Below are 52,441 nucleotides of genomic sequence, written 5' to 3'. Positions count from 1 at the left end.
AGAGAAATGAGAGAATCTCTGCTGGCTCTCTTTCTCTTGCTGTCTCCGGGAGAGAGTTCAGCCAGTCTCTGAGTTTTTCCTTAGATGCCACACCTACCAGATAGGGTTTTCTTTCAACCCCAAGCATGGTTAAAACAGGAAGAAAAAAGCTTATATCTGTAGAGAGCGGACTGAAAGTTATGGTTAGGTGTAAAACCGGAGATAAGAGCGCCGCCGGCAGGATTCGAACCTGCGACCACCGGATTAACAGTCCGGCGCTCTACCAGCTAAGCTACGGCGGCTCTACCAGTGAGAGCATGGCATGGAATTTAAATTTTATCCTCGCAACATTTTTAACGGCAATCAGGTTTGAAGGGTATGATGAAGGGTTTGCTGAAAGGAGAGAGTATCGTTGTCGAAAAAGCCCAGAAATTGATTTCAAGAAATTTTGGAACCGCTAAGGGTAATTCAGCAATCCTCACTCCCGAGGAAGCAGCTTATCTCGTGTATAAGGGAACACTTGAGGTATTCTCAGATGACGAGCATATTGTGGATTTTGATCGGCTTTTCAAAATGTGTGACCCGGTAAAATACTTCGTATTCCAGGATTTGAGAGATAGAGGTGTCAGAGCCCGTTTTCTTGATTTTGGAGACTACATTCCGGTAAGCGAAAAAGATTGCTTTCCAGTTGAGGATCTCAAAGAAATGAGTGGGAAAAAACTTGCAGTTGTCGATGAGGAGGCAGATGTTACCTACTTCAAAGTTGAAGCTTTTGACGAGCATGGAAACCACCGCGAAGAGCTGAAAAAATTCAGTTCAAGGTTTTCCGGGAGTTACTTCGTTACAGAAAACACAGAGCTGTACAGAAAATACTTTTACGGAGTGCTGAAGGGGAACAGAGTGATAATGTCAATATACGAGGGGCTCTATTTAATGGACGAGGGCATAATGGAGGCTGACGTTGAGAGAGAAGAAGTGCTGGAATTCGCCAGAAAAACCATACCGGATTTCGAGAAAATATTCACAGTGTACAGAGATCTGAGAGAAAGGAGATTCATGGTAAAGACCGGCTTCAAGTTTGGCAGTGAATTCAGAGTGTATGAGCAGGTTAAAAACATCTCCGAGCTTAAACATTCGAAATACCTCGTAAAGCTGAGGAGCAATCTCAACCTCAGGGAGCTGGCAGGAGATGTCAGACTTTCAGGAGCGGTTAACAAAACACTCATATACCCGATACTCTGCAGGAACCCAGAATACATCGCAGTAAGAAGAGTCAGAATCTGAGGCGTGAAGTTGAAAAACGTTTTTATAATCCTTGAAGTGTAAATCAGGCCATGAAAAGATTCAAGGTCAGCGTTGGTGGAAATGTCTATTACGCTGAAGTTGAAAAGATATCTCCTGCACTTTTCAAGGTAAAGGTGGATGACAACATTATCGAAGTGGAGGTCGAGGAGGAAAAAATCAAGTCCGCCAAGCTGTCTCACTCGCCACAGATGAGGACGGGAGCCGTGGAAGGGGGCAACAGGGTCGTGAAGGCCATGCTCCCTGGAAATGTTACGAAGATCCTCGTTTCCGAAGGTGAAAGCGTAAACACAGGAGACGTTCTTCTAATACTGGAAGCCATGAAAATGGAAAACGAGATAACTGCTCCAGCAAACGGAAAAGTCAAGGAGATAAAGGTTTCAGAAGGACAGAGGGTCGAAACGGGACAGGTTCTGGTAGTACTGGAATGAGGGTGGCGATAACCGGCAAACCAGGCTCTGGGAAGACCACTGCATGCCTGAAGATTTACGAATCACTGAAGGACAGAATGCAAATTTCGGGTTTCATAACAAAGGAGATTCGAGAGCGTGGATTGAGAATCGGTTTTTCCATCATTGATCTTTCCACGGGAGAGGAGACGCTGCTGGCCAGAAAAGGAGAGGGGTTTCCGAGGGTGGGCAAGTACAGGGTTTTTGTCGAGAACATGGATGCGGTGGCTGAAAGGATTCAGAAGAGCTGGTCCACCTCGGATATTGTCATCATAGATGAGGTAGGACCTATGGAACTCAAGAGCAGAGAATTTGTCAGCGCAATGGAGAGGCTGCTCGAAAGCAAAACAGATCTGATTGTAACCGTCCACTACAGGTCAAATCACCCTCTGGTCATGAAAATAAAGAAAGAATTTGAAGTGGTGATATTAACCCCTGAAAACAGAAATCAGGTCGTGGAGGAGGTGCTGAAAAGAATTGATAGTTGAGGGCAGGGCAAAAATCATAGCCGAAGGGGTTTTTTACAATCCGAGAATGAAGTTCTGCAGAGATGCAGACATGGAAATTTTCAGACACCTCGACAGTAAAAGCTACCTTGATGCTCTTTCTGCCAGCGGTATCAGGGGAATCAGAGCCCATCTTGAGGCAGGGTTTGACCGGGTGGAGTTCAACGACATAAGCAGCAGTGCCGTTAAGGTTATCGAGAGAAATCTCAGCCTGAATGGCATAGAAGCTGTCGTCCACAACAGAGATGCGGCATCACTTATGCGTGAGAGGAGCTACGAGCATGTTGATCTGGATCCGTTCGGTTCTCCGTCCGAATTCATTGACTCCGCATGCAGGTCTGCTAAAAGGTACCTCAGCATTACTGCAACAGACACCTCTGCCCTCTGTGGCAGTGCATCCATTTCTGGATTGAGGAAATATTCGGCCTTCGCAGAAAAAACAGAATACTACCACGAGGTGGGTCTGAGAATGCTCATAGGAAAGGCCGTTAGAGAGATCACAAAGTACGACAGGTATGCTGAGGTTCTGATTTCCTGGGCAAGGGAACACTATTATCGAGTCCACCTGAAGACAGGTAAGTCAAGCAGAAAAGCCGGGAAAATGTATGAGAAAATCGGCTACATTCTCCACTGCAGAAAATGCAGGAACAGAATGACAATCAGCGTTTTCGACACACCTGAAAGGGCGTGTGTATGTGGAAATGAGTTCAGAATGTACGGCCCACTGTGGCTGGGAGAACTGCACAGAAGGGACTTTGTTGAAAGACTGAACAAGGAGGGGGACACAGGCAAACTTTTCTCCGCAATAGAGAACGAGATCGAGACCATTACTCACTACGACATTCACGAAATAACGAAGATACTCCAGATTTCTCCTCCGGGACTCGATGCAGTGATAGAACGGCTCAGAGATGAGGGCTACCGGGCCTCAAGAACAAGGTTCGGTGGCACAAGTTTCAAAAGCGATGCAGATATTCAAACTGTGAAGGAAATCATCTCCCGAATTCCTCGATAGCCCTGAAAATTTCCTCTCTCCGGAATCTCCTCACGACATATCTCTTCAAACCTTTTTCGTATTTCGCGGCAGTATCAATGAGCCTCAGATTCTCCAGCTTCCTGAGAATCTCATAAAACTTTGTGTACCCCATCCTCCCCTTTAGAGCCTCATAGATTTCGCTTGTAAACTTAATGTCCGAACCATAAATGAACTTCAGCACGTCCAAGTCCTCTCTGTCGAGAGCCGATATCAGCTTCCTGAAAAAGACAGTTCTGCCATCTTCAAAAACGCTTTCGGCATCTTCAAGGGAGACCGAATCCCGGGATTTTCTGTCCGCACTGATCACAGCCATTTTCAGGAGATGGATTCCAAAACGAATGTCGAGATACTCAAACGCCTTTCCTGCAATGAACTCAAGCGCCTCCTGAGAGACCCTGCCTCCAATAATCCCTGCCTCGGCTCTCTTTTTCAGAATTTCCAGCATCTCATCGAAGTCATATACCGGAAAGAGTATTTCGTCTGGGTGAAAAACAGACATTACCTTCGCATCAAACGCTGCCGAAATTTTCGCATCCGTGGATATTCCGGCTACAGCGGCTTTAAAACCCTCGTGATCCTCATGTCCTTTGAGGATCAGATAAATTATGTCGTTCATCAGTTTAGGGCTGAGAAAATTAACATCATCGAGAACGACAAAAATAACCCGGTCCTCCTCAACACCTTTTTTCAGAATGGCTGAATAAAGTTTCTGGAACGATGTGCCGGATGGTGGGAAATATCCGTAAAGAGAATCGAATATCTTGGAAAAAATCTGCTGCTTTGTCTGGTGAATCTGGCAGTTGACATACACACCTATTAGGCTGGGCGGGGCTTCCTTCAGAATATACTTCATCACCGTGGTCTTGCCGGTGGCAGGCGGCCCCAGACAGAGCATGTTGAAGGGACGGCTTTTCTGCTCGGCCGGCTTCAGATTGAAAGCTATCCTTTCGATCTGACCATCCCTGAAGAGAATTTCTTCCGGAACGTAATCCTCGTCAAAAACCTCGTATCTTATAATCATCTAATTCCCCTTGCATGTGAAATTACGTGCTTGGCTATGGAAACCACAATCTCCATCCCGAGCCTCACAGCGTTTTTTGAGCCAGGCAGGCAGAATACTGCTTTTCCCCCGATAATTCCGGCAGTTGTCCTGCTCAGAATTGCACTATATCCGATTTCCTTGTAGCTCTCGATTCTGAATATCTCGCCAAAACCATCAAGCCTCTTATCAAAGAGGGGTTCGATCGCCTCCACAGTAACGTCTCTGGGGTTCAGACCGGTGCCACCCGTAATTATGACCAGATCCTCCTCGCTTTCAACAACAGCCTTCCTTATCTCCGCAGCGTCATCCGGAACAAGAACATAGCTCCTTGCCCTGTCTCCGAGGACTTCGGCAATCAACCTTCCCGACCCATCATCCTCGGGGATGTTCTCAATGCCCTCAATCCTGCCGTATTTCTCAAACCTCGAAGTTGAGACGGTTATGATTCTGGCAGTGTAACTCTCAACTGCCTCGTGCCTGTGCATCAGAACCACCTGTCCAGGGTTGATTGAGTTGCGGATAGATTCTCCTGGATCTTCTCAACAGCCTTCTCAACCCTGTCTCTGCTGAAATCGTGCTCCTCACACAGAAATTCAATCACTCCGTCAACGTCGGGCTGTCCAAATGAGATGTCGTAGCTGTCCGTCACGGGCGGGTTCAGGAAAAAGTCCCGAATCTCCTCAAGATTGTCAATACTCGCCTTCAGCATTTTCAGCGTTCTGAAAATGTCGCCATACATCTTGATATACTTGAGGGCCTTCTTGGCTCCAACACCCTTAACCCCATCATTGTAATCTGTACCCACCAGCAGCGCAATATCCACAAGCTGTTCTCTGCTTATACCGAGTTCTCCGAGGTTCTTTTCAAGATAGATTACCTCAGGTCTAACATCCACATAAACGCTCCTTCCGGGCAGTTTCCTCCTGCCCGTTATTGTGAGATTCCTCGCCAAAGCCGGAGATCCGAAGAGGAGCGAGTCATAATCCTGACTGCCGGTAAAGTCCACATCGCCTTTTGCAGTCATGTAAGCGGCCTGAGCCTCCCCTTCACTCGGAGCATCAACGCAGGGGATTCCCAGCAATTCGAGCAACCTTTTCGAAGATGTGATTATGTACTCATCAACCCTCGCAGCCATCATTGCGTATTTCTTTGCCTCCTCTCCCCTCTCAAGAGCAGTAGCCCACTTTTCTTCAGCCTCAATTTTTCTTTCAATCCTTTCCTTGATCTCTTTCTCTTTGAATTCTGGTGGTTTGCCGTCAAATACATAAACGGGCCTTATACCGTTCTCTATCAAACTGGCGTTTCTGTAGAGAAGCCCTGAAAAGTGGGATGTTATTCTCCCCTGCGAATCCTTAAGCGGGGTACCGTCCGGTTGACGAATGGTCGTTATGAACTGATAGATTGTGTTGAAGGCATCTATGGCGATTTTTCTTCCTGAAAAGGATTCAAGTTCAACCACATCTCTTTTAAGGATGTCGCCAATATCCGCACCCATACACTCAGACCTGTACTCGAAAATAAATAACCTTACCTGTAAAGCCTTCTCTCAATCTTGTCAAGCCTGTCATCAATTGAATCCAAATAGGCCCTCATTTTACCCTCTATTTTCTCTTCTAGATCTGCAGAGTTTATGGCCACCGTCCTCTTTACGCTCTCGAACTCTTCCTTCATTTTTTCCATCCTGTATTCCATGCTAATCAGAAGCAGGCCAAGAGAGAGTGTTAGGAGAAACGCTGAGAAAATCACGATAGCATCCACGTTATCATAGAGAGACAGCCATTTCCATGTCAATATCACTGCAGAGATTATCATTACAGCGGCAAAAGCAACGTCCCTTTCCATTTCCATCCCCCAGAAAGTATAATGGATTCTCATATTTATATTTTTACGGTAAAGTCCCGCAAGCTTTCGCTGCCTCGACTCATTTCGGTGAAGACAATGGAAACAGTTAATTAGTTTAAAAAAGTAGATTCTGCAGGATTGTGTCCGGTGGCAGAGTGGGATCAACCCCGAAATTGCAAAGCGTCCACCGCAGGAGGTAGATCGAAATGACACACTCAATCATGATATCATCTCTGGAAGAGCATTCTGGAAAGAGCGCCCTGATAATAGCCTTTGGGAAGATTCTGCAGGAGGAAGGTTACGAAATAGGATACTTCAAGCCATTTGCCGTAAACCCCGTAAAAAAAGAAGGAGAGATTGTTGATGAAGACGCTACCGTAACCGCCCAGCAGCTCGGAATGGACGAGGACGTTGTCGGGCTGATGCTGGACAGGCCCTACGTGGAATACATACTTAGCGCAGAACCTTCAGAAATAAGGGGGAAAATTTCCGAGAAGTATGCAGAAATCTCGAGAGGAAAGGACGTTGTATTTGTGGAGGGCTCGGCAGACTACAAGACGGGTAGAGCAATTGGGCTTGGAGATTTTACCGTAGCCAGACTTATTGCCCCAAAGGTCCTGATGGTCGCAAGATATCGAGACGATTTCATTATCGATAAACTGCTTAACTCAAAGGACGTTTTCGGAGCGATGCTGGAAAAGGTTATAATCAACAGACTCACCGGCTACAAGCTCTCCTACGCTCAGGCCGTGGCATCCAGGGTTATAGAGTCTGCAGGAATGGATGTTCTGGGAGTCATTCCGCATGATCCTCTGCTCGCAGGGGTGTTCGTCAGCGATTTAAGGGAAAAGCTTGGCGGAGAGTTCATCGTGAAGCCCGAGAAGGACACAATAATCGAACATCTGGTTATCGGAGCAATGTCTCCCTCATCAGCTCTCAGATACTTCAGAGATGTTAAAAACGCCGTTCTGATCACAGGTGGAGATAGGAACGACCTTCTTGAGGTTGCCCTCAGCGTACCGAGTATAAAATGCATAGTACTGACTGGCAATCTTGAACCAAACAGAGCAATAATCAGGCGTGCGGAGGAAAAAGAAGTTCCTGTAATACTGGTGAGCGAAGATACCCTGACAGCCACAATCAGGATCGAGGAAATTTTCAGGAAAGCGAGGGTTACTGGCGAGATCAAGGCGCAGAGGATCAAAACGCTTGTGAAGAACCACATTAAAATAGAAGAACTGAAAAAATACTTAGGACTGCAAGATGCTTAAAATTATAGCCTCGACCTCTCCAAGCCTATCCTTTATCGACAGGATATCGTGATGGTCAAGTTCTCCTTTCCTGTCAAGTGCCGCATCGACAAACATGCCCTCGCTCACGACGTTTCCAAACTGTCTTGGAGGGAGGTGGCTCACAACCGCATACCTTCCGCTCCTGAATACCTCGGAATTCGTTACAATGTCCATTTTAAATCCGCAGTCAACATTGCACAGCCACAGATTTTCCGAAAGCTGAGTTACTGAAATAATCTCTCCCGAAAAATACCTGATCGCCTCATAAGCCTTCTGGATTTCCCCCCTCTTAAGAAGGGACGGGAGAAAAACCAGGTATTCGAGCCAGTATCTGGATGTAAAGTAGTGAAAGTCCCTTTCAGCCGAGGTGATGGCCTCCAGAATCTCACCCGCAGACCGGGAAATTTTAACAGTTGTTTCATACTCTGCCAGTTCCTCAAAGGGCATGTAAGAATATTTTATTATCTGAACATCACTTTTCAGTTCCTGAATTTTCTTAACGAGCTCTTTCCTCCTCTGAACCCTGACATTATTCAGGGATTTTTCAAGCTCTGAAAAAGCCTTTTCAGCGAGCCTAATTCTGATGTCGTTCGCCGTGTCCATATAACCACCTCAGGGCTTCCTGCCCGAAATTATCACAACAAGTTTATCCCAGAAAAAGTAAGGGCCCATTTCAACGAACCTTATATCCTCAAGTCCAGCTTTCTGCATCCACAGTATCATCTGCTGCGTAGAGGGAAAAAGCATGATCCCTTCAGCAAATCTCCTCACAAGAGGGTTTTCAGGCTTTCTTGGAGCCAGTATTACCACCCTGCCACCTTTTTTTGTTACCCTCGCCATTTCTTTAATTCCCTCAGCAGGATGCGGCCAGTACTCTATGCTCCCGGCCGAAATAGATGCGTCGAAAACACCATCCTCAAAAGGCAGATTCTCAGCATCCCCTCTTATGAAGCTTGATCCGGGATACCTTGCTATCGCCTTTGCCATCTGTTCAGGGGTCAGGTCGACCGCAACAACGTTGCTCTCCCCAACCCTCCTCACAATCTCCTGTGTCGTAAAGCCCGTTCCGCAACCAACCTCAAGGACAAGATCGCCCTTCGCAACCCTAGCCATGTCAACAACGGTTTTTCTCATCTCGTCCGAGTAAAAAAACGGATTTACGAAATCATATATTTTTGAAAAATATTTGTAAAAGGTTCTTGCCCTTTTCTTATCCTCAAGAATCCCCATAATTTACTCCTGCTGGCTCTTGAAATATTCCTCCAGAGGAACCTTTCCGTGCTTGACAACCTTCATGTTTATCTGGACGATGTCCCTCGTTATCACTCTGCCCCTGACCATCTTTTTCTTTCTGATACCTCTTTCCCTCGGCCTGTATCCCACGCCTCCTGAAAGCAGGATTCTTTTTCTGACAGGGCCTGGGATGTCAGGTCTTATCGGGAATCCGTCCTTATCGCTCCCTCCTGTAATAACAAGTTCATAATCGGGAGGAAGCTCAACAAGGGTTCCGTTTATTGAATCGCCAACTTCCTTACCGATCAGCTTGTTTGCATTTGCACCGCTAATTACCTTCTGATACGCTCTTCCGGTTGAAGGATCTGAAATCACGACTTTAAACTCCATCTTTCATCACCCCATCTGACTTTTACCTTTTTGAGAGGTTATTGCAAGAGATTGAAGCTTCTGAAATGAAGATGTTAATATACATTACGTCTCACCGCCCGAACTCACTTCCCCCAGAATCGGTTTTCTTTCCTCTTTATCTCAAGGAACTCATTCAGGGCCATCTTTGTCCCCTCACTCAGCGTGTCCACAAGCTCCCTCTCAATGATCCTCGCATGCCTTTCAGGTACATCAACATAGAGGACCTCATCACCCTCTATCTGTCTGCCAACAGTGACTCCATCTATCGCAACCGCCACTTCATCCCCTTCCTTCGCTACACTGATGTATTCGCCCATTTTCTGCATGCTCCGCACAAAACCCACGGGAGAACCATCTGGCTTTATCAGCTTCACATCCTTTCTGAGTTCCCCTCCAAGGACCTTCACACCAATTACTGCGGGTTTGCTCCTCCTGAATATGTAGTTCTTGAGCAACTGAATCTTGCCTGGCATGATGAGGGACTCAATCTTCTGCTTCTCTCTCTTTCGTTTCTCCTCCTCCCTCCACTGGGTGAAATTATCAATCAGGCTATAGATGATCTGGTCCGTGAAAATCCTGACATCGTATTTCTGAGCTTCTTCCTCTATTCCAGGAAGAAGTTTCACGTTGAAGCCAATTATGACTCTGTTCAGCTCATCCCTGTTGGCTGATGCTTCAATCACGTCCTTCTTAGTTACATCGCCCACCTGAGCTTTTTTTATCGGAATTCCAAGCTCCCTGAACTCGTTGATCAGCGCCTCAAGCGAACCCAGAGTGTCAGTCCTTATTATTATTCCCTCATCGTCAGTCTCAATCGTTATCTCCTGATACTCCTTCTGTATCCTTTCTTCAAATGTCCTTATGTCCTCATCGCCCTCAACAGTCTCGAATTCACTACCTGCAAGGACGTTCTCAATGTCTGGAGCCACAACCTTGATTCCTGCCGCCGCAGTAACGCTCTCAACGCTTTTGAACCTGCTCTCAAGTCTCATTTCCTTTGCAGGCCTGGGCCGGAAAATACCCCTCACGTGCGTGACAATGACTCCTTCAATTCCACCGATCACAATCCTGTCGCCTACATGCAGGGTTCCATCGTAGAGGATGGCATCGAAGGTCAATCCAAGACCCTTTTCCTCCTTCACTTCCAGAACCGTGCCCCTTGCCTTCCCCCCCACATGAAGCCTGAGATTGCTTTCGAGGTACCTCTGAGCCAAGCCGGTGAGGAGCAGAAGAAGCTCGGGAATGCCTTCACCGGTCATTGCAGATATTGGCACTATTGCAACATTCTTCGTGAAATCCCTTATTCTGTCAAACCTGTCTGCCGAGAAACCACGCTGATACAGCTCACCGATAAGCTCGTAAATTTTGTTATCCAGCCTCTGCTTCACAACATCGTCCTGCATGGAGTAACTCTTCATGAACGGAGATCCATCCTGGCTCTTCCATCCCGGAACCTTGTCAATCTTGTTCGCCGCAACAATGAACGGAGTTTTGAATGTCTTGAGGATCATCAGAGCCTCTTCTGTCTGCGGTTTAAAGCCTTCGTTTATATCAATTATCAAAATCGCAAGATCAGCTAACGCCCCCCCTCTCTTCCTCAGATTTGTGAATGCCTTGTGGCCGGGAGTGTCAATAAACAACAGTCCAGGAATGACCACATTGGCATTCCAGACCTCCCTGCAGATGTCCTTGATGACCGTAAGGGGGACCTCTGTGGCCCCTATGTGCTGGGTTATTCCTCCCGCTTCTTTTGCAGTAACGTTGCTCCTTCTGATTCTGTCAAGTAGGGTTGTTTTACCGTGATCCACGTGTCCGAGGACTGCAACAATCGGCGTTCTCAGCTGCTTCATTTTTCGTAAACCCAGTCTTCATCGACTTTTGCGTAATCGAAAATCTCATCCGGTTTAAAGAAGAGGCTGATTTCCCTCTCCGCAGACTGCAATGAGTCCGAGGCATGAACAACGTTTCTTCCAGTATCCATTGCAAGATCTCCCCTCACAGTACCGGGAGCAGCCTCAGCAGGATTGGTCTTGCCAATCATCGTCCTCACAACGCTCACAGCACTCCTTCCCTCAACTACCATTGCAACTACAGGTCCGGAGGTGATATAATCAATAAGAGCATTGAAAAATGGTTTTTCCTTATGCTCTGCATAGTGCTGTTCTGCAAGCTCCCTGCCGATCCAGAGCATTTTCATTGCGACAATTTTCAGGCCTTTCCTCTCAAACCGAGATATGATCTCCCCCGCCAGTCCCCTCTGGACGCCATCGGGCTTGATCATGACAAAGGTCCGTTCCATAATTACTGACCTCCCTTGACGTAGTATTTCGTCCATTTAACCCTTCTCGGGTTTCTTCCCAGTTTGACCATGTTTTTCTCGCACTTTCTTGAGCAGAAATGAAGGATTCTGCCGTCCCTTCTCACATAGATCTTGCCCGTTCCTGGTTCAATTTCCTCACCACAGAAAGAGCATATTCTCTTTTCAAGCACCAATGTTACCACCTCACTTAACCGCCAGCTTCCTTGCCTCTCTCGCAGTCTCCTTGATCATGAGGATATCTCCAACCCTTACAGGCCCGAATACGTTCCTCGTTATGATTCTGCCCTTGTTATCTCCTCCAAGAACCCTCACCTTCACCTGAGTAGCCTCACCGTGCATTCCTGTCCTGCCCACTATCTCAACAACCTCAGCTGGTTGAATATCTTCATCTTCCGCCATAACCCTTCACCTCAAAAAAGAGATATTTATTTTTTGAGTCCGTTAACTTTTGTAACAATATCCTCAAGCTCTTTCTTTGCCTCTCCTTCGCTGAGGATTGCTGCCGCAGCACATGCGACCTGGATTCCGGCTGCGTTTCCAAGGTCTTCCTTGCTCTTCACATAAATGTAGGGAATGTTCTTCTCCTCGCAGAGAAGAGGCAGATGGGCCACAACCTCAGGTGGATCCACATCCATCGCAATATACACAAGCTTTGCAAGCCCCCTCTCCACGGATTTCGTCGTTTCATTTGTCCCTTTCTTTACCTTTCCCGTCTCTCTTACCTTCTGCAGCAGTACAAGCGCTTCATTCTGCAATTCCTCAGGAACATCAAACCTGACATACACCATCTTCATGCACCTCCTTCACATGTGTTCATCATTCATCGGCTCTTCGCCTCTTTGCCGTGAGGATATAAATCTTTTTGCCAGAATTCCGGGTGGATTTATAAAGACTTTGGCAGGTAAATGCTGCCGGAGACATGGAGATGGATTTTAAAAACATTAAACATGAGAAACACAGAGTGAGGTAGAAGATCCGGAACGAAATGCCTGAGAAGAGGATGACCGGATCTCTCTGCCCCCCATTACGGCAGAATACCGAACATTATTGAGCTGAGCAATGTGTCGAATGGCCTGGAACGATAATGAACGGAAAAAAGCCGGAACGGTGAAGGTAAATCAGGATTGCCCCGGTCTCCAATAACATTTCGCTCTATTACACAGCCACCCCCTCAGAGGCGTCAAATTGCCAATCTTGATGGGTGAAAATTCACATTTTCAATCCTAGTACTCAGAAATCAATACTTCAAAAGTTTTAAATCATTAATCGAATAATTAAATTACATGAGTTCCATCAGCGAGAGGATGGTTGAGGCATTAAACGAGCAGCTCAACTGGGAGCTGTACTCTGCATACATTTACCTCTCCATGGCAGCATACTTCGATTCTATCGAGCTAAAGGGTTTTGCCAACTGGATGAGAGTCCAGTGGCAGGAGGAGATAACACACGCAATGAGATTTTACGACTACATCAACGAGAGAGGAGGGAGAGTGAAGCTGCACGCAATTCAGGAGCCAAAAGCTGAGTGGTCTTCTCCACTCGAAGCTTTTGAGGAGGCGTACAATCACGAGGTCGGTGTAACCAAGAGAATCCACAATCTGATCGACCTCGCCCTTTCAGAAAAGGATTATGCAACGTACAACATGCTTCAGTGGTTTGTGGCTGAGCAGGTGGAAGAAGAGGCTTCGACAAGCGAAATTGTCGGTAAGCTCCGCATTATAGGAGAGGATAAACACGCTCTTCTCATGCTCGATCAGGAACTTGGAAAGAGACGGTTCAATCCTCCGGCGGATGGACAGGAGGTTTAAAAGTTTGAGTTTTAAGAACGAGGTGATAAGGCATGTCTGAAACTTTAAAGAATTTGATTAAGGCATTCATAGGAGAGAGCATGGCAAGAAACAGGTACACGTTCTACGCAAAGGTCGCCAAGGATGAGGGTTACGTGTTCCTGCAGAAGGTATTTCTCGAAACTGCCGAAAACGAAAAGGAGCATGCCGAGAATCTTCTCAAATACATACAGCAGCTGAGAGGAGATGCCGAATCCCTGACGGTTGAAGCCGAAGCTCCACTCGTCTGGGGAACCACGGTGGAAAATCTGAAAACAGCCATAGCCGGAGAACACCACGAAAATTCCGTGATGTATCCCGAATTTGCAGATGTGGCGGAGAAGGAAGGGTATTCCGATATAGCAGAAAGACTGAAAGCCATTGGAAAGGCAGAGGAGCATCACGAAAAAAGATACAGAAGACTCCTCGAAGAGATTGAGAGAGGTACGTTTTTCAGGAGAGACGAGGAAACAGCATGGATCTGCCTCGAATGCGGATATATCCATTACGGGACTGAGCCGCCAGAAGAGTGTCCAAGCTGCGGACATTCGAGGGCATATTACGTGGCAAAGGACCTGCTATCCCTTTAATTTTTTACACATACTTTCGGATTTAAAAGAAATAGAATGGTTCAGGGGTGTGTGTATATCGCAGTGATCCTTTCACCTGCCCTTTCAATTCTGCAGAATGCATATCGTTCAAACTGAACAACTTCTCCCTCAGCGCCTGCAGCATTTGACTCGAAAAGACCCTCCACGATACCTTCCGGAGTTATAACCTCACCCTCAATGACCTGTCCTTCTGGCAGCCAGTGTATGATGTTTCTGCCCTTCTTTGCGCTCTCAATCTCGTCTCCAAGATACACGGCCTTTCCGTTTTCAATCCGGATATTGCAGAACCCCTTCAGCCTGACCTCTTTTCCGTCAAAATTCCTGCAATCGTCCTCCGTTATGTATATGGCCCTGTTCGCCCTGAGGATTCTCACACCCATATCCTTCGAGGGATGTACAGGAAGATTGACCTCCACCTCTCCATCCAAGCCCTCTATCTCAAGTTTAACGGGTTTCCAGACGAAAAAGAATCTTCTGGCTACACCATCAACAATCTTTCTGTTTTCAGCATAGAGGTTCTTCAGGCTGACGCTCACGTCGTTCTCCCCTACCCCCAGAGAGAGCAGGAAATTCCTTATTGCCACTGCCCTGAAACCTCTTCTCCTCAATGCCCTAACAGTCGGTAAGGCAGGGTCATCCCAGCCAGAATATTTTCCGCTTTCTATGTCCTTCCTCAGGGTGCTTGTTGAAAATTTCCCGAACTCGTGGATTTTGACCCTGCCCCACAGCTTGACAACAGGATACTCCCAGCCAAAGTATTCGTAAATATACCTCTGTCTTTTCTCCGAATCCGCCAGATCCTTGCCCCTCAGGATGTGTGTAACTCCAAGCTCGTGGTCCTCCACAGCAGATTCGAAATCGAGGGTGGGGTATACTATATACTTGGCACCAACAAGAGGGTGGTCAGAGTTGATGATCCTGAAAGCAACCCAGTCCCTCACCGCAGGATCCTTGTGAGCCATGTCCGTCTTAATCCTGAGAACTGCTTCGCCTTCATCATAAGCGCCATCAAGCATCTTCTCCCAGTCTTCGAGGTTTTCCTCTGCACTTCGTTCCCTGTGGGGGCACGGAAGCCCGGCATCCTTGTATCTCTTGAATTCATCCCTTGCACACCTGCAAACGTAGGCATGCCCCATTTCGATCAGTTTCGCAGCATAATCATAATAGAGGTCTATTCTCTTAGATGCATACACAACCTGATGCACTTTTGCCCCGAGCCATTCAGCATCCTCCAGATACCAGTCGTACGCCTCAATCATGGGCCTCTTTGTTCTCGGATCGGTGTCATCGAACCTCAGAATCAGTCTACCATCATACATCTTTGCGTATTCGTCATTGACAACTATGCCCCTCGCCGAGCCAATGGTCGGAGGACCGTTGGGATTGGGGGCAAACCTCATCACAACCTTACCCTTTTCTGCGTTTTTCAGGGGAGGCAGGCCCTGTTCCTGCTTTCCACCGGTTTTCTCCTCAGAATAAAGAGCATAAAGCTCATTCCTTCTCCCGTCATCCAGATTTTCAAACTCCTGAATTGCGACCCTAATCCTTTCGAGCAACTCCCTGGCATTTTTCCTCAGCTCAGGACTTTCGGCGAGAATTTTTCCGATCACAGCCTTCTCATTCGGCTTTCCGTATTTCTTTGCGTTCAGCACCACGTGCTTCCAGATCAGATCCTCCATCAGTGATCCCTCTCGATGAGGTAATCTGCAAGCTCTATCAGATAACTTCTGGCAGGAGATTCATCAATCACCTCAAGGTTCTTCTTCGCCAGCGTAATATACTCACGGGCCTTTTCCCTTGCATAGTCCACTGCACCGCAATCGAAGAGTTTCTTTATGTCCCTTTCAAGCTCCTCCTCGCTGGCCCTGCCCTTTCCAAACGTTTCAAGCTCGATTCCCTCCTCAAAGGCCTTGATAACTATGAGTGTTTTCTTCCCCTCAAGGATGTCGCTTCCCCAGTCCTTGCCTATTTTCCCCTTCCCGGATATATCGAGAAGGTCATCATGAATCTGAAAACCGATTCCTGAATAAACACCATAATTCCAGAGAGCCTTTTCAACAGACTCATCCTTTCCGAAAAGAACTGCCGGGATGGATGCCGAAATACCGATCAGAACGCCTGTTTTCTTCATGACCATTTCCAGATATTCGCTCTCCCCAACACAGTCTCTCTCCTCGAAGCTCATGTCCATGAACTGGCCCTCGCATATCTCAACGCAGACCCTCGCAAGCTTTGATACTGCCCTGACGATGTTTTCAGGTGGGGCATCGCTCATTGAAAGGATTTCAAACGCCTCTGCATAGAGAGTGTCCCCAGCCAGAATTGCGGTCGGAATCCCGAACAGGGTGTGAACGGTCTTCACACCCCTCCGCATCTCATCCTCGTCCATTATGTCATCGTGCACGAGTGTGAAGTTATGGACAGTCTCAATGGCTATGGCTGCGTGAATGGCTTTTCTGTAATCCTCTCCCAGAGCTTCCGCAGAAAGCAGCGTTATGACCGGCCTCAGCCTCTTTCCACCGGCTTTTAGATAGTGCCTCGCTGCTCTGTAAAGGCCTTCTGGCTCATGCTCCTTTAAAAGTTCCCCGATTTTTTCATTAACGAGCTTTGCCCTGTCCTTAATTATCTCAGAAATCATGAAACCTCCTCCTCACCAATTCAAGATAGTCCAGCTCTCTGAACTCAATCCACTCTTTCAACAGCCCCGATACAAAAATTTTTGTTTTGTGCAGATCATAAACGTGGGTGCATCCCGTAAGAAACAGCACCTTCTTTAACCCGTCCAAAAAATACCTGATTTTCCGCTCAACATCCTCAACGCTGTATTTCGCAGGTTTCAGAAATGGGAGTGCTGAGCTTGCAATTTTGGCTCCGAGAGCTATTGCCTTCGCAGCATCTATTCCGTTCCTTATACCTCCTGTGGCAACGACCGGCAGAACATCGTGACAGTCAACAATAGAAAAGGCAGTTGGAATACCCCAGTCCCAGAAATCTCTGGCTACATCCCTGTTGAGCTCATCTGCAATGCGGTAAACCTCCACACCGCTCCAGCTAGTCCCACCCTTGCCTCCAATGTCTATGGCCTTCACACCAGCCTCTCGCACACTGAATGCAATTTCACGCGGTATGCCTGCTCCGGTTTCCTTTATCATTACCGGAACCTTCAGCTCCGATGCAACATCCCTTATGATGGAGAATCCGCCCTCGGCGTTTCTGTCACCCTCAGGCTGGACAATTTCCTGGAGAAAGTTCAGATGGATTGCAAGTGCATCAGCATCAATCATTTCTACTGCCTTTTCCGCATATTCAACGCCTTTCTCGATCAGTTGTGGGAGGCCGATATTCGCGTAGATGAAGGCGTTCGGTGCGTGTTCTCTCACAACTGCAAATGTATCGGCTACGCTTTCGTCCTCTATCCCGGCCCTCTGGCTGCCCACACCCATTCCGATTCCAGCATTCTCAACAGCAATCGCAAGATTTTTGTTGATTTCATAGGTTTCGGGATGCCCGCCAGTCATTGAGGCAATCAGAAAAGGCGCTTTCAATTTTTTACCGAGAAAGTTGACCTCCATGTCTATTTCATCATAATGCACTTCAGGAAGTGGATTGTGGATAAACGTAACATCTCCAAAACCGGTGTAGCTCGATTCCACACCCTCGTTCAGACAGATGTTGATGTGGTCCAGCTTTCTTTTTGTGGTGGTCATTGGATTAGAGTTGCCTGATTGCTTTTTAAAGGTTTGTTTCAGACAATCCACAGTAGCAGAATAACTTTGCTCTGAAGCCGACCGGGGTATCAAAACCGCTTCCAGATAAACATGAGAACGAAACATCCGAAGAACGGGACACCGGCGAGTGGAGAAGTTAAGTGTCACAAAACGGACGCTCACAGCGTATCGTTTCACCGGGCTTAAAGTTATTCAATCGTAAGAGGACTGAATCGGAACCTGTGTCCGGTAGCTGATGTGTTTCAGGCATGTGAAACTTTTAAATAGTAATTCCGAATAATGTTTTTCAGGTGAGTGTCATGAGTCTGATGGAAAAGCTCTTTGGCAAACAGGAGAGAATCAATGTAGAAGAGTATGAAGAACTGGACCTAAGCGAATTTGAGGCCGAACTTGAGGGTGACAGCGAGACATACATCAAGGTTGCCGAGGTTACAAGTCTCAATGAAATTCCTGAAATAAGAAGACAGGTTTATGATGGAAATATTGTCATAGCAGATGTTGCATTCCTCAAGCACGACAAACTCACGCTTGATAGAGTACTGAAAGACCTGAAACAGCTTGCTGAAGATGTTCACGGAGATATTGTTGGACTTGGTGAAGATTATGTGATCATCACCCCCATGGGCATAAAAGTGGACAGGAACAAAATAAAGGGAACCAGAAAATGATCCCCTGTCCTGCCTGCGGAGAGGAACTGGACGTAATAACCGCAATTTATGACACCCCTTATTTTGGTAAACTCCTGATCACATCAATTAGCTGTAAATGTGGGTTCAGGCATTCGGATTCCTTTTCGGCTGAAATTAAGGACCCCGTGAGATTTACCCTCAAAATAAGCGAAAAAACCCTTTTCGCAAAGGTCGTTAGATCAACGTCCGGAACGATAAGAATTCCCGAGCTCGGTCTCGCCCTTGAACCTGGTCCTGCCAGTCAGGGGTTCATAACGAACGTCGAGGGCGTTCTCGCGAGATTCGTTGATATTGTCGAAACTGCCAGACGATGGAACGCTGACGACGAAGAGGCTGTAAAACGCTGTGATATTATTCTTGAAAAGCTCAGGAGGGCAATGGACGGCAGTGAAACGCTTACGCTGATTCTTGAGGACCCCCACGGCAACAGCGCAATAATAGACGACAGTGTATTCGTTGAAAAAATGTCTGAGATTGAAGCGAAGAGCTTGAAGAGTGGCTTATCGATTATAGACATTGCGGGCAGAGACTTTCTGTCAGAGGAGCTTGAAAAGCAGGAGTTCAGGGAGAAGAAATAGGTACGTCGTAGGGCCTTTCATTCAATGTTCCATTCACTTTTACAGTATTTTCATTGACTTCAACTGGACCCTGAAACCTGATTTCCATGCCACGGTGACACAGTGAGCATTTATCGAAATCCACTTTTGGCTTGTGCTCCGGCATTTCATGGCAGGTTACGCAATCCAGCTTGTAGGAATTCACATGGATAGAATGTATTTCCAGATCAGATAGCTGTTTCGTGAGAACGTCATCGTCGCCATGACACTGCTTGCAGTTCAGTGACATATTTCCAGAGAACTTTATGATTTCCTTGTGGCAGAACTCGCACTTGATGTCCTTTTCAAGGTGCAGTGAATGGCTGAAGGATATGTTTCCAAGCTCAATGTTATCTGACGGGCTTTTGTGGCAGGACGGACAGCCGGTAATTGGAAGTCCCTCAGGAGTCTTGTAGAAGTGGCAGACAAAACATGTCGTATCCTTCACGGCAATGTGGCTGCCTATCACTATTTCCCTGTGACAGCTCACACATTCGAGATGCAGAAAACCTCTCTTATACCCGCTGAGATGGTTGCTGTGGCTGAAAGAAAGGTTCTTGTAATTCAGATAACCCACATTCGTAATGTTTCTGTGGCAGGCAAGACAGTTGTCAGATGAGACATTGGCAGGCAGGTTTCTGTAGACCTGCGGCTTTTCGGAAAGGACTGACAGCGAGTGGTATGCACCCCTTACAAAGTCCACAGGGTTTGTGCCGTAATGGCAGACGTAGCATTTTACGCCCTTGTGCGTGGACTCTTCCCAGCTGTGGAAGTAGTACTCCATCTGATGACAGGTGGTGCACAGCCTGGGGTCACTGGCATATTCGATTCCAATCAGAGCAGCATTGAAGAGCAAAAAGGCCAGTATTAAAAAAATTGAGATCAGGTACTCTGGAGGTCTGGTTTTGACCTCTACCAGCTTGCCCCCTGATACCCTGAATTTCTTCCCGCAGACCTCACACCTGTAGTCTTTCGTTTCGTTTTCTGATCCGCAGAACGGACATGTCCATTTCATAGCTTAACACTAACCTTTTTCTCGTAGGGTGGAAAGAAATATGTTACTATTGGCAGCATCACGAAAGGTGCAAGCAGCACACCGAGTGCAGCCAGCAGACCCTCTCTTCCAAGCAGTGGTGGTGTGTATGACACGAACCCTCTGAGACTGTAGTCGATCAGCTGTGCACCGATGACCATGTTCCACCTCATTGCAAAGACCACAACAAGAATTGTGAGTGCGGCTATTGTAACAAAGAGCGTGTTCATGCTGCCATTCCTGCACTTGTAGCAGATGTACCTCAGAAACAGCAGTGCCTCCAGCGAGCCTATGACCTGAATCGCGAGAGGAATTGCAAGCTGTGTTGATGCAAGTTTGATGACTGCCCAGGCAATATCCTCCTTGTATGCGTAGAGAATGGTGTTTATAGTTTCAAGAGCGAAGGCAGCGAGAAGGAAATAGAAGACGTAGTTTGACACGGTCGCAATGATCTCAGGCTTCCTCCCAACTCCATAGCGTGCAGTGAATGCGATGTAAAGCAGAAGAACCATCGCTCCTCCCGCAGCAAGCCCTCCAAACACGAAGCTTACCGGCAGAATCGTAGTGTTCCACCATGGATTTGACTTGACGACACCGAACAGGAATGAAACGTAGCTGAGACACCATGCCGCAATCAGCTCAATCCCTGTTAAAATCTTTATGACCTTCTTATCCACATTTCTCGCCTCTTCGCTCGTATCGTAAACTCCCAGGGTCAGTATTCTGTAAAGGAGCTTTAAAACCGGGTTTCTCTCGTTCAGAGCCCTGTTAACAATGTCAATTCTGAAGAGGAACCACATCTCGCCGAGCAGCGTGAAAAGCTCGGTCAGATACACTATACCGAAGACGGCCATTACCGAGCTGAAGTTTGGAGTTACATAGAGTTCAAACGCTCTCTGTGGCTGACCGAGGTCAAGAAGCAAAGGCATGAGAGCTGAAAGAACGAATGGGAGGCTTGAAACCACAACGAGTTTTTCCAGGTCTTTAAGCTCCTTTTTCCAGAATTCAGCAATTGCATAGATTGTTACCATCCCGGTAATGATGCTCACGAAATAGGGATATATGACGATGAGGATTCCCCAGAACACCTCGTGATTGGGATACACGTAGCCCTCAAAAAGCGTTGTAGCACTCATTTACCACACCTCCCAGCCGACATTCTTGTAAAAGACCTTGGGTCTTGTATTCAGCTCAGGCTTTAGCACCTGGATGTTTCTGTCCCTCAGAGCTGCCTGAATGTGTTCATCGCTTAGCTTTCCAAAAATCCTCGCTCCTGTCGGACATACTGTAACGCATGCAGGTTTCAGGTCCCGCATAATCCTGTGATAACACCAGGTGCATTTGTCAACAACCCTCTCATGGTGGTTGAAGTATCTCGCACCATAGGGACAGGCCTGAATGCAGTACTTGCACCCTATGCAGTGAGACTTGTCGATCAGGACGACACCCTCTGGAGTTAGCCACGTGGCCTTTACGGGACACACCTTCACACAGGGTGCCTTTTCACAGTGCATGCAGAGCTTTGGAACAAAATACGTTCTCAGCACTTCATCATTAACCTCGATGTCTTCAAACCCGTACTCACCACCGTGTGGGGACTCGACGTGGACTGACTCTATGCTGCCATCCGTCGTAACCACATATCTCTCAACCCAGGTTCTGTATTTGCCCTCCATGACCTTATTTTCCTTCCTGCACGCTCGCACACAGCTCCCACACCCTATGCATTTAGCAGCATCGACAATGTAAATGAAAACGTCATCACTCTTGGCCGGCTTTATCATCAGCACAATGGCTGAACCAGCTATGATCTTTTTAACGAACTCTCGCCTCTGCAAAGCCCATCACCTCATCCACTACTCATAGGATTGTGGGGTTCATGACACGTCGTACACTTCCAGTCAGGCTCATGACTCGCCGGCATGTTCAGAGTATGGCACTTCCGGCACAGCCTGTCAGGATTTTCTATTACAGGTGCAGGTGATTTCGGATGATCGCCAACTTCTCCGTGGCATGCCTTGCAATCTGTCGTGTGTTTTCCGGCTACAATCCTGTCATAAACGTCAGAATGACAGGTGGAACACTGGTATGGCTCGTGGGGATTGTGACACTCGACACACTGCCTGCCAGCTCCATGGTCATCGCCCACTGTAGAGACCACAGCCTCATATCTGCCAATAACATTCCTGTGGCACATCAGGCAGAAACCGGATGACTTGTTCACAACCATATCGGAACCTGGATGACCATCTGGCGGTCCGTGGCAGGTCTGACAGTCAAATCCATGGTAATTCCTGTTAATAGTGGCAAATACCTCCTGGTGACAGTTCTCACAGTAACCAGCATCAGCAAAAACCGGTTTTTTTGTCAGCTCTTTGGCCTCGCCACTGATCCCATAGATGCCCTCGACTCCAAGAAGCTTGTCAGCCATGCCCGGATAGAATTCTTCGCCCATTGATCTCAGGGCAATAATCACTCCCAAAAAAATGATCAGGATATTCAGAAATACAAATAAGGCTCTAAAAACGTGTTTCATTCCACCACCAAAAATATAAAAAATTAAATTTAATGCTCAGCCTTTTCCGGTTCCTTGACGGTTGACAGGCTCTGTACTGCAACTGCAACCACCGAGATCGCTGTCAGTCCAAGAATGCCCACCATTGCGGAGAACATCACTATTGCCCCAAACCAGCCCATGTTGCCATACAATGCATCTATGAGCAGCACTCCGATTATCGGAAACACCAGAGCCAGTGTGAACACTGCAAGCAGCTCCCACTTCTTCACGTAGGCCAGCAGCAGATTGACAATACCTCCAAGAATGCCAACCGTAATTACCAACATAGCTTCGTTCATATCCATTCACCCCCATTACATACTAAGATTCGAAAATATTTAAAGGTTTTGAAGTATTGATGTGTAAAAAGAGGCAGATGAAAAACCGAATCCTTAAATACCGGGATTTCCTTCATTATTTTTAATCATAAATTATTTAGCGCTTATAATTAACATCGTTAAAAATTACAATTCCAAGATAGCAGATACGGAAAACCAACGCCAGAAACCCCGTAAAACAGTCTGTCAGAAACCGGAGAAAATAATTGCCGCAAATTGCAGGTGAAGTAAAGGATATATAGTCAGCATATCATGTGGTCATTCATGAGGACCATCCTGTGGGAAAATAATACCATAAAGCTGATTGATCAGAGAAAACTGCCGGATACCTTCGAGGTTCTGGAATGCAAGAATGTGGTTGAGCTGGGAGAGGCAATTAAAACGCTGGCTGTCAGGGGTGCCCCTGCCCTTGAAGCTGCAGGGGGGTATGGTGTGGCTCTCGCAGCCTTCGAAAGAGATTTTACGAGCGTTGAGGAGATCAAAGAATACATCAAAAAAGGGGCAGAATACCTCGCATCTACACGACCCACAGCAGTTAACCTCTTTGTCGGTATAGAAAGGGTGCTGAAAGAGGCCCTGAAGGGTGAAAGGGTTGAGGAGGTTAGAGAGCTGGCGCTGAAGGAGGCACAGAGGATTGCTGACGAAGACGTTGAGAGAAACAGAAAAATGGGCAAAATTGGCGCGGAGCTTTTTGAAGATGGGGATTCCATTCTGACAATATGCAACACGGGAAGTCTTGCGACCGTTTACTGGGGCACCGCTCTGGGAGTGATAAGAAGTGCAGTCGAGGAGGGTAAGAAAATCAGAGTTTATGCGTGTGAGACGAGGCCCCTCAACCAGGGTTCGAGGCTTACGACCTGGGAGCTGATGCAGGATGGAATAGACGTAACCCTGATTACAGACAGCATGGCAGGAATAGTCATGCAGAAGGGCATGGTAAACAAGGTTATCGCCGGAGCAGACAGAATCGTCAGAGATGCCGTGTTCAACAAAATTGGAACGTACACGCTGGCAGTGCTGGCAAAACACCACGGCATCCCGTTCTACATCGCAGCGCCAAAAACAACATTCGACTGGAGCAAAAAAGCAGACGACGTAAAAATCGAGGAGAGGAGCAGAGAGGAAATCATCTACTGCAACGTCAAATGCGGAAAAACTCTGATGGCACCGCAAGATGTGAAGGTTTACAACCCTGCATTTGACCCAACACCTCTCGAACTTGTATCTGCAATAATCACGGAATACGGAATAATCCATCCTCCCTATGACAGAAACGTTCCTGAAATTCTAAAACTCTAAATATTTTTCAGCACCTTCTGCATTCCATTGCCTCACTGACATCCACCGGATATTCAGCAGTCAGGCATGCGAGACACAGTTCGCCTTTTTCCAGCCCAACAGCCTCAATCAGCCCGTCAAGGCTTAAATAGGCAAGCGAATCAGCATTTATTTCCCTTCGTATTTCTTCAACTTTCCTGTTAGAAGCAATAAGCTCCTCCCTCGTTGACATATCTATGCCGAAGTAACACGGAGAGATTATCGGCGGGCTGCCAACTCTGAAATGCACCTCCCTCGCTCCAGCACTTCTAACCATATCCACGATTTTCCTGCTCGTGGTGCCCCTGACAATGCTGTCGTCGATGAGCACAACCCTCTTTCCCTCAACGTTTTTTCTCACCGCATTCATTTTTATTTTGACAGACAGTTCCCTTGTGCTTTGATGAGGAAGGATGAATGTTCTGCCAACGTATCTGTTCTTTATCAGTGCTTCCAGATACTCTATACCGGACTCCTTGGAAAAACCTATTGCAGAAGTCGTTCCGCTGTCAGGAACGGGTGAGACAATGTCAGCATCAACGGGAGATTCTCTGGCGAGGATTTCTCCAATCCTGTGTCTGACCCCATAAACGCTGATGCCATCGATAACAGAGTCGGGCCTTGCAAAGTAAATATACTCAAACACGCACAGGGCTTTTCTGCTGGAATCCTCTATTTTAACGAACTCAAGCTCGCCATTTTTAATGAATACTGCTTCCCCTGGTCTGACCTCCCTTATGATTCTGGCACCGACAGCATCGATTGCGCAGCTTTCACTTGCTATAATGTATCCAAACTCACCTTCCCCAATAACAAGCGGCTTGAAACCAAGTGAATCTCTGAAACCTATGAGTGTATCATTTAGAGCCATTACAAGAGTGTACGATCCCCTCAACTGTTCAGAAACTCTTTTCAAAGCGTCTTCCGGTTCCTTCGTCAGAAGTTCCTTCGCCATCAGCTTGGCAATCACTTCGGTATCCGAGTCGGTGATGAAAACCGCTCCCTCATTTTCGAGCTGATTTCGCAAGGTCTGATAATTAACAAGGTTTCCGTTATGGGCTATGGCAAGAGCCCCGGACTTCGTTTTCACAAGCAGAGGTTGAGCATTCTCAATTTTGCTCTCTCCCGTGGTAGAATATCTCACATGACCTACAGCAATCCTGCCAACCATCTCAGATAGCTTCTTGTCGCCGAAAACGTCATTTACGAGACCCATCCCCTTATGTATGTGTATGTAATCTCCAAAAACGGCAATACCCGCAGATTCCTGACCGCGATGCTGAAGAGAATATAGGGAAAAGAAAGCAAGTTTTGAGGTCAGGGCCTCATTTTCTGAATAAACACCAGTTATGCCACACATCTCAGTATCTGGATTTCTTCTTCCTGACCCAGTTGTAACCCCTCAGCCTTTTGCTTCTGCCAAAGCCGCATGCTGCACAGTATCCCTTTCTCCTGTGGAACGAAACCCTACCGCACCTTCTGCATTTGATGTGAACTATTTTTCTGCCCCTCTTACCCATTGAAGCCGTTCCATCAGACATTGCATCACCTCACTGAGATGGTGAGACAAAAACAACAGTGTCTCCTCTAATCACAACACTGCCCATCTTTTTGATGACATCTCCATCCTGTATTTCCTCAGCATTCAGGAGAACAAGGTTCATGTGAATATCATAACCGTCCAGGATTCCCCTGAATTCTCTTCCACCCTTTAACCTGACGAGCACGGAAGTGTTCAACGCCCTGTTCAGCACATCAAGCGGCCTTGCCATTTTTCTTTCCTCCGTTGTTTTTTAATCCCCATTAGTTTGTGTGTATTTAAAAATATCGGAAGACTCGACCAAATTCCTCAGGGTCAACACAACTGGAAGAAACTTGCTTTTTAAAAAGGAGTCCACTGGCCCATCACGAAACGAAATTTCTGCTTTCATGCCGGGTGCCACAAAACCAGAGAGTGGCCCGAGACGTGGAGCCGCAAAGGTGAAAATTTTAAAACCCGTGAAACAATTGAAAGACGATGAAGCGGCAGAGATTGAGGAAAAAAGATACCAAAAATATTCTGGGAAAGATTAAGGACGCATATGGCGTGGAATTATCGGGAGAAATAGATAAAGTCGATATAGATGGCAGAACTGTTTTTCTTGTCAATAACGAGCCTCTGCTACTGGAGCATGATGGTAACGTGTACTTCACGGTTTACGGAGTAATGAAACTCATGCCCAAGAAGGGCAGGGTTGTTGTGGACGAGGGGGCGGTTAAGTTCATAATGAACGGTGCGGACGTGATGAGGCCGGGAATAGTTGAGGCTGATGAGAGTATAAAGCAGGGCGATTTCTGCTACATCGTTGTGGAAAAAAAGCTAACCCCGCTGGCTGTCGGTGTTGCGCTTGTTGATGGAACAGACATGACCGGTGAGAAGGGGAAGGTTATAGAAAACATACACCATTTAAACGACAAGATATGGAAGTTCTTTTTCAAGAAATAAATTAAACATGTCCGCACCTCAGAGCCGTGGAGGCTCATCACCTTTCAGCATGTCCAAATCTCATCATCGGCAATATGAAGTCGCATATACAGAATATAAAATTTTGAATCAGCTCATATCAGTCCCAGAAACTCGAGCGCCTCAACAACCCCGTCTCCGTTGGGCCGGGAAGTAACAACATCTGCAATTTCCTTCAGCTTCAGGTCTGCATTCGCCACAGCAACGCCCACTCCAGCCGCTTCAAGCAGATCAATGTCGTTTTCGGAATCCCCTATGGCGAGGAAGTTTTCCACATCGATGCCAAGCCTGTCCGCTATGAACCTGAGAGCTTTTCCCTTGCTCACCTCAGCATCCGCAATATGGTATGCAAAACCTGAATCGAGTAATTTTACACCCATTCTGGCAATGAGTTTTTCAGCCTCATCTTTCGGGAACGTTCTCCTCAAACAGACCTCAGACTTTCGATAAACGTCATCAAGAAGCACGACCTCGTATTTCTCCCTGAGAACCTCGAGGGCCTTGTAACATTTCTCCTTGTTACCAAGCACAGTATCATCTCCATCATAATCGAACCTCACAACGCCCCCGTTTTCGCAGATAACAATGTCTGAAACCCCGATTAGCTTTGCAGCGGTTCGTGCAAAACATGATATGTTTCCGGTTGCAAGCACAACGGGAACCTCGAGCTTTCTCAGGGCTTCGACAGCCCGGCAGTTAAGCCTTCTTTTTCTATCAGTTATAGTGCCATCAATGTCTATGGCAACGCCTTTTATCTCCATGCAAAATCGAAAAGCTATTAATATTTTTTAATTCTTCCGTTTTTATGTCCTGGCTCGACTTCAGCAGAGTTGTGCTTATTGGCAGCATATTCTACTCTCGCCACAAGATCGTCGAGGACCACGATAAGGGAATTTTTGACAAAAATAGAGCTGAAGAGCTAATACTGAAACAGGAAGAGCTTTCAGACCATTACCAAATCGAGGGCATACTTGATGTTGTCGCAGAGACGAGAGAGGCAATAGTCAAATACATAGATTTTGTGGCGGACGTTACAGACAGACCCTTCATCCTGGATGGATATCTGGAGGCAAGACTTGAGGGACTGAAATTCGTGAAGGAGACAGGTCTCTCAGACAGAGTGATATACAACTCAATCAACCCGATAAACACCAGGGAAGAGCTCGAGGCAATAAAGGATGCCAGAATAAAGCACGCCATTATCTTCGACTACGATCCGTCATACACCTCCCCGAGCAGAAGAATTCTTCTCCTCTCCGGAGACGGAAGGAAGGAAAGTCTGATTCAGAGAGCCAAACAGCTCGGAATAGAGAACATGATGATTGATGTTGTGCCAACAGATATCAAAAGCCTCGGAGAGGTTATAGAGACCCTTCTGCTCGTGAAGTCCACATATCCCTACCCCGCAGGCTGTGGACCGGCGAACGTGAGCTATTACATGGCCGACTACCTCAAAGAAGAGCTCGATACTGGGATACTCGTGAGCAGTGTTGACAGCGCTGCTCAGCTTTTCAGCGACTTTCTGCTTTATGGGCCCATTGAGAGGGCAGACATAGCTTTCCAGAGCGCATACATTGTGGAGGAGATCAAAGAGGGCCTGAGCATGAAACTACACGAATTTCTGGGTGGTAGCCATGATTGAGGAGGTTGCTGAAAGCGCTTTAAGGCTCCAGAATGAAGCGGTAAAGGCAATAGACACACACAGGTTTGACGAATTCAGATTTGAACATGCAGAAGGTTTTGTAAATGCAGTTAGAGAGATGAAAGCTCTCAACAATCAGAGCGATTCGGCATTCCAGCTTTACAGAAGTTCTCTCATCATCCACTTCGAGACCCTTACCGCACTTACAGACTCGATAAAACCCTTCGAGTCTGCATTTCTCGAATGGATGCAAACTCCAGTTGCTTTCGAGAGGCTCAAAGAACTTGACAGTTCATTCAGAGAGAGTGTTGAGACCCTTGCAAAAACTGTCGACGAAAGTGATGAAATCATAGGGATAGAGGCGATGAGGCTGGCGAACGGGTTTTACGGTGTTACATCAGCGAAAGATTTTGCAGCAATCCCAGGCTCAACCCTGAGCGTTCTTGCGAAAATCGTCGAATGGGCAGGAATTGACAGAGAGCATGCAAAAACCATTCTTGCGAGCAAATCATGGGGTTTGCTGACATCATACGTGTTCGGAGACACATTTCTGATGGTTCTGAAAGAGACAGGAAACATCCAGAAGGCTCTTGATGCTGAGAAGAACGCGATGAAAAGGATGCTTTTGAATCCGGTGGAGATGCAGATCGCCATAATGAAATCGTTCGGTTTTGAATCATTTGATCCAGCAAAATATTACGAAATCTACGGCAAAAAATTCACCCCGTACATAGACAGGGCTTTCAAGGATGGTGTCCATCCCGCAAACATCGTGGTTCTGCCAACCCACGTTGGTGATATTGGCCACCATATAGGGTGGCAGTATTACAGCATCTGCAGGGATGAGATGAACATGGAAATTCTGAGAACCCATTATCATCTCCTTGAAACGAATATACGGAATGCAATTGACGGTGGACATGTAAAGAGCATATTCGACCTTTCAACCCTATTCACCGGTGTTTCAGCGGGATACATATACAAGCTGCTGAGCGATGAGGGGTTCACGGCAAACATGCTCACAAGGCTGTTCAGTGAAAGGTTTTACCACAGCATCATGGGGAACCAGTTTGAGCGATACATAGTGAGAGAGCTTCACGTAAACGATTTCCTGGATTTCGCCACAAGAGGGGAAAAAATCGGGAGAGGTGGATGGAAGATCAGAAACTACAAAATAGACTTCTCTCCGGTTGAAGAATCTGACCTGCTCAATTCTGGAGAACTGTATGCGTTTCCCTTATGCAACAGCGCAACTCGGTTTGCATCGCTCATGAAATTCATCGATATGCCCTGCCTTCTCGCACCAGAGCCCCCAAGCATAACCGTAATGGTCAATGCAATAGCAATGAATCCTGAAAAGGCATTCGCCCCGGTTAACCTGTGCAAGGGTTGCGCCACAGCAGAAATCCAGCCTGCAAGGTGCATGCTGTGCAAGGCTCAGAATGTGATCTGAAAATCTTTTAATTTTTTGTGTACAAATCAGCATCATGGAGAAAGACAAAATACTCGAAATGTTTAATGGCGACTGCAGCGGGAGGATTTTCTGGATTTCAACCTGCGATAACCTGCCACACCTCGCTCCGGTTTGTTTCGTAAGAAGTATGGATGGAAAAATCGTTGTAGCATACAATTTCATAGTGAAGACTGCAAAGCTTGTGGATAAAACCGGAAAGGCGAGTATAGGGTTTGCGGAGAGAGGAGAATCAGGATTCTACGGATACCTCGTAAAGGGCAGGGCCTGGATGGACTACGATGGAGAATACTTCAGAGAAATCAAGAGGTTCGTCGAGGAAAAAACTGGTGGGAAGAGAAGTCCCAGAGGAGCGCTTGTAATCGAGCCTGAGGAGATGTACTCGCTGAGCCCAGGAAATGAAAGAAAAAGATTGTTCTGACCTAAAAGCTTAGGGAACAAGCTTAATTCGACCATGGCAAGACAGTAAATGATGATGGACGGGATAGAGATAACATTCTGCAGGCAGTGTAAAAATGCCCTCGCAGACGTGAAAACCATCGAAGCAGAGATGGAAGACCTTGCAAAGAAAGCTGGCTGGAAAGCCAGGAAAAGCCATGAGAGAATAAAGGCAGGCATTTCAGCATGCCCGAACGCATGTGCTGCCCCACAAATAAAAGATTTCGGAGTTGTGGCATTCATAATTCCTGAAGTTGACAGAGAAATATGCACAGCTTGTGGAATGTGTGTGGAAGCATGCAGAGAGAACGCCATAAAACTGGAAGAATACCCAGTTTTCAGTGAAAAATGCATGGGGTGCGGGGACTGCATGAGGGCATGCCCATCAGGAGCCATAACCGGACAGGTGAAGTTCAGAGTTCTTGCAGGTGGGAAGCTCGGCAGGCATCCGAGGTTTGCAGAAGAGGTGCTGATTACTGACGATGTTAACAGCATAGTTGATGTCTTTAGCCGGATTGTGAAAATCAGCATGGAGAACAAAATGCGCTTCAGCCATATCCCCGGTTGCGTGGAGCTTCTGAAGGAAAGGGTCAGGGGCTGAGTTTTTAAAGCGCAGCTTCCACTCCTCCAGCATGATAATCACCGACAATCACATGCACCTGTACAACCACCTCAGACTCAAGGCACTGAAGCAGTTCAGGCAAGTTGGTGGGACTCACGTCCTCCTTGTTTCTCTCCTCAGCCACCATTACGGCATTCTGCCATCGAAAGGTGAAGACTTTAGGCAGATTTTTGAAGACCACATAAAACTGGTCAAAAAGGCAAACGAAATCGTAAGAGCCTATGCCGTCCTTTCAGTCCATCCTGCAGAAATAACAATCCTGTCAAAAAAGTGGGGAGTTGACAGAGCGGCAGAGATAATGATGGAGGCTCTCGAAATAGCGGGTGAATACGTCAGTGAGGGTAAGGCAATTGCAATAAAGTCAGGCCGCCCCCATTACGAGGTGAGTGAATATGTCTGGAGAACGAGCAACGAGGTTTTGCAGCACGCGTTTGAGGTTGCGAGAGATGTCGGGTGTGTGGTTCAGCTGCACACCGAAAGCTACACAAGAGAGGGTATGGAAGAGATCGCAAAGCTTGCAGACAGGGCTGGGCTTGACAGAGAGAAGATCGTGAAGCACTTTTCTCCGGCAAGAATAGACGAATTCAGAGAGATTGGGATAGTTCCCTCTGTAATCGCCATGGGAGATAACATCCTCAAAGCGGCACAGCAGGGTGACAGGTTTATGGTGGAAACTGACTACATTGATGACAGAGACAGGCCCGGAAGTGTTCTCGGTCCAAAAACCGTTCCAAGAAAAATCAGAGAACTCCTGCAAAAAGGTTTTGATGAGGATTTCGTGATAAAAATCTGCAAGGACAACGTTGAGAGAGTTTACGGAATTGAAATTGAAATCTGAACCAATGTTTCTCTCTGCCACGGTTTCCCCCACCATCTGAATTTTCGCAGTATTCTGAGTTGAAGATCGAGATGCTGAGATTATTGAAAATTTCGGTATGCCGAAAGATTTAAATAATTAGGGCTACCTAAATTTTAACGGTGTTTAGTATGATGGGTCAGTTCGTGATCACACTAAGGGAAGGTTTCGAGGCTGTGCTGCTTGTGGCAATACTCGTGGCATACCTGAGAAGGAGTGGCAGAGCGGGCGAGATAAAGTTTGCCTACTATGGAGCTTTGGGGGCTATTGTGGCAGGAGCGATTATTGCCGCAGGAGTTCTAAAGATATACGGTGGTCTGCAGGGAGACGGGAAAGAGCTTTTCGAGGGTCTCGCAGCGTACCTTGCGGTTGCCGTGCTTACGTACATGATCATCTGGATGACCGGCAAGGACGTGAAAAGAGACATAGAGAGCAGGGCTGAAAAGAAGTTTGCGTGGGGCATAGCTCTGATAGCCTTCATATTCGTGGTGAGGGAGGTTATTGAGACCGTGCTGTTCCTGACTCCATTTGCCGCACAGAATGCAGTCGAGACTGCTACCGGAGCAACTCTCGGAATAGCCACCTCTCTCGCACTCAGCATCGCAATACTCCGGTTCGAGTACAGGCTGAGCCTGAGAAAGTTTTTCTACGTTACGGGTGTGCTTCTTGCATTCATAGCCTCTGGACTGCTCGGCTACGGTACCCATGAGCTGATAGAGGTCGCAGAGGAGAGCGGGTACGAGTCATGGCTCTTTGAGAAAGCCTACGATCTCGGTATCGATGCTACAAATCTGCTCCACCACAAGGGCGCTGTGGGAAGCATATTTGCAGTGCTGTTTGGATACTCTGCAAGCATGGAATACCTGAGAGTTTTCCTCCAGTTCGGATACCTGGGACTGACTCTGCTCTTGATCACCCGGAAATTCAGGGCTTCCGGCACGTGATGTCAAACACGAAGCCATAATTTTTTAACACACCTGTTCTGATATTCCAGCAATGGAATACATCTCACACCCAATGGTAAAACCAAAGACTGTTGAAAGAAGAGGATACCAGCTTTCTCTTGCTGCGTCAGCACTTCTCAAAAACACGCTGATCGTGCTGCCCACCGGACTTGGCAAAACAGTTGTGGCGCTGCTTGTAATAGCTTCAAGGCTGCTGAACGAGGATGGAAAAATACTCTTTCTCGCACCAACAAAACCACTGGTTGAGCAGCATGCCAAATTCCTGAAAGCAACCCTGAAAATAGGTGAGAATAGCATCGTCTCGCTCAGCGGCGAGATGCTTCCCGAAAAAAGGCCAGATGTTTATAAAATCTCAAAAATTGTTGTATCCACCCCTCAGGTCATTGAAAATGATATCATAGCCGGAAGACTGGACCTCGAGGATTTCGTGCTTGCCATATTTGATGAGGCTCATCGGGCGGTTGGAAACTACTCTTACGTTTTCATAGCAAAGGAGTTCAGGAATAGATCAAGGAAACCGCTAATACTCGCAATCACCGCTTCACCGGGAAGCGATCCTGAAAGAATCAGAGAAGTCATCAGAAACCTGTACATTGAAAATCTCGAAATAAAAACTGAATACGACCCGGACGTGAGGCCCTATGTTTCCGAGAGGGATATCGAGTGGATTAAAGTCAACATACCCCCCGAGATGGACAGTGTTAGAAAAAGCTTTGAAAGAGCGCTTGAACTGAGATACAGAAGGTTCGAACGTCTCGGGCTTGAAATAGATCTGAAAGGTCTATCCAAAAAAGAGATGCTCGGTTTGCAGGAGGCACTTCAAACCCAGGCAGGGGAGAGCGGAGAGCAGGTTTATTTTGAGGCACTGTCAATTCTCGCTGAAATAATGAAAATACAGCACGCCATTGAGCTGATTGAAACTCAGGGACTGGAAGCTCTGAAAAAATATCTGAAAAGACTGTTCAGGGAGGCAAAGGGCAGAGGGAGCAGAGCCTCGAAATCACTTTTCGAGGACCCTGTTTTCAGAGAGGCCATGATCAAAGCCATGAAGATAAACATCGAACATCCGAAGGTAAAAAAACTGCTTGAAATTCTAAAAGGACAGCTCAAGAACAATCCCGAATCCAGGATTATCATCTTCACCAACTTCAGAGATACCGCAGACAAAATTACAGAGATACTGAGAGAAAAAGGCTTTCGGGCAGAAAAATTCATAGGCCAGGCCAACAGAGAGGACGACAGAGGAATGAGCCAGAAAAAACAGATTGAAGTTCTGGACTCTTTCAGAGCTGGTGAAATCAATGTCCTGGTATCCACCAGCGTTGGAGAAGAGGGGCTTGACATACCTGCCACGGATCTGGTCATCTTTTACGAGGCAGTTCCTTCAGAGATAAGAGCGATACAGAGAAAGGGCAGAACGGGCAGAGGAAGAGAGGGAAGAATTGCAGTCCTCATAACCAGGGGGACGAGAGATGAAGCGTATTACTGGGCGAGCGTTAGAAAGGAAAAAATGATGTACAACATGCTTTACAGAATAAAAGACGAGCTCGCAGAGAGAAAGAGTGAGGAGAGCTTAGCAAGATACATAGACTATGAAGAAGATCAGAGAGTGACCATATTTGCGGACAGCAGGGAGATGAGATCTTCAGTTGTCAAGAAACTGAGAGACAGAGGAGTGAAAATCGAAATAAAGAGCCTTGAAGTCGCAGATTATGTTCTGAGCGAGAGAGTTGCGGTAGAGAGAAAAACCGCAGAGGATTTTGTGAATAGCCTGATTGGAAAGGAAAGACTGTTTTCCCAGCTGATAAACCTCAAAAAAAGTTATCAGAGGCCACTTCTGATTATAGAAGGCGAAAACCTCTACGGAAGACGTATGGTCAGTCCTGCCGCCATAAGGGGGGCGATAGCGAGCATAACGGTGGATTTCGGTATTCCGGTAATTTTCACAAGAAACGAGGACGAAACTGCAGAATTTCTAACTGCAATTGCAAAAAGAGAGCAGGAAATTAAGAAAAGGGAAATCAGCCTGCATGCGGATAAAACTAAAAGGAGTCTGAGAGAGGAGCTTGAATACGTGGTCTCAGCCATCCCGGATGTCGGGCCGGTGATTGCTAAAAATCTGCTCAGCCACTTCAGGACTTTGAAAAACCTGGCCAACGCTGATGTGGAAGAGCTGAAAAAAGTGCCGAAGGTGGGAGATAAGACAGCCGAAAAAATCTGGAGTTTCTTCAATGCAAAATATGATGAAGAGGGGTGACTCGGGTTTTTGTCATGGAGCAAATGAAGCCAACAGAAAAGTTCAGAAGCGTTAAAAAATAAGGTATGAATTGTTTTACACTGCCATTTCAGTTTTCAATGCCAAATTTGTCGGGGAAGATTTTTTTGTCCTGATGTATTCTGAGGAAATCAGTTCCATGACAGTCCTTGCAGCCCACACCCCTGCTCAGGTGTATCTTCAGCAAATTACCATTGCTCGGCTCGAAGGGGTCAGGATATGCATGGCATGAACCGCAGTCCATTTTTTCGAGATCGTAATTCACATGGCATTTGCTGCAGTCCGAGTATTTTGAGTGATGAAGATTGCCCAGCTCTCTGACCACGTCATCTCCCTTAACATGACAGTACTGGCAGAATTTTGTGCCATCCAGGTGTCCCTCTATCTTGTCCGCCTGCGGAACATACTGTCTCTTGCTGTTCAGATGGCAGTTCTCACATACCGGACCTTCCAGTTCCGGAGCAGTGCTTCCATAGTCTGTACCGGTCTCTGGAACAGGGGTTGAGGTTACAGACTTCTGACCATCACTGAAAGGAGTCTGTTCTGGCACAGGGGTTTTTTCTGGAGCTTTTTCATAGCTCTGAGAACACATTGGCACAATAACTGCGAGTGCGATGACAAAAAATAAAAGAGTGGTTCGTTTCATACTCTATTCTCTGAGATTACTCCACAAAGGAGTCTGCTGCCGTATGCAGACCGGAGACATCCGTTCCGTGGCAGACCGTACAGTACTTGCCTCTTGGCAGGTGGATGTTCACAAGGTTGCCGTAGCTTGGCTTTGTGGCATCTGGATAGGCGTGGCAGTTCTCACAGACGGTTCTGCCCTCTTCGATGGGCTTGGGTATCTGTATGTTGTCGGGAGGACCGTGACAGACGCTGCACTCAAGGTTGATCGTTCCTGGCCCAACGTGTATGGTGTGCGGGTTGCTGCCGTGGCAGTTAGCACAGTACTGACCACCATTGACGTGGGGCTTGTAATCTGTTGATTTGGTGTGGCAGACCGTACACTCCACCAGTGGTGAGCTTGCTTCGACTTTCTTGGGTGTCGGTGTCGGTTTCGGTGTGGACTTCTTCTCAGGGGTTGGAGTTGGTTTAGGTGTCTTCTCTTCCTTTGGTTTCGGAGTTGGAGTTTTCTCTGCAGTTTTTGCTGGAGTTGGAGTTGTCTTTGCTTCCTCCTGCTGGGCACAGCCGAGAACAAGAACGCCCAGCACAAAGAGAGCCAAGAGAATAACAATTCTTCTCTTCATGATGATAACTGTAAGTGAGATATATATTAACATTGCGCTATTTAATCAATGACAGGCTGGATGACCAGCTCGGAAAAGCCTCCGCACCCGGTCTTCCGCTGCCCCTTCAGATCAATTCCGATTCAAGAAATACCTCTATCCCCGAAGAGGTTATTGCATACGGTCTCGGAATGCGCATGTGCGCTCTTCGCCTCATTTTCAGAACCTCAATGGCCAGTGTGGCTTCTTCAAGCTCATTTTCCCTGTAGATTCTCATGGAGATCATGCCATCAGAAACGTATTCGAGAATACCGAACTTTGACCTGAGAGGATTGTCCTTATCGCACTCGGACGTGACCACTGCAGTAGCGTTTATAGATTTCAGAAGGCCTCTTAGTTTTGAGAGGAAAGAATACCTTCCGGCATCGTCGAAGAGTGTCTCCAGAACGGTTATGGAGTCTACAAGTATTCTCGCTGGCATTATCTTTTCGAACATGTGTCTGAGTTCATTTTCAAAACTTTCAAACCTCTTCTTGACCTCGAGGGGGTCGAGTTTTATAACCTGTATACTCCCATTGCCCGGTGAAAAGTCCATACCATAGTTCTCCGCTGTGGCCAGAATGCTTTCCTCGTCCTCGTCGAAGCTGATGATCAGACAGCTATCGCCCTCCGAGAACCCCTCATTTATAAAATGCAACCCCAAGGTCGTTTTTCCAGTTCCAAAAAAGCCAATTACTGAAACAAAATAGCCTTCAGGGATTCCCCCTCCGAGCATGGCATCCAGTCCCCGTATGCCCGTGGAAAGCAACCTCATCACAGCACCCTCTCATACTGAGTAACCATGAAGCCCGCCACAGGATCAAACCTTATTTTCATGCGGGTGATATTTTCCCTCTCGAGATGTGGCAAAAGACCGGAGAGCTTTCTGAAATACAGCCACCTTTCCATGCTTCCCTGCTTACTCCACTCAAAGAACATTATTCCATCAGAGATGCTGAGGAAAAGGTTCTGATACTGCTCAGAAATGACGCCCTTCGTCATCAAAATCAGCACCAGAACGTTCTTTCTCAAGGCGATTTTTCTCAAGCCATGTATCATGGCAAGGATGTCTCCAACGTCATACTTTCCAGGAATTCTGAGAAGGTCCGTGAGTGAGTTCAGAACAAGCACGGTATTTTCCTCAATCGCATCAACCTGATTCGCCAGTTCGCTCAAGAGGTCACCTTCTCCTTTCAAATCCTCCAGATCCGGCTCCTTGCCAAGCACCCACCTTACAGGTATGCATGTACCCTTGAAGTAGAACCTGTCAAGACTTACGATCTGGAGCTTTTTCGCAATTCTGTCGAAGTTTTCATTCGAGAGATTCATCTCAAGCTCTTTTAAAATCTCCTCCTCGGATTCGGATATCGAGATTATCTTGAGGTTCTTGTCAGTATTTTTCATCAGCAAGTAATATGCAAATTCCTCTCCTCCTGCCCCCGGTTCCTCGATAATATAATTAAGCCCCTCATTCAATCCGCCAAATCGATCAATTATCTCTATGCCAGTCCTGAACAATTATCTCACCTCAATCAGCGAATCACAGAGAAGAGAGAGCTGAGAGAGATGCTGGGGATCGATCTCATTCTCCAGAACGGTAATGACACAGAACGTTCCGTGAATTCTTGTTTTCCCGGTAAGCTGCCTCAGAAACTTAACCAGCGACTCCTGAGACTTGTACAGCGTAAATGTCGAAAGGGAATCTATATAAACGAACTTGAAATCCGAATTTAGCTCCCTGAGAAGTCTGTCAACCGTCACTATCACCTGAACTGGGTTGGGGGAGTCCAGAAAAACATATCTCGGGTCTTCCAGCTCATGCCCTCCAAACTGCCTTGTATTGCAATCAACATACCTGATATTTTCCGTGAAAATCCCGGCTTTCCTGAGCTGTTTATCCAGAGAGGCACAGGGCTTATTGAGAGCAATATATATGCCCTCCCCCGCCGCCGTTAAGAGCCTCATGACCTCGTTTAAAGCTTTGAAGTATAGAAACGGCGCTACATTCAGCAGGACAACTTCTTTTTCCGACTTTATATTGCTGAAAAGCTTATTTCCGAGAGCTTTGACAGAGTTCACGGACAGCTCAGACATATCCGTCAACCCCACGCTGAGAGGCGGCGGGCACGATTGCCCTGCATAACTCCCACATTCGACGGGCCATTCGTTGTGTTTGCCCCATGTCGTGTTATAGCATGAACCATCGCTAAAAAATTTATACTGTAGTATTTAAAATAATCGGCAAAAATACACCAAACGTAGATTATATAAACCCAGTTCAGTTTGAACTTCAACAGGGGGCCGTAGGGTAGCCTGGTTATCCTTCCATCTTGGGGGGGTGGAGACCCGAGTTCAAGTCTCGGCGGCCCCATCCTTCCAACAACCTCTTCGCGAAATCTTTTTCAGAATGCTGACGATTTCAGAAGCACACCGTGGCAGGAAGGCCCTATTTTTTGCTGAACTCCAGCAAAACAATCACTCAAAGCAATCTGGAATTTTGCAATATCAGATAAAGTTACAGAATCTGAAAAAGTATATATAATTCCAGATACTACAATTTTCAATATGAAAACACTTCATTTTGCAATTGCGGTAACACTCCTGGTCATTCTTTCAGCAATCATAGCGGCCATCCCGATGGAAGAGGAAAAATCATCATTCGCATACATAACAGACGTCGAAACGAGAGCGGAGAATGTCAACTCAACCCATGCAGAACTGAATTTCTCCATAAAAATGACAAAATCGAAGAAAATTGATGGGCTGTATTTGAGAATAAAGTTCTTTGACGCCTCAACCAACCTACTCCTCAACGAATTCTCCAGAAAAATACCCGAAAAAACGGAAGAGTATCATTCAGAGAGTCTGACATGCACCATCGCAAAAAATCACGATTACAGGGTGAAAATCACCCTTGAGAGGGATGGACGAATCTATTCAACCCGGGAAATCCGCATATTCGGGCTTTCCACAATACCGCCAGATGATGAAAAACTGGAGATTACGATAAAAGATGCTGACTTCACGGTCACCGGGAAGTCAGGTGACAGGGTGAACATAACGGCGACATACTACATCGAGAGCCTTGAGACCTACGAGGGGGTCAGATTCAGGGTCAAGGCGGTGCAGCTTGAGTCAAACCTCCTTGCAGATGAGTTCTGGGCCGAGAGAAAAGTGGAATCCGGAAAGACCAACCTCATCAAGTTCAATCTCACACTGCCCGATAAATACAACTACAGGATTGTTCTCGAAGTGTGGAGCAAGAATTACATCACCGGGAAGAGGAAAGACGTCGTGAAGTTCAACCCTAAAACTTTCAAGGAGGAAAGTTCGAAAGGAGATGCATTCAGGGTGGAGGATTTTATTAGAGAACAGGAACTGAGAACACCCGTTTCAACACCACCACCATACATGCCCAGAGCGGCTCCGGGTTTTGAGCTGTTAACAGCCCTGATATCAGGAGGTGCAATCCTATGGCTGAGGAAAAGGATTATGGGAGACTGATTCAGATAATCGCAGGAATACTTGCATTTGTCGGTATAGTGGGACTTTACCTGAACATCAATTCGGCAATCGGCATGTTCTTTGACTACAGAAAGGCAACACTCATCAGAATAATTCTGGATGCGGGGCTGATCATAACCGCAGTATTTCTGCTGGGAAAAATAAAGAGGTGATCATGCAAGTTTACCCTCCATGAAGTCCTGGTAGGCCTTCAAATCAAAGTGTCCATGGCCGCTGAGATTGAACACTATTGTTTTTTCCTCGCCTGTTTTCTTTGCCTTCAACGCCTCATCTATCACCACTTTAATTGCATGTGTTGATTCTGGTGCGGGAACGACACCTTCAGTCTCCGCAAAAATCTTTCCTGCCCTGAATGTGTCTATCTGAGGGACTGCCCTTGCCTCCACAATTCCTGACTTCACGAGCAGGCTAAGAGTTGGAGCGTCTCCGTGATACCTCAGCCCTCCGGCGTGTATCGGTGGCGGGATGAAATCCTTTCCGAGAGTGTACATCTTGAGCAGAGGTGTAAAGCCTGCAATATCTCCGAAATCGTATCTGTATTCTCCTCTGGTCAGTGTGGGACATGATTCCGGTTCCACTGCTATGAATTCCACGCCATCGTCCTTTATGAAGGGATACACGAGACCTGCAAAGTTGCTTCCTCCACCCACACAGCCCACCATTACGTCCGGACTTTCTTCAGCAATCTCAAGCTGCCTCTTCACCTCGAGACCTATGATGGTCTGGTGAAGCATAACGTGATTGAGGACGCTGCCCAGGCTGTAATTCGTCCCATCATCCTTTACCGCATCCTCCACAGCCTCGCTAATCGCTATACCGAGACTTCCAGGGCTGTCTGGATCGTTCTCAAGAACCCTCCTGCCACTCTCCGTCAGATTTGACGGACTCGGTATGACCTCCGCATTCCATAGCTCCATCAAAACCCTGCGGTATGGTTTCTGGTAATAGCTCGCCTTCACCATGTAAACCCTGCAATCCATATCAAACAGGTTCGCTGCAAACGCGAGGGCTGAACCCCACTGTCCTGCACCTGTCTCTGTGGTCAGTCTCTCCACACCCTCTTTCGCATTGTAATATGCCTGGGCAACCGCCGTATTGGGCTTGTGGCTACCGGGGGGTGAAACACCCTCATACTTGTAATAGATTTTCGCTGGGGTTTTCAGATACCTTTCAAGCCTTGTCGCCCTGATGAGGGGCGTTGGCCTCCACAACCTGTAGATTTCGAGAACCTCTTCAGGTATTCTTATATACCTCTCATCGCTCATTTCCTGCCTTATCAGTTCCTTTGGGAATATTGCCCCAAGCTTTTCCGGTTTAACCGGTTCATTCGTCTCAGGATCAAGCGGAGGAGGCAATGGCTCCGGCAGATCCGGCAGAATATTGTACCAGCGATCGGGCATTTCATTTTCATCCAGGTGTATTTTTCTGTCCATACCTCAACTTTTAAATCCAAGTATATAAGCTTTTGCTCATATTATGAGAATATTCCCAAAATAAGGGAACAAAAACTGTTGGAAGCACATACCTCTAAATTTACCGGAAATGGAACAGGCAGTAAAACACACAATATTTTTATTACTGACTTATCAAATCAAATTTCATGGAAACACTCATGGAAATGGCCAGAAAAGGAGAATATCCAGAATGGTTAAAGAATGTGGAAAAATATGAGGGTATCAGGCTTGAAAAAATAATCAAGCTGATCTCTGAAGGCAAAATCGTAATTCCAAAAAATATTCTCAAAAATGACGATTCTTTCAGACCGAGAGCGATAGGAGAATACATGTCCACGAAGATAAACGCTAACATCGGCACTTCCGCAGATTATGTCAACCTTGAAGAAGAGATAGAAAAGGCGATCATCGCCCAGAAATTCGGGGCAGACGCAATAATGGATCTGAGCAGTGGGGGCGATCTGGACTACATAAGGAAAAGGATAATGGATGTTGTCGATGTTCCTTTTGGTACCGTGCCAGTGTACCAGCTTGCAAGAGAGAAAAACATTCTCGATGCCGACGAAGACGATTTCTTCAGGGTTGTTGAAAAGCATGCAAAAGATGGCGTGGATTTCATGACAATTCACGCTGGAGTGAACTGGGTATCCATCGAGAGGCTGGAAAAGAGCAACAGGCTGCTGGGAGTTGTGAGCCGGGGCGGTTCCCTGACAATTGCCTGGATGAAACAGAACGATTCCGAGAACCCATACTACAAAAACTTTGATTACCTTCTCGAACTGCTCAAAGAGTATGACGTTACCATAAGCCTTGGAGATGCGTTCAGACCAGGATGCATCCACGATGCGAGCGACAGAGTTAAATTCACAGAGTTTATAATTCTCGGAGAGCTTGTCGAGATTTGCAGGCAAAACGGTGTCCAGGCAATGGTCGAAGGCCCAGGACATGTTCCAATGGACCAGATTGAAACCAGTGTCAAGGCAATGAAATACGCCACGAGAGGTGCTCCGCTCTACCTGCTCGGCCCGCTTGTGACTGATGCTGCTGCTGGTTACGACCACATCGCTGCCGCAATCGGTGCGGGAATAGCAGGCATGCATGGAGCAGATTTTATATGCTATGTTACTCCCGCCGAGCATCTCGGACTGCCCACAATAGAGGACGTGAAAGAGGGCGTTATTGCGGCAAAAATCGCAGCCCATGCAATTGATCTCGTGAAGGAAGGTCAGAAAGAAAGAGCAAGGAAGAGGGACTATGAAATGAGCGTGGCAAGAAGGGATTTTGACTGGGAAAAGCAATTCATGCTCTCGCCAGACCCAGAAAAGGCAATGGAGATACACACGAGAGTCAAGCCATCGAGCGAAACGTGCAGCATGTGCGGCGATTTATGCGCTATAAAGACAGTTAAGGAAGCTCTGAAAAAATAACCATAAATTAAATAAACACAATTTTTAAAAAGCCTTTTTGAGCGGGGGTTGCCGAGCCAGGCCAAAGGCGGTGGACTCAAGATCCACTCCCGCAGGGGTTCGTGGGTTCAAATCCCACCCCCCGCATCCGTGAATTCTAAAAATACACCAGAGCTTTCATAAGAAGCACAGCAAGTATGGTCGCTGTAAATTCGGAGATCAGGCCCAGAATAGCCTTTTTTGATCTGGAAATTGCTTTTCTGTTCATGACACCCAGTTCTCCCTCGGCGAGGAGCACCGCAAAGGCCTTGAACGACCCGTAAACGAGAAAGACATACAACCAGGCAAAGGGGTTCATGGACAGAAACACAGCACCTGCCTGCTCCAGAAAGATTCCTGCAATGCCTCCAATCAAAAACACATCCCTTGCGCTGTAACGATATCTCACCACAAGCACCGACCACAGTAATATGAACGGCAGATAATATCCAAGAGCCAGATAAAGGTCCGTAAATGGATCTGGACTGAGGAGAATCCTCTCAGATGGCGGTTTTGGAAGATTATCTGCAATCGCAAGAATTTCTGTGAGATAAGAGAACGCCATTCCAGAAATCAAAAGCTTGAGATGAATCGGGGCATTAAGACCGACATACCACCTCTGGACACGTTCTCTGAAATAATATACGAACATGAATACCGAGAAGTTCAGCCACGTAATACCGAGTAAAGGTATCACAAGCACAGGAATTGCTGCGATCAGAATAACCCATGCCTTCTGCCCAACCACAGATGCATTTCCGGCAGAGATTATTTAAAACTTAACCGGACATTGAAACCAGCTGTATGAAAATTTCTGAACGCTCTCTACTTTTACACACCATTTCAGAGTTCTACGAACTCTTATCTGCAGGAATTCGTGAGAAGCGCAGAATTGCTCTCCCATCCCCTGTCATACCCTCAAACGTATCAGACACGTTTTAAAGAATTTTCCCAGCCGCCAGAAAAAATGAATTTAGAAAGCAGCTAAGAAAATAATTAAAGAGCGGACCCGCCGGGATTTGAACCCGGGATCTACGGCTTAGAAGGCCGTCGCTCTATCCATGCTGAGCCACGGGCCCTCCTGCATTAACCCACTTTATCGATTTATAAAACTATTGGCAAAACCAGGATGTGGTCAGGACCAATTCTGGATGCATGAATAACAGCCGGTCAGGCCCAGATCGATCCCGGAAAAATTGAAGTGGTTGCTTAAGAAATCAATAAAAAAACGATCAACTGCCTCACTTTTACAGATCAGCCGAGATATTTTTCAGCTACTGTTCTGGCCTTCTCGACCACACGGGAGATCTTTAAAAGAGAGGTTCCAAGATAATTCTCTGGTTTCAGCAGTTCCCCAACCTCGTCCTCCGTCAGATAAGTTCTCAATTCCTCGTCCTCAATCAAAAGCTCCACAAGGCTTTTTCCTGTTTGATAAGCCTTCATCGAATTCTTCCTGAGCAATTCATGAGCAACCTGTCTTGATACGCCTTTTTTCGTCAGGGCAATCATCACCGCCTCGCTCTGGTTTACCCCTTTCCACCTCTCGAGATTTTCTCTCGCCCTCTGTTCATCGATCTGGAGATTTCTCAGCAACCTTATCGTTTTCGTGAGGATGTGGTCCGCCAGAATCGTTGCCTCCACAAGAATTATTCTCTCAGCAGAGGAGTTGGAAAGATCTCTCTCCTCCCACAGCAGGGCAGACTGGTGCTGTGGTTCCACAAATCCCCTCACAATCCTTGCAAGCCCGCATATCTGTTCGCTGTCAATCGGATTTCTCTTATGGGGCATAGTGGAGCTTCCCACCTGCTTTTCGGTGTCAAAGCTTTCAAAAACTTCCTGAGTTTCGCTCCTCTGCCACAGTCTGATGTTGAGGGCAATTTTTTCGAGAGTTGTTGATAGATTTGCAAGCCACTCCACATACTCGCAGTAAACATCTCTCGGAATAATCTGAGCAGAGATTTCTGCGGGGGTGAGATTCAGATAGTTCATGACCCTTTCCTCAATTTCGATCCCATCATCACCGAAGGCCGCCTGAGTGCCAACAGCCCCGCTCAGCTGACCCACGAGAAGTCTCTTCTTCAGTTCTTCCATTCTTTCAAGATGCCTCATCAATTCAGAAGCCCAGATGGCGAATCTGAATCCATAAGTTACTGGAAGTGCCGGCTGTCCATGCGTTCTGCCGAGACAGATGGTTTTCTTATGCTCTTCAGCCTTATCTGCCAGAATGCTTATCAGCCTGGCGAGCTTAACCTCGAAAATCTTTATGCTATCCCTCAACTGGGTCGCCACGGCAGTATCTATGATGTCGTTGGATGTGGCACCGAAATGAACCCATCTGCTTGCACTGCCTGCCACTTCCGATACAGCCCTAACAAGACTCATAACATCGTGCTTTATCTCCGCCTCAATCTCCTTAACCCGCTCTGGAGACACATTACGGGAGTTCCTTCTCGCCATCTCGTAATCCTGATGGCTGAGAAAGCCCTTACCAGCAAGTGCTTTCAGAAGCGCAAGTTCTACCCAGATCATCCTGCGTATACGGCTCTCCTCGCTCCAGATTCTTTTCATTTCCGGTGTCCCATACCGGTAGTCAATGGGATGAACAATGTGCATGGTTGAACCTGAAGGTCAGGAGGATATAAATATTTGGAAATCAGAATAGCAAACGGTTGTCAAAGTCTTTTACGGCATCCTTAACACAGTAGAATTCTCTGCCAATTTTTTTCAGATATTTACACTTTTTTCCGGTGTATCCTGAGATGCAGAGCTGGCAGTCTTCAGGATATACTTTCTTTATACCAATACCCAGTTTCTCAATTCTTGAGCCTAACATGAGCCATCACCATAAATCTATAGTGCTTACTATCATAAAATTCTTATTCCCAAGCTCATTCAGACACCTTGCAGGGGGGTCCGTGGTCTAGTGGTTATGACGCTGCCCTTACGAGGCAGTGATCCCCGGTTCGAATCCGGGCGGACCCACTCTATTTTAAGAGTTTGAACCTCAACAGACTTCTCAGTCCTCAAAGAGTCCAATAACTTATCAATTACCTCAGAAAAGCGATTTCTAAAATTTTCTTTTAAAAATATATAATTTTCTTTTGAAATTCGGATGTGCAAATCAACTCTCTGCTGGCTGTTTTTCGCTGGAAGCTCCTTTATAGATGTCGATTCAGAGTGTGTTCCACCTTGTTCCATGTGGAACATATAGGGCAGTGGTGGTATATATAGGGATAGGAACAAAAAGAAGAGTTCACCCAGAATTTGATACGTTGCTGAAATATTGAATTATTTGGGCCCCAGTATTAAATAGCGAACTTATCCCAAATGCGAAAAACAAAACCAGCCCAAGGATAAAGAAGGCGAATGATGCGATAATAAATCCATTTACAATATCTTTTTCCAATTTGGCAACTCCCCTCTCCAATAAATGTAGATTAGGGAAGCAGAGATCCCTGAAAATCCAGAAAACCCAAAGAAAACCCCTGAGAGCTTTAATGCATATACCATAAGCAGATCAATAGACTTTAATTGGTTTGCAAATACTAAAAAAATTGCCGATACAGTTATCAGGGCTGAATAAACAGTTAGATATGGCGCAACTTTCTTTGTATGTTCGTAATAAACTTCTAAGAGGTTTCTTCTCCCATTATTGTTCTCCACAGCTTCATCGTCTGTTGTAACTTCGTTGTGTTCATTCTTTCCTTCTCCAGAATTACTCTTCGGATTTTCTTTAATCTTGTTGATTTCCCCAGAGCCTACATCATACTCATATTCGAGAACAAGATCCGGAAAATACTAGTTTGATGCTTTTATCTTCAAAACTCCCGGAACTGTTATATCTGCATCTCCTTTTCCCTTATCTGGAACTTTTATTTTTTGATTTGGAGGTATAAGTTTGCCCTTGGCTCCAAATAAGGTACGTAAACGTACAGCTTGTGGCACTTCTCCACTTTCTCTCCCTTCATGTAGCTTTTCAGTAGGGTGTATTTCTTTATATTTTTCTGAGGGTATAAAATCCACGCATTTAACTCTAACTGGTAGGGTCCTTACCAAACTAACCCTCAGCTAACTTCTGCAACACCTTCTTTTCTCTAAAACCGAAAGCTACAACAATCCCAATCAAAAGGACATTCAGAGCTGCAAACTTATACACAGATCTCATCGTATATCTATGTAATTTCCTCAAACTGAATGATTTAGCGAGTTTAAAAACATCTTCAATCACAGATCTCACAGACTTAAAACTCTCCCATCTCTGCAGCAAATTCATCAGCTTAGCCTTTAAACTTTTAAACAGCTTCATTTCCTTCTTCAAATTCTTAGAATCAAAAATACTCAAAGGGTAGCTCAGCAATCCATCCAGCCTTTCAATATCGAAGTTGCTTCGAGGAAAAATCAGAGGAACAATTCTGTATTCATTAATCCCAACCAGGTGGTTCCTGTAGGCATAGAATCCCTTATCCATGATCACAGTGTCTTCCCTTCTGATTATTCTCCTCCTTCTAAGCTCTTCCATGACCTCTCTGAATATCCTTGCCTCATGCCTGTTTGCTGGGTGCAATAGAAAGAGAAGGGGTTTGAGAGATGGATATTCCAGAACCAGAGTCAGCTTCATGCCAATAAACTTCCCTTTGGCTGAGTATCCCCATTTGTAGTCTTTTCCTTGCAGATCCTTCTGTTTAACACGCCTTCTGAACCAGTTTACGTCTACGCTTACGTCAGTGCAATCCACAATGAGCTTGGAGTTTCTGGCTCTTCTCTTCGTAATGGCATTCAGAGTCCTGAGAATCATGTTTACAAAACCGTTTAAGCTGAACTTGGAGAGGAAAGCGTAGATGTGGCTTTCTTCAGGTACGTCCTCTTCTCTTATCTCCATAAACTCCCTTAGCTCTTTTCTCTGCCTTATTTCTCTGATGACATGAGAGATTCTGATTGAGAAGAACATGGAAGTGATGGCTATCTTCAACACAGGAATTGCTTTCAGCTTTGTGTACCTTGCCACTATTCTCTTCACTTTCCTTAAAGCGTAAAACTTCGTTTTACTGTCCTTCAGCTTTCGCTGAAGAAATCGAAAATGTTAAGTATTTTTGACAACAGCTTCCATCTGTAGTCGCTCTGGTCGACTACGAGAGGGATTTGCATTGAAACCACCGGAGGAGGCTTATGCCTCCTCCTACATAATCTTTTCGGTTTTATATTGCTCTGTTTCTTTTGCAGAGGTGTTTTGTAATGTCTCTTTTGATGGGGAGGTTTGTTGATCGTTTGTTGATGATTTGAAGGAGTAATAAAAGAGGTTGGGTTATTGGTTCTGGAAGGGGCCTATAAGGTAGAGATCGTTCAAAACAGGCTTGAAATAGAGTCCAAACACCTGAGAAAGACTGTTTTCATCCAGCACATCAACTCCATAGAGCTGAAAAGGGATCCAGCGTGGAGGTATCTTATCGGCGGAATCATCTTAACAGTTCCGGGGACTCTGCTAATGTTGAACGTTGATCAGATAGCAGTCTCTTTGAAAATCACCGATCAATTTCTTAAGTTCCTGATTGCGGCGGGGAGCTTTTTCCTGATTGTTTTCGGAGTTATCACGATCGCCTACTGGTGGTATCTGCGCAGGTTCATCCTGACAATTTATCTCTCCGGAGATGCTGTTCCGCTCTATGACAGGAAAGAGAAGCCTCTGAGAGAGATTTATGAATATTTACTAAAAACTGGAAGAGAGCTATTGAAAGATGTAAATGGAAAATTCAAACCTTAGCCTTCATCAACCTCGCCACGAACTCCCTCTGTTCCTCCGCAAGCTTTGGCAAAAGGATCTCTATCCCGATCACTTCCCCGTTCTCGTCCAGATCCACGATGACATTGTCTGCCAGCGGCTCCGACTCCGACACCTTCCCCTTTTTGAACCTTATGAACATGGCGTTGACTTCAGGATCAAACTCCACCGAAACCATACCTTATCAGCCTCTCCTTATCTACCTTTAAGGTTGTGACCACAACTATTTCATTATTTCGTTCCTCGTAGATTACAACGACGTATTTCTCCCCAAACTTCCTGAAAGCTGCTTTTCTTCCGAACTTTACATGGATTACTTCTGCTGGTTCTCGAATTACAAGCTCAACCTGTTCTGGGTCTATTCCCCTCTCTTCAGCTCTCCTCAGCGCATGGCCTGAGAATCTGATCATATCTATCATCAACCTCAGAATCCAGTTCGCTCTGCAAACTCTTCAATAGCTCTTTTAACCTTTTCCAAGGGCAGCATGTACATCAAAATCTCCCAGAACTCCATCACAAGATCCTCTCCCATCTCTACCGTTATCTGCTCCAAATCGAGCTTATATGTTCCATTGACCTTCGAAATGTTGTTCTTCAGAGCTATTTTCCTCGCATCTACTGCCACGGCGTGATCCTTCCCGTTCCCGCTTTTAATTAACGCCCTGAACCTGTAGTCCTGCATTACTCCCACCCAAAATGTCAGATTGAGATATGCGATTTAAATCTTAACCGTGCCATGAAAGTAAAGTTTATATTCGCTTAACTTTTACCTACATAATCCTTCAAAATCCTCTTGAGGTTCTCGATTTCCATTTCCAGCGATGCTATGTATCTCATAAACTCCGGATTCAGCGATACTTCGTTTAAAACTCTGTCCTTCAGCATGTTCCACTCCTGCACCTTCATCGAGGCCTCCGCTGTTAGAGGGTAACCGCACCCCGGACAGAAGTTGCTCTGGTTGTTCACGAGCTTGAAGCACCTCGGACACTTCAGGGCCTTTAACTCCCTCTCGTACTCCTCAGGCTCAGCAAGCCCGTGGAGCTCCTTTATCTTCCTCTTTATGTCTCTCCCGACCATGTGGATGTAGGTCCGTGGCATCTTGCTCCCGATCTCCCATCCCATGTACAGGCACATCTCAACCTCGCTCCATCCCGCCTTTGCCAGCTCTGTTGCCCTCGTGTGCCTGAAGATGTGAGGGTTTACCTTCTTCTTGATTCCCGCCCTCTTTGCTATCTTTTTCAAAAGCATCCTTATCGCGTCATAATCCATCTGCGACCCATAATTTTCTCTTCCAAGAGTGACCCACGGCCAGTTGTCTGGACGTGGATCTGGATGAGCATTTATCCATTCGGATAGGTAGATCGTAGAAAAAGGTAGCAGCACAACCCTTTCACCGGTCTTGCCGTAAAGTCTAACCCATACACCATTTTCTGTAAACTCAACATCTCGAACTCTCATGTTGCCAAGTTCCCCAACTCTGCATCCAGACTCCCAGAGAACCGCAATTAACGCCCTATCCCTTGGATTCTTACATGCTTCGAGCATCCTCTTTACTTCCCCCTCAGTTATCAGCTCATCAGGGAATTTTCTTGATTTTACCTCTCCAATTGTAAACCAGTCAACAAGCTCTTTCTTGCCCAACCACTTGAAAAACTTCTTGAGCGTCTTTTTATACTCTCTTTTCGTCCACTGCGAGAGGCCTTCCTTTCTCACCCTTTCATCAACCCATTCGAGCACAATTTCAACATCCTCTCTCGTCCACTCTGTGAACGGCTTGTTTACTATTTCGGAGATCTTGACAAGCTGCTCTATAAGCTTCGAAACTCTTGCGAGGGAAAGGTCATTAGCAAAGCAGTAGCTTTTGAACCTCAAGATTATTCGCCGATTTTCTTCACAAATATCATCAAGCCTTTTTAGAGCTCTATCCATCCTCTTATTGAAATCATGTATCATGAACCCAAAAAGACAAAATGAAACTATTAAAATTAATCCCTGCCCCGAAACTAATTTTTGAGGGCCCGGACCGGGATTCGAACCCGGCTCCTGGGATCCACAGTCCCAGAGGATGACCACTACCCTATCCGGGCCATCCGCTGTATGCTGTCTGACATGCTCGGTATATATCTCTTTTTCTACTCAGATATCCATTTCATAAAGTTCTCTTCTTCTTGCTTCAAGCAGGTTCTCTCTCAAACCTGCTAACTCTGCGGCAGACAGCACCTTCACCCCATAATCTCTGGCTTTATCAAAGACCTCTGACACGTTGTCTCTCCATTTCAGGTCTCTTGCAAGATGATGGTCAATCACAAGTACTTTCAGATTTCCCTGCATGAGCCTTTCCAGGTTCTCAATGCTCCCGTTCAGGCTTTCATGTGAGTACCTGTAGCCGAGCATATAGGTCATGGGACCATCCATTATAACAACCTCAGCATCTTTTTTCAGAAGCCAGTTTATCTGCTCTTCAAGACTTGCACCCTCAACATCGCTTGTGTGAACAAAGGTTTTTGACCCATCATCTACGAAAACCATTGTTACGTAACCGAGCTTTGAGTCAGTTCCGTGAGGCACGGCGTTTGAGAATTCAATGATCGTATTTCCCTCCACAAGTCTGGCCCCATCCGAGGTGCCGACACTGTCCCGCTCCAGAAGAGACAGGAAGTGCCTTGCTCTCCTCTTCTGGCTGAAATTTATATTCATCTCAGGATGTTTCAGGAGTATTCGCTTTGTTTTCAGAATTTCCGGCTCCTTAGGGTTGTGATGGTCGTAATGGTAGTGAGTTACAGCAACAATTTCAGATTTTTCCACGTAGCGTTTTACTGTCTCCCACAGCAAATCCATCTGCTGAATTTCTAAAGGATGTGGGGGCAGACCATACCGTCTTGGACCCAGAGCAACTCCAGGATCAATGGTTATGGAGACGTCCTTGGTTTTCACGAAAGTCGCCATGCTTCTGACACCCATCGAATCAAATGCCAGCGGAACGATCTTCACACATGAGATGGGAGAGGAAGAAATATATCTTTTTCACAACAATTAACAATTATGAAAATTGGAGAATTCATGCAGAAGAATGTGGTGATGGTCGACGAGAAAACCAAGGTGCATGAGGTAGCCAGAATCATGGGAGAGAAAAGGATAGGTAGCGTAATCGTTACAAAGAATGGCAAACCCTACGGGATTTTTACGGAGCGTGATTTCTTTTCCAAGGCCGTTCTGAACGAGGGTCTCGAAAATCCTGTGTCAAATTTTGTGTCATCACCCCTCATAACAGTACGCCCGGAATATACCATTCGCGAGGCTTCGAAAATAATGGCTGATATGAAGATAAGACGGCTTGTTGTTGCCGAAGGAGAGAAAATAGTCGGAATTTTCACTGCAAGCGACCTTGTGAGGGCAATTTCTGGCAGGTGATTGTGATGCTGAAGTGCAAAACGTGCGGAAAGGAACTGAAAGAGGGTGATGAAGGCATAACCTGGAGAAAATGCAGCATATGCAAGGAACCTGTTTGTTTTGACGACATACACTACATAGGCACCTGGATGAGGGGTCTTTACAAGGATTACGTTACGGTAATCCCGGTATGCGAAGATGAGCTTCCCCGAAAAAGATTAAAAAAGGAGGTCGAACAGAGACTTTGATGGACAGAGTCTTTGTTCTGATCGCCAACAGGGCTGTAACTGCCCCATTCAACCTCAACGACCTCCCCGGATCGGCAGGAAGAATGGACATAGTGTGCAGATTCATTTCACAATCCTTATTTGTTTCCCACGGTATCAGAAAAAACGTAACCACATACGTCATTTTAAAGGGCCCACCGGACCCTGTGAAGAGCATCAGGGTGGAGGGTACCCAGGTAAGGTATCTGGCTCCCGACGAACGAAACATTGCGGGAATGATAAACAAAGCTCTCAAAAGCGACGTCGGAAAAGAGTGGACAAGGGTGTCTCCCGGAATATTCATATCATCAAAGGAACTTGACGATGTTCTGAAAGAGATATCAGCCAGAAACATTTACTATCTCAAAGAGACCGGTAAAGACATTGGAAATGTGGAGATAAGCAAACCCGTATTTGTAATTGGAGACCATCTCGGCGTTT

68 protein-coding genes and 6 tRNA genes (2 of these 74 running past the window's edge) are annotated in these 52,441 nt (G+C 46.4%); 28 read left to right on the top strand and 46 right to left on the bottom strand.

Annotated elements, in window-relative coordinates; genetic code table 11:
- Together LPQ35_RS04265 and LPQ35_RS04260 are read right to left on the bottom strand one after the other, a co-directional pair.
- A protein-coding gene (locus LPQ35_RS04265) for a metal-dependent hydrolase (protein ID WP_203219016.1) crosses the window boundary here: on the bottom strand, positions 1-127 show its start. Its footprint begins 635 nt before the window's first position; 127 of the gene's 762 nt are visible here — the first part of the coding sequence; the start codon lies at positions 125-127; its stop codon lies beyond the left edge, outside the window.
- 81 nt (positions 128-208) lie between these two features.
- Positions 209-281: transfer RNA gene (locus LPQ35_RS04260), tRNA-Asn, on the bottom strand.
- Positions 282-360: 79 nt separating this feature from the next.
- On the opposite strand from LPQ35_RS04260, the gene endA reads away from it, so the two are divergent.
- From endA to LPQ35_RS04240, 4 genes are read left to right on the top strand one after another with little or no spacing between them, the layout of a single operon-like run.
- Positions 361-1,263, top strand: a complete 903-nt coding sequence (endA, locus tag LPQ35_RS04255; protein ID WP_193808007.1) for a tRNA-intron lyase — start codon at positions 361-363, stop codon at positions 1,261-1,263.
- A gap of 50 nt (positions 1,264-1,313) precedes the next feature.
- The gene (locus tag LPQ35_RS04250) at positions 1,314-1,712 is read left to right on the top strand and encodes a biotin/lipoyl-containing protein (RefSeq protein WP_193808008.1); all 399 of its coding nucleotides are present in this window, start codon (positions 1,314-1,316) and stop codon (positions 1,710-1,712) included.
- Positions 1,709-2,218 (top strand): NTPase, encoded by a 510-nt coding sequence (locus LPQ35_RS04245; RefSeq protein WP_193808009.1) that lies wholly within the window; start codon positions 1,709-1,711, stop codon positions 2,216-2,218. The genes LPQ35_RS04250 and LPQ35_RS04245 overlap by 4 nt, the downstream gene beginning before the upstream one ends.
- Positions 2,208-3,251 (top strand): tRNA (guanine(10)-N(2))-dimethyltransferase, encoded by a 1,044-nt coding sequence (locus LPQ35_RS04240; protein WP_193808010.1) that lies wholly within the window; start codon positions 2,208-2,210, stop codon positions 3,249-3,251. The genes LPQ35_RS04245 and LPQ35_RS04240 overlap by 11 nt, the downstream gene beginning before the upstream one ends.
- Here the strand turns inward: LPQ35_RS04240 and LPQ35_RS04235 are convergent.
- Genes LPQ35_RS04235 through LPQ35_RS04220 form a run of 4 tightly spaced genes read right to left on the bottom strand, consistent with a single transcriptional unit; the run spans position 3,229 to position 6,162 of the window.
- A complete protein-coding gene (locus LPQ35_RS04235) occupies positions 3,229-4,293 on the bottom strand; it encodes an AAA family ATPase (protein WP_193808011.1) in 1,065 nt (354 codons plus the stop codon). The genes LPQ35_RS04240 and LPQ35_RS04235 overlap by 23 nt on opposite strands.
- Positions 4,290-4,799, bottom strand: coding sequence for a molybdenum cofactor synthesis domain-containing protein (locus LPQ35_RS04230; protein WP_193808012.1), 510 nt, complete (start codon positions 4,797-4,799; stop codon positions 4,290-4,292). Before LPQ35_RS04230 ends, LPQ35_RS04235 begins: the two co-directional genes overlap by 4 nt.
- Positions 4,799-5,809, bottom strand: a complete 1,011-nt coding sequence (gene fen, locus LPQ35_RS04225; RefSeq protein WP_193808013.1) for a flap endonuclease-1 — start codon at positions 5,807-5,809, stop codon at positions 4,799-4,801. Before fen ends, LPQ35_RS04230 begins: the two co-directional genes overlap by 1 nt.
- 32 nt (positions 5,810-5,841) lie before the next feature.
- Positions 5,842-6,162, bottom strand: coding sequence for a hypothetical protein (locus LPQ35_RS04220; RefSeq protein WP_193808014.1), 321 nt, complete (start codon positions 6,160-6,162; stop codon positions 5,842-5,844).
- Positions 6,163-6,362: 200 nt separating this feature from the next.
- On the opposite strand from LPQ35_RS04220, the gene LPQ35_RS04215 reads away from it, so the two are divergent.
- Positions 6,363-7,427, top strand: a complete 1,065-nt coding sequence (locus LPQ35_RS04215; protein WP_193808015.1) for a DRTGG domain-containing protein — start codon at positions 6,363-6,365, stop codon at positions 7,425-7,427.
- Here the strand turns inward: LPQ35_RS04215 and LPQ35_RS04210 are convergent.
- From LPQ35_RS04210 to rpl7ae, 8 genes are all read right to left on the bottom strand, one after another.
- Positions 7,407-8,051, bottom strand: a complete 645-nt coding sequence (locus LPQ35_RS04210; protein ID WP_193808016.1) for an RNA-binding protein — start codon at positions 8,049-8,051, stop codon at positions 7,407-7,409. The genes LPQ35_RS04215 and LPQ35_RS04210 overlap by 21 nt on opposite strands.
- Positions 8,052-8,060: 9 nt before the next feature.
- Complete coding sequence (locus tag LPQ35_RS04205) at positions 8,061-8,678, bottom strand: methyltransferase domain-containing protein (protein ID WP_193808017.1); 618 nt, start codon at positions 8,676-8,678, stop codon at positions 8,061-8,063.
- Between the two features lie 3 nt (positions 8,679-8,681).
- Positions 8,682-9,071: a 30S ribosomal protein S6e gene (locus tag LPQ35_RS04200; protein ID WP_048092135.1), complete on the bottom strand. Its 390-nt coding sequence runs from the start codon at positions 9,069-9,071 to the stop codon at positions 8,682-8,684.
- Positions 9,072-9,175: 104 nt separating this feature from the next.
- Positions 9,176-10,942 (bottom strand): translation initiation factor IF-2, encoded by a 1,767-nt coding sequence (infB, locus tag LPQ35_RS04195; protein ID WP_193808018.1) that lies wholly within the window; start codon positions 10,940-10,942, stop codon positions 9,176-9,178.
- Positions 10,939-11,391 (bottom strand): nucleoside-diphosphate kinase, encoded by a 453-nt coding sequence (ndk, locus tag LPQ35_RS04190; RefSeq protein ID WP_193808019.1) that lies wholly within the window; start codon positions 11,389-11,391, stop codon positions 10,939-10,941. Before ndk ends, infB begins: the two co-directional genes overlap by 4 nt.
- 2 nt (positions 11,392-11,393) lie before the next feature.
- Complete coding sequence (locus LPQ35_RS04185; protein WP_193808020.1) at positions 11,394-11,582, bottom strand: 50S ribosomal protein L24e; 189 nt, start codon at positions 11,580-11,582, stop codon at positions 11,394-11,396.
- Between the two features lie 13 nt (positions 11,583-11,595).
- Positions 11,596-11,811, bottom strand: coding sequence for a 30S ribosomal protein S28e (locus LPQ35_RS04180; RefSeq protein ID WP_193808021.1), 216 nt, complete (start codon positions 11,809-11,811; stop codon positions 11,596-11,598).
- A 26-nt stretch (positions 11,812-11,837) separates the two neighbouring features.
- A complete protein-coding gene (gene rpl7ae, locus LPQ35_RS04175; protein WP_048093742.1) occupies positions 11,838-12,200 on the bottom strand; it encodes a 50S ribosomal protein L7Ae in 363 nt (120 codons plus the stop codon).
- A gap of 495 nt (positions 12,201-12,695) precedes the next feature.
- Here rpl7ae and LPQ35_RS04170 point away from each other — a divergent pair, with 495 nt between their 5' ends.
- Positions 12,696-13,220 (top strand): ferritin-like domain-containing protein, encoded by a 525-nt coding sequence (locus LPQ35_RS04170; RefSeq protein ID WP_193808022.1) that lies wholly within the window; start codon positions 12,696-12,698, stop codon positions 13,218-13,220.
- Positions 13,221-13,252: 32 nt separating this feature from the next.
- Complete coding sequence (gene rbr / locus LPQ35_RS04165) at positions 13,253-13,828, top strand: rubrerythrin (RefSeq protein ID WP_193808023.1); 576 nt, start codon at positions 13,253-13,255, stop codon at positions 13,826-13,828.
- Between the two features lie 41 nt (positions 13,829-13,869).
- Here rbr and LPQ35_RS04160 read toward each other — a convergent pair whose 3' ends face one another.
- The 3 genes from LPQ35_RS04160 to fni are packed head-to-tail and all read right to left on the bottom strand — an operon-like array spanning position 13,870 to position 17,556.
- Positions 13,870-15,528: a glutamate--tRNA ligase gene (locus LPQ35_RS04160; RefSeq protein ID WP_193808024.1), complete on the bottom strand. Its 1,659-nt coding sequence runs from the start codon at positions 15,526-15,528 to the stop codon at positions 13,870-13,872.
- Positions 15,528-16,487: a polyprenyl synthetase family protein gene (locus tag LPQ35_RS04155; protein WP_193808025.1), complete on the bottom strand. Its 960-nt coding sequence runs from the start codon at positions 16,485-16,487 to the stop codon at positions 15,528-15,530. Before LPQ35_RS04155 ends, LPQ35_RS04160 begins: the two co-directional genes overlap by 1 nt.
- Positions 16,477-17,556 carry a type 2 isopentenyl-diphosphate Delta-isomerase gene (fni, locus tag LPQ35_RS04150; RefSeq protein ID WP_193808026.1) on the bottom strand — a complete coding sequence of 360 codons (1,080 nt, stop codon included), beginning with the start codon at positions 17,554-17,556 and terminating at the stop codon, positions 16,477-16,479. Before fni ends, LPQ35_RS04155 begins: the two co-directional genes overlap by 11 nt.
- Before the next feature lie 320 nt (positions 17,557-17,876).
- Between fni and LPQ35_RS04145 the strand changes: the two genes are divergently transcribed.
- Entirely contained in the window at positions 17,877-18,245 is a 369-nt protein-coding gene (locus tag LPQ35_RS04145; RefSeq protein WP_048093744.1) for a cell division protein SepF, read from the top strand.
- Positions 18,242-18,844 carry a ZPR1 zinc finger domain-containing protein gene (locus tag LPQ35_RS04140; RefSeq protein WP_193808027.1) on the top strand — a complete coding sequence of 201 codons (603 nt, stop codon included), beginning with the start codon at positions 18,242-18,244 and terminating at the stop codon, positions 18,842-18,844. Before LPQ35_RS04145 ends, LPQ35_RS04140 begins: the two co-directional genes overlap by 4 nt.
- Here the strand turns inward: LPQ35_RS04140 and LPQ35_RS04135 are convergent.
- Genes LPQ35_RS04135 through LPQ35_RS04115 form a run of 5 tightly spaced genes read right to left on the bottom strand, consistent with a single transcriptional unit; the run spans position 18,828 to position 22,751 of the window.
- On the bottom strand, positions 18,828-19,877 hold the full coding sequence (locus LPQ35_RS04135; protein WP_193808028.1) for a cytochrome c3 family protein: 1,050 nt from the start codon (positions 19,875-19,877) through the stop codon (positions 18,828-18,830). The two genes, LPQ35_RS04140 and LPQ35_RS04135, sit on opposite strands and share 17 nt — an antisense overlap.
- The gene (nrfD, locus tag LPQ35_RS04130; RefSeq protein ID WP_193808029.1) at positions 19,874-21,031 is read right to left on the bottom strand and encodes an NrfD/PsrC family molybdoenzyme membrane anchor subunit; all 1,158 of its coding nucleotides are present in this window, start codon (positions 21,029-21,031) and stop codon (positions 19,874-19,876) included. The genes LPQ35_RS04135 and nrfD overlap by 4 nt, the downstream gene beginning before the upstream one ends.
- Positions 21,032-21,733, bottom strand: coding sequence for a 4Fe-4S dicluster domain-containing protein (locus LPQ35_RS04125; RefSeq protein ID WP_346297692.1), 702 nt, complete (start codon positions 21,731-21,733; stop codon positions 21,032-21,034).
- Positions 21,734-21,744: 11 nt separating this feature from the next.
- Positions 21,745-22,431, bottom strand: coding sequence for a cytochrome c3 family protein (locus LPQ35_RS04120; protein WP_193808030.1), 687 nt, complete (start codon positions 22,429-22,431; stop codon positions 21,745-21,747).
- Between the two features lie 29 nt (positions 22,432-22,460).
- The gene (locus LPQ35_RS04115; protein ID WP_148305942.1) at positions 22,461-22,751 is read right to left on the bottom strand and encodes a hypothetical protein; all 291 of its coding nucleotides are present in this window, start codon (positions 22,749-22,751) and stop codon (positions 22,461-22,463) included.
- Between the two features lie 303 nt (positions 22,752-23,054).
- Between LPQ35_RS04115 and LPQ35_RS04110 the strand changes: the two genes are divergently transcribed.
- Complete coding sequence (locus LPQ35_RS04110) at positions 23,055-24,089, top strand: S-methyl-5-thioribose-1-phosphate isomerase (RefSeq protein ID WP_193808031.1); 1,035 nt, start codon at positions 23,055-23,057, stop codon at positions 24,087-24,089.
- Between the two features lie 7 nt (positions 24,090-24,096).
- On the opposite strand, the gene purF is transcribed toward LPQ35_RS04110, so the two are convergent.
- Genes purF through LPQ35_RS04095 form a run of 3 tightly spaced genes read right to left on the bottom strand, consistent with a single transcriptional unit; the run spans position 24,097 to position 25,879 of the window.
- Positions 24,097-25,467, bottom strand: coding sequence for an amidophosphoribosyltransferase (gene purF, locus LPQ35_RS04105; RefSeq protein ID WP_193808032.1), 1,371 nt, complete (start codon positions 25,465-25,467; stop codon positions 24,097-24,099).
- A gap of 1 nt (position 25,468) precedes the next feature.
- Positions 25,469-25,648 (bottom strand): 50S ribosomal protein L37e, encoded by a 180-nt coding sequence (locus LPQ35_RS04100; protein ID WP_048092165.1) that lies wholly within the window; start codon positions 25,646-25,648, stop codon positions 25,469-25,471.
- Between the two features lie 9 nt (positions 25,649-25,657).
- On the bottom strand, positions 25,658-25,879 hold the full coding sequence (locus LPQ35_RS04095) for an LSM domain-containing protein (protein WP_193808033.1): 222 nt from the start codon (positions 25,877-25,879) through the stop codon (positions 25,658-25,660).
- 245 nt (positions 25,880-26,124) lie between these two features.
- On the opposite strand from LPQ35_RS04095, the gene LPQ35_RS04090 reads away from it, so the two are divergent.
- Positions 26,125-26,592, top strand: coding sequence for a DUF1947 domain-containing protein (locus tag LPQ35_RS04090; RefSeq protein ID WP_193808034.1), 468 nt, complete (start codon positions 26,125-26,127; stop codon positions 26,590-26,592).
- Between the two features lie 113 nt (positions 26,593-26,705).
- Here the strand turns inward: LPQ35_RS04090 and LPQ35_RS04085 are convergent, their stop codons facing one another.
- The gene (locus LPQ35_RS04085) at positions 26,706-27,371 is read right to left on the bottom strand and encodes a phosphoglycolate phosphatase (protein ID WP_193808035.1); all 666 of its coding nucleotides are present in this window, start codon (positions 27,369-27,371) and stop codon (positions 26,706-26,708) included.
- Between the two features lie 44 nt (positions 27,372-27,415).
- Between LPQ35_RS04085 and LPQ35_RS04080 the strand changes: the two genes are divergently transcribed.
- From LPQ35_RS04080 to LPQ35_RS04050, 7 genes are all read left to right on the top strand, one after another.
- Positions 27,416-28,252 carry a tetrahydromethanopterin S-methyltransferase subunit H family protein gene (locus LPQ35_RS04080; protein WP_193808036.1) on the top strand — a complete coding sequence of 279 codons (837 nt, stop codon included), beginning with the start codon at positions 27,416-27,418 and terminating at the stop codon, positions 28,250-28,252.
- Entirely contained in the window at positions 28,245-29,705 is a 1,461-nt protein-coding gene (locus tag LPQ35_RS04075) for a DUF2193 family protein (RefSeq protein WP_193808037.1), read from the top strand. The genes LPQ35_RS04080 and LPQ35_RS04075 overlap by 8 nt, the downstream gene beginning before the upstream one ends.
- 34 nt (positions 29,706-29,739) lie before the next feature.
- A complete protein-coding gene (locus LPQ35_RS04070; protein WP_193808038.1) occupies positions 29,740-30,144 on the top strand; it encodes a hypothetical protein in 405 nt (134 codons plus the stop codon).
- Between the two features lie 51 nt (positions 30,145-30,195).
- Complete coding sequence (locus LPQ35_RS04065; protein ID WP_193808039.1) at positions 30,196-30,762, top strand: 4Fe-4S binding protein; 567 nt, start codon at positions 30,196-30,198, stop codon at positions 30,760-30,762.
- Between the two features lie 31 nt (positions 30,763-30,793).
- Entirely contained in the window at positions 30,794-31,621 is an 828-nt protein-coding gene (locus LPQ35_RS04060) for a TatD family hydrolase (RefSeq protein ID WP_193808040.1), read from the top strand.
- A 149-nt stretch (positions 31,622-31,770) separates the two neighbouring features.
- Entirely contained in the window at positions 31,771-32,583 is an 813-nt protein-coding gene (locus tag LPQ35_RS04055; RefSeq protein ID WP_193808092.1) for an FTR1 family protein, read from the top strand.
- Positions 32,584-32,635: 52 nt separating this feature from the next.
- Positions 32,636-34,861 (top strand): ERCC4 domain-containing protein, encoded by a 2,226-nt coding sequence (locus LPQ35_RS04050; protein WP_193808041.1) that lies wholly within the window; start codon positions 32,636-32,638, stop codon positions 34,859-34,861.
- A gap of 88 nt (positions 34,862-34,949) precedes the next feature.
- Here the strand turns inward: LPQ35_RS04050 and LPQ35_RS04045 are convergent, their stop codons facing one another.
- From LPQ35_RS04045 to LPQ35_RS04025, 5 genes are all read right to left on the bottom strand, one after another.
- The gene (locus LPQ35_RS04045; RefSeq protein WP_193808042.1) at positions 34,950-35,525 is read right to left on the bottom strand and encodes a hypothetical protein; all 576 of its coding nucleotides are present in this window, start codon (positions 35,523-35,525) and stop codon (positions 34,950-34,952) included.
- A 16-nt stretch (positions 35,526-35,541) separates the two neighbouring features.
- Positions 35,542-36,126 carry a hypothetical protein gene (locus LPQ35_RS04040; protein WP_193808043.1) on the bottom strand — a complete coding sequence of 195 codons (585 nt, stop codon included), beginning with the start codon at positions 36,124-36,126 and terminating at the stop codon, positions 35,542-35,544.
- Positions 36,127-36,232: 106 nt separating this feature from the next.
- Positions 36,233-36,919, bottom strand: a complete 687-nt coding sequence (locus LPQ35_RS04035) for an ATPase domain-containing protein (protein ID WP_193808044.1) — start codon at positions 36,917-36,919, stop codon at positions 36,233-36,235.
- Positions 36,919-37,662: a hypothetical protein gene (locus LPQ35_RS04030; RefSeq protein ID WP_193808045.1), complete on the bottom strand. Its 744-nt coding sequence runs from the start codon at positions 37,660-37,662 to the stop codon at positions 36,919-36,921. The genes LPQ35_RS04035 and LPQ35_RS04030 overlap by 1 nt, the downstream gene beginning before the upstream one ends.
- Positions 37,663-38,238 (bottom strand): DUF7504 family protein, encoded by a 576-nt coding sequence (locus LPQ35_RS04025; RefSeq protein ID WP_193808046.1) that lies wholly within the window; start codon positions 38,236-38,238, stop codon positions 37,663-37,665. It abuts the gene before it with no gap.
- Positions 38,239-38,441: 203 nt separating this feature from the next.
- Between LPQ35_RS04025 and LPQ35_RS04020 the strand changes: the two genes are divergently transcribed.
- A tRNA-Pro gene (locus LPQ35_RS04020) sits at positions 38,442-38,515 on the top strand.
- Positions 38,516-38,546: 31 nt separating this feature from the next.
- Here LPQ35_RS04020 and LPQ35_RS04015 read toward each other — a convergent pair.
- Positions 38,547-38,708 carry a hypothetical protein gene (locus LPQ35_RS04015; protein WP_193808047.1) on the bottom strand — a complete coding sequence of 54 codons (162 nt, stop codon included), beginning with the start codon at positions 38,706-38,708 and terminating at the stop codon, positions 38,547-38,549.
- Between the two features lies 1 nt (position 38,709).
- Between LPQ35_RS04015 and LPQ35_RS04010 the strand changes: the two genes are divergently transcribed.
- Positions 38,710-39,648 carry a DUF7490 domain-containing protein gene (locus LPQ35_RS04010; protein WP_193808048.1) on the top strand — a complete coding sequence of 313 codons (939 nt, stop codon included), beginning with the start codon at positions 38,710-38,712 and terminating at the stop codon, positions 39,646-39,648.
- Entirely contained in the window at positions 39,618-39,821 is a 204-nt protein-coding gene (locus LPQ35_RS04005) for a hypothetical protein (protein ID WP_193808049.1), read from the top strand. The genes LPQ35_RS04010 and LPQ35_RS04005 overlap by 31 nt, the downstream gene beginning before the upstream one ends.
- On the opposite strand, the gene LPQ35_RS04000 is transcribed toward LPQ35_RS04005, so the two are convergent.
- On the bottom strand, positions 39,822-41,102 hold the full coding sequence (locus tag LPQ35_RS04000) for a TrpB-like pyridoxal phosphate-dependent enzyme (protein ID WP_193808050.1): 1,281 nt from the start codon (positions 41,100-41,102) through the stop codon (positions 39,822-39,824).
- A 167-nt stretch (positions 41,103-41,269) separates the two neighbouring features.
- Between LPQ35_RS04000 and thiC the strand changes: the two genes are divergently transcribed.
- A complete protein-coding gene (thiC, locus tag LPQ35_RS03995; protein ID WP_193808051.1) occupies positions 41,270-42,550 on the top strand; it encodes a phosphomethylpyrimidine synthase in 1,281 nt (426 codons plus the stop codon).
- 41 nt (positions 42,551-42,591) lie between these two features.
- A tRNA-Leu gene (locus LPQ35_RS03990) sits at positions 42,592-42,676 on the top strand.
- A gap of 10 nt (positions 42,677-42,686) precedes the next feature.
- Here the strand turns inward: LPQ35_RS03990 and LPQ35_RS03985 are convergent.
- The 4 genes from LPQ35_RS03985 to LPQ35_RS03970 form a co-directional block, all read right to left on the bottom strand.
- Positions 42,687-43,316, bottom strand: a complete 630-nt coding sequence (locus LPQ35_RS03985) for a hypothetical protein (RefSeq protein ID WP_193808052.1) — start codon at positions 43,314-43,316, stop codon at positions 42,687-42,689.
- 256 nt (positions 43,317-43,572) lie between these two features.
- Positions 43,573-43,647 (bottom strand) — tRNA-Arg (locus LPQ35_RS03980).
- Positions 43,648-43,822: 175 nt separating this feature from the next.
- Positions 43,823-45,181, bottom strand: coding sequence for an adenylosuccinate lyase (gene purB / locus LPQ35_RS03975; RefSeq protein WP_193808053.1), 1,359 nt, complete (start codon positions 45,179-45,181; stop codon positions 43,823-43,825).
- A 40-nt stretch (positions 45,182-45,221) separates the two neighbouring features.
- Complete coding sequence (locus tag LPQ35_RS03970) at positions 45,222-45,401, bottom strand: hypothetical protein (RefSeq protein WP_048092198.1); 180 nt, start codon at positions 45,399-45,401, stop codon at positions 45,222-45,224.
- Positions 45,402-45,477: 76 nt separating this feature from the next.
- Here LPQ35_RS03970 and LPQ35_RS03965 point away from each other — a divergent pair.
- Positions 45,478-45,550, top strand: a tRNA-Val gene (locus tag LPQ35_RS03965).
- Between the two features lie 405 nt (positions 45,551-45,955).
- On the opposite strand, the gene LPQ35_RS03960 is transcribed toward LPQ35_RS03965, so the two are convergent.
- The 3 genes from LPQ35_RS03960 to LPQ35_RS03950 form a co-directional block, all read right to left on the bottom strand.
- Positions 45,956-46,231 carry a hypothetical protein gene (locus LPQ35_RS03960; protein WP_193808054.1) on the bottom strand — a complete coding sequence of 92 codons (276 nt, stop codon included), beginning with the start codon at positions 46,229-46,231 and terminating at the stop codon, positions 45,956-45,958.
- 135 nt (positions 46,232-46,366) lie between these two features.
- A complete protein-coding gene (locus LPQ35_RS03955; protein ID WP_193808055.1) occupies positions 46,367-46,624 on the bottom strand; it encodes a hypothetical protein in 258 nt (85 codons plus the stop codon).
- A gap of 1 nt (position 46,625) precedes the next feature.
- Complete coding sequence (locus LPQ35_RS03950) at positions 46,626-47,585, bottom strand: transposase (RefSeq protein ID WP_193808056.1); 960 nt, start codon at positions 47,583-47,585, stop codon at positions 46,626-46,628.
- A 288-nt stretch (positions 47,586-47,873) separates the two neighbouring features.
- On the opposite strand from LPQ35_RS03950, the gene LPQ35_RS03945 reads away from it, so the two are divergent.
- Entirely contained in the window at positions 47,874-48,326 is a 453-nt protein-coding gene (locus LPQ35_RS03945) for a hypothetical protein (RefSeq protein ID WP_193808057.1), read from the top strand.
- Here LPQ35_RS03945 and LPQ35_RS03940 read toward each other — a convergent pair.
- The 6 genes from LPQ35_RS03940 to LPQ35_RS03915 form a co-directional block, all read right to left on the bottom strand.
- The gene (locus tag LPQ35_RS03940; protein ID WP_193808058.1) at positions 48,316-48,522 is read right to left on the bottom strand and encodes a DUF2283 domain-containing protein; all 207 of its coding nucleotides are present in this window, start codon (positions 48,520-48,522) and stop codon (positions 48,316-48,318) included. The two genes, LPQ35_RS03945 and LPQ35_RS03940, sit on opposite strands and share 11 nt — an antisense overlap.
- Positions 48,503-48,763 carry a DUF4258 domain-containing protein gene (locus tag LPQ35_RS03935; protein ID WP_346297691.1) on the bottom strand — a complete coding sequence of 87 codons (261 nt, stop codon included), beginning with the start codon at positions 48,761-48,763 and terminating at the stop codon, positions 48,503-48,505. Before LPQ35_RS03935 ends, LPQ35_RS03940 begins: the two co-directional genes overlap by 20 nt.
- Positions 48,764-48,768: 5 nt before the next feature.
- Entirely contained in the window at positions 48,769-49,035 is a 267-nt protein-coding gene (locus LPQ35_RS03930) for a hypothetical protein (RefSeq protein ID WP_193808059.1), read from the bottom strand.
- Between the two features lie 68 nt (positions 49,036-49,103).
- The gene (locus LPQ35_RS03925; RefSeq protein ID WP_193808060.1) at positions 49,104-50,216 is read right to left on the bottom strand and encodes a tyrosine-type recombinase/integrase; all 1,113 of its coding nucleotides are present in this window, start codon (positions 50,214-50,216) and stop codon (positions 49,104-49,106) included.
- Between the two features lie 143 nt (positions 50,217-50,359).
- Positions 50,360-50,431: transfer RNA gene (locus LPQ35_RS03920), tRNA-His, on the bottom strand.
- 49 nt (positions 50,432-50,480) lie between these two features.
- On the bottom strand, positions 50,481-51,335 hold the full coding sequence (locus LPQ35_RS03915; protein ID WP_193808061.1) for a hypothetical protein: 855 nt from the start codon (positions 51,333-51,335) through the stop codon (positions 50,481-50,483).
- Positions 51,336-51,386: 51 nt separating this feature from the next.
- Between LPQ35_RS03915 and LPQ35_RS03910 the strand changes: the two genes are divergently transcribed.
- The 3 genes in view from LPQ35_RS03910 to trmY are tightly spaced (at most 5 nt apart) and all read left to right on the top strand, a layout consistent with a single transcriptional unit that may run on beyond the window.
- Complete coding sequence (locus LPQ35_RS03910) at positions 51,387-51,755, top strand: CBS domain-containing protein (protein ID WP_193808062.1); 369 nt, start codon at positions 51,387-51,389, stop codon at positions 51,753-51,755.
- A 5-nt stretch (positions 51,756-51,760) separates the two neighbouring features.
- Positions 51,761-51,982: a hypothetical protein gene (locus LPQ35_RS03905; protein WP_346297690.1), complete on the top strand. Its 222-nt coding sequence runs from the start codon at positions 51,761-51,763 to the stop codon at positions 51,980-51,982.
- Positions 51,982-52,441 carry the 5' portion of a tRNA (pseudouridine(54)-N(1))-methyltransferase TrmY gene (gene trmY / locus LPQ35_RS03900; protein ID WP_193808063.1) on the top strand. It continues 137 nt past the right edge of the window, so 460 of the gene's 597 nt are visible here — the first part of the coding sequence; it begins with the start codon at positions 51,982-51,984; its stop codon lies beyond the right edge, outside the window. The genes LPQ35_RS03905 and trmY overlap by 1 nt, the downstream gene beginning before the upstream one ends.

The organism is Geoglobus acetivorans, from assembly GCF_039641995.1.
GTDB classification, from domain to species: domain Archaea; phylum Halobacteriota; class Archaeoglobi; order Archaeoglobales; family Archaeoglobaceae; genus Geoglobus; species Geoglobus acetivorans.
This window is presented reverse-complemented; position numbering and strand designations above follow the sequence as displayed.

What these genes read in the sequence shown, in the direction of transcription:
- endA (WP_193808007.1), top strand. Translation starts at nt 361, where the DNA reads ATGAAGGGTTTGCTGAAAGGAGAGAGTATCGTTGTCGAAAAAGCCCAG.
- LPQ35_RS04250 (WP_193808008.1), top strand. Translation starts at nt 1,314, where the DNA reads ATGAAAAGATTCAAGGTCAGCGTTGGTGGAAATGTCTATTACGCTGAA.
- LPQ35_RS04245 (WP_193808009.1), top strand. Translation starts at nt 1,709, where the DNA reads ATGAGGGTGGCGATAACCGGCAAACCAGGCTCTGGGAAGACCACTGCA.
- LPQ35_RS04235 (WP_193808011.1), bottom strand. Translation starts at nt 4,293, where the DNA reads ATGATTATAAGATACGAGGTTTTTGACGAGGATTACGTTCCGGAAGAA.
- LPQ35_RS04230 (WP_193808012.1), bottom strand. Translation starts at nt 4,799, where the DNA reads ATGCACAGGCACGAGGCAGTTGAGAGTTACACTGCCAGAATCATAACC.
- fen (WP_193808013.1), bottom strand. Translation starts at nt 5,809, where the DNA reads ATGGGTGCGGATATTGGCGACATCCTTAAAAGAGATGTGGTTGAACTT.
- LPQ35_RS04220 (WP_193808014.1), bottom strand. Translation starts at nt 6,162, where the DNA reads ATGGAAATGGAAAGGGACGTTGCTTTTGCCGCTGTAATGATAATCTCT.
- LPQ35_RS04215 (WP_193808015.1), top strand. Translation starts at nt 6,363, where the DNA reads ATGACACACTCAATCATGATATCATCTCTGGAAGAGCATTCTGGAAAG.
- LPQ35_RS04210 (WP_193808016.1), bottom strand. Translation starts at nt 8,051, where the DNA reads ATGGACACGGCGAACGACATCAGAATTAGGCTCGCTGAAAAGGCTTTT.
- LPQ35_RS04205 (WP_193808017.1), bottom strand. Translation starts at nt 8,678, where the DNA reads ATGGGGATTCTTGAGGATAAGAAAAGGGCAAGAACCTTTTACAAATAT.
- LPQ35_RS04200 (WP_048092135.1), bottom strand. Translation starts at nt 9,071, where the DNA reads ATGGAGTTTAAAGTCGTGATTTCAGATCCTTCAACCGGAAGAGCGTAT.
- infB (WP_193808018.1), bottom strand. Translation starts at nt 10,942, where the DNA reads ATGAAGCAGCTGAGAACGCCGATTGTTGCAGTCCTCGGACACGTGGAT.
- ndk (WP_193808019.1), bottom strand. Translation starts at nt 11,391, where the DNA reads ATGGAACGGACCTTTGTCATGATCAAGCCCGATGGCGTCCAGAGGGGA.
- LPQ35_RS04180 (WP_193808021.1), bottom strand. Translation starts at nt 11,811, where the DNA reads ATGGCGGAAGATGAAGATATTCAACCAGCTGAGGTTGTTGAGATAGTG.
- rpl7ae (WP_048093742.1), bottom strand. Translation starts at nt 12,200, where the DNA reads ATGGTGTATGTCAGGTTTGATGTTCCTGAGGAATTGCAGAATGAAGCG.
- LPQ35_RS04170 (WP_193808022.1), top strand. Translation starts at nt 12,696, where the DNA reads ATGAGTTCCATCAGCGAGAGGATGGTTGAGGCATTAAACGAGCAGCTC.
- rbr (WP_193808023.1), top strand. Translation starts at nt 13,253, where the DNA reads ATGTCTGAAACTTTAAAGAATTTGATTAAGGCATTCATAGGAGAGAGC.
- LPQ35_RS04160 (WP_193808024.1), bottom strand. Translation starts at nt 15,528, where the DNA reads ATGGAGGATCTGATCTGGAAGCACGTGGTGCTGAACGCAAAGAAATAC.
- LPQ35_RS04155 (WP_193808025.1), bottom strand. Translation starts at nt 16,487, where the DNA reads ATGATTTCTGAGATAATTAAGGACAGGGCAAAGCTCGTTAATGAAAAA.
- fni (WP_193808026.1), bottom strand. Translation starts at nt 17,556, where the DNA reads ATGACCACCACAAAAAGAAAGCTGGACCACATCAACATCTGTCTGAAC.
- LPQ35_RS04145 (WP_048093744.1), top strand. Translation starts at nt 17,877, where the DNA reads ATGAGTCTGATGGAAAAGCTCTTTGGCAAACAGGAGAGAATCAATGTA.
- LPQ35_RS04140 (WP_193808027.1), top strand. Translation starts at nt 18,242, where the DNA reads ATGATCCCCTGTCCTGCCTGCGGAGAGGAACTGGACGTAATAACCGCA.
- LPQ35_RS04135 (WP_193808028.1), bottom strand. Translation starts at nt 19,877, where the DNA reads ATGAAATGGACATGTCCGTTCTGCGGATCAGAAAACGAAACGAAAGAC.
- nrfD (WP_193808029.1), bottom strand. Translation starts at nt 21,031, where the DNA reads ATGAGTGCTACAACGCTTTTTGAGGGCTACGTGTATCCCAATCACGAG.
- LPQ35_RS04120 (WP_193808030.1), bottom strand. Translation starts at nt 22,431, where the DNA reads ATGAAACACGTTTTTAGAGCCTTATTTGTATTTCTGAATATCCTGATC.
- LPQ35_RS04115 (WP_148305942.1), bottom strand. Translation starts at nt 22,751, where the DNA reads ATGAACGAAGCTATGTTGGTAATTACGGTTGGCATTCTTGGAGGTATT.
- LPQ35_RS04110 (WP_193808031.1), top strand. Translation starts at nt 23,055, where the DNA reads ATGAGGACCATCCTGTGGGAAAATAATACCATAAAGCTGATTGATCAG.
- purF (WP_193808032.1), bottom strand. Translation starts at nt 25,467, where the DNA reads ATGTGTGGCATAACTGGTGTTTATTCAGAAAATGAGGCCCTGACCTCA.
- LPQ35_RS04100 (WP_048092165.1), bottom strand. Translation starts at nt 25,648, where the DNA reads ATGTCTGATGGAACGGCTTCAATGGGTAAGAGGGGCAGAAAAATAGTT.
- LPQ35_RS04095 (WP_193808033.1), bottom strand. Translation starts at nt 25,879, where the DNA reads ATGGCAAGGCCGCTTGATGTGCTGAACAGGGCGTTGAACACTTCCGTG.
- LPQ35_RS04090 (WP_193808034.1), top strand. Translation starts at nt 26,125, where the DNA reads ATGAAGCGGCAGAGATTGAGGAAAAAAGATACCAAAAATATTCTGGGA.
- LPQ35_RS04085 (WP_193808035.1), bottom strand. Translation starts at nt 27,371, where the DNA reads ATGGAGATAAAAGGCGTTGCCATAGACATTGATGGCACTATAACTGAT.
- LPQ35_RS04080 (WP_193808036.1), top strand. Translation starts at nt 27,416, where the DNA reads ATGTCCTGGCTCGACTTCAGCAGAGTTGTGCTTATTGGCAGCATATTC.
- LPQ35_RS04075 (WP_193808037.1), top strand. Translation starts at nt 28,245, where the DNA reads ATGATTGAGGAGGTTGCTGAAAGCGCTTTAAGGCTCCAGAATGAAGCG.
- LPQ35_RS04070 (WP_193808038.1), top strand. Translation starts at nt 29,740, where the DNA reads ATGGAGAAAGACAAAATACTCGAAATGTTTAATGGCGACTGCAGCGGG.
- LPQ35_RS04065 (WP_193808039.1), top strand. Translation starts at nt 30,196, where the DNA reads ATGATGGACGGGATAGAGATAACATTCTGCAGGCAGTGTAAAAATGCC.
- LPQ35_RS04060 (WP_193808040.1), top strand. Translation starts at nt 30,794, where the DNA reads ATGATAATCACCGACAATCACATGCACCTGTACAACCACCTCAGACTC.
- LPQ35_RS04055 (WP_193808092.1), top strand. Translation starts at nt 31,771, where the DNA reads ATGATGGGTCAGTTCGTGATCACACTAAGGGAAGGTTTCGAGGCTGTG.
- LPQ35_RS04050 (WP_193808041.1), top strand. Translation starts at nt 32,636, where the DNA reads ATGGAATACATCTCACACCCAATGGTAAAACCAAAGACTGTTGAAAGA.
- LPQ35_RS04045 (WP_193808042.1), bottom strand. Translation starts at nt 35,525, where the DNA reads ATGAAACGAACCACTCTTTTATTTTTTGTCATCGCACTCGCAGTTATT.
- LPQ35_RS04040 (WP_193808043.1), bottom strand. Translation starts at nt 36,126, where the DNA reads ATGAAGAGAAGAATTGTTATTCTCTTGGCTCTCTTTGTGCTGGGCGTT.
- LPQ35_RS04035 (WP_193808044.1), bottom strand. Translation starts at nt 36,919, where the DNA reads ATGAGGTTGCTTTCCACGGGCATACGGGGACTGGATGCCATGCTCGGA.
- LPQ35_RS04025 (WP_193808046.1), bottom strand. Translation starts at nt 38,238, where the DNA reads ATGTCTGAGCTGTCCGTGAACTCTGTCAAAGCTCTCGGAAATAAGCTT.
- LPQ35_RS04010 (WP_193808048.1), top strand. Translation starts at nt 38,710, where the DNA reads ATGAAAACACTTCATTTTGCAATTGCGGTAACACTCCTGGTCATTCTT.
- LPQ35_RS04005 (WP_193808049.1), top strand. Translation starts at nt 39,618, where the DNA reads ATGGCTGAGGAAAAGGATTATGGGAGACTGATTCAGATAATCGCAGGA.
- LPQ35_RS04000 (WP_193808050.1), bottom strand. Translation starts at nt 41,102, where the DNA reads ATGGACAGAAAAATACACCTGGATGAAAATGAAATGCCCGATCGCTGG.
- thiC (WP_193808051.1), top strand. Translation starts at nt 41,270, where the DNA reads ATGGAAACACTCATGGAAATGGCCAGAAAAGGAGAATATCCAGAATGG.
- purB (WP_193808053.1), bottom strand. Translation starts at nt 45,181, where the DNA reads ATGCACATTGTTCATCCCATTGACTACCGGTATGGGACACCGGAAATG.
- LPQ35_RS03970 (WP_048092198.1), bottom strand. Translation starts at nt 45,401, where the DNA reads ATGTTAGGCTCAAGAATTGAGAAACTGGGTATTGGTATAAAGAAAGTA.
- LPQ35_RS03940 (WP_193808058.1), bottom strand. Translation starts at nt 48,522, where the DNA reads ATGGTTTCGGTGGAGTTTGATCCTGAAGTCAACGCCATGTTCATAAGG.
- LPQ35_RS03935 (WP_346297691.1), bottom strand. Translation starts at nt 48,763, where the DNA reads ATGATAGATATGATCAGATTCTCAGGCCATGCGCTGAGGAGAGCTGAA.
- LPQ35_RS03910 (WP_193808062.1), top strand. Translation starts at nt 51,387, where the DNA reads ATGAAAATTGGAGAATTCATGCAGAAGAATGTGGTGATGGTCGACGAG.
- LPQ35_RS03905 (WP_346297690.1), top strand. Translation starts at nt 51,761, where the DNA reads ATGCTGAAGTGCAAAACGTGCGGAAAGGAACTGAAAGAGGGTGATGAA.